Raw genomic sequence first — 57,671 nt, forward strand, 5'->3', positions numbered from 1 at the left:
GGGCCGACGGTCGTCGGTCTGGGTGCCAGCCCCTCTCCCGGCCTCCTGCGAGCACTCCGCGGAGCCCTAGGGTTTGCCCCGTGACAACCGTTCGCCGCGCTCGGCCCGACGACGTCCCCGCCCTCGCCGAGCTGGCCGCGCTGACGTTCCCGCTGGCCTGCCCGCCGGGCTCGACGCCCGACGACCAGCGCGCATTCGTCGAGACGGTGCTGTCACCGACCGCGTTCGAGGGCTACCTCGCGGACGGCACGCGCACGCTGCTCGTCGCGCAGGACGGGACCGGCGTGCTCGAGGGCTACACGATGCTCGTCGCCGGCATGCCGGCCGACTCCGACGTGCGCGCCGCGCTGTCCCTGTGGCCGACCGCCGAGCTGTCCAAGTGCTACGTGCACCCGGAGCACCACGGCCGCGGCGTGGCCGACGCGCTCATCACGGCCACGCTCGACGACGCGCGCGGCCGCCACGCGGTCGGCTGCTGGCTGGGCGTCAACCAGCTCAACGAGCGTGCGCAGCGGTTCTACCGGCGCCACGGGTTCCTGCGGGTCGGCACGAAGCACTTCCGCGTGGGCTCCCGCATCGAGGACGACTACGTCCTCGAGCGCGCGCTCTGACGCGCGCCCCGCGCCCGTCGGGCCCGGGAAGACGGCGAGGGCCCGGCCGTCCGGCCGAGCCCTCGTCTCACACGCTGCCTGAGCAGCGCGTGGTCACTTCTTGTTGCGACGCTGGTGACGCGTCTTGCGCAGCAGCTTGCGGTGCTTCTTCTTGGCCATCCGCTTGCGGCGCTTCTTGATGACGGAGCCCATGGGTCCACTCTCGCTTCCGGTGGGGCCCGCGGCAGCGGACCTGTGCTGGTCGATCGACGCGCGGTCGCCCGGTCAGGGCCCACGGCCGCGCTCGCGCACGGCCGTCCGCACAAGGAAAGTCCGAGGGCCTACCTTACGCGATGAGGACCGGTGCCCGCGACGTGCCGGTCAGCGGTCCCCGACGCACCCGCCGGGACCACTCGGGCAGGACTGGGCGCAACGGTCAGGACGAGCGGCGCTCGGTGTCCTGCTCGGGCGCGATGCTCGACATCGACGAGCGCAAGTAGGCGTCGAGCGCGTCCTGCGGGACGCGGAACGACCGCCCCACGCGCACGCCCGGCAGCTCGCCGGAGTGGAGCAGGCGGTAGACCGTCATCTTGGAGACGCGCATGACGTCCGCGACCTCCACGACGGTCAGGTAGCGCACGCGGCCCGGCTGGTCGCTCATCGGTGCGGATCGTCCTCCTGGGGCGCCTCGCGACACCCGTCCCCCGGTCGCTCTCGCGCCCGGCCCTGTGACCCGTCGTCGACGGGCTGCGCCAACCTTAGTGGCGCCTGGGACAGGAGTGAAAGGGGTGACGCGTGTGACGACCGCTCTGTCCGGTCCCTCCTGGCACGACCGGGTGAGGGCGGTCCCTCCGAGCACCCGCCGGGCGTGTGACCAGCGGGAGCACCGGCGACCAGGACGCCCCTCGGCGAGTGCCAGGGTCAGTCGTGGTGGACGTCCAGGCCCAGGGGCGGGAACGCCTCCGCACGCGTCGCGCGGATCGCGCGGTCCACCTCGTCGGCGGGGTCGAACCCCGACTCCCAGGTGCGGAACGCGGGCACCGCGCCGTCGGACATCGACACCGGCCCCTCGCGCCCGAAGTCCTGCGCGACGCGCTCCCGCCACGCCTGCGGGACCACCTGGTCCGGGTCGAGCGCGTGGTGCGCCGCGACCGCGATCAGGTGCGCCCACGCGCGCGGCACGACGTCCACGACCGCGTACCCACCGCCGCCGAGCGCGAGCCACCGGCCGCGCGCGACCTCGTGCGCCAGGTCGTGCAGCCGCTGCGCCACGAGCCGCTGCGCGTCGACCGTCACGCGCAGGTTGCTCAGCGGGTCCATGCGGTGCGTGTCGCACCCGTGCTGCGTGACGAGCACGTCGGGCCGGAACGCGTGCACCACCGCGGGCACCACCGCGTCGAACGCGCGCAGCCAGCCGGCGTCGGACGTCCCCGCCGGCAGCGGCAGGTTCACCGCCGAGCCCTCGGCGTGCCGACCGCCCGTCTCGTGCGCGTGCCCCGAGCCGGGGAACAGGGTTCGCCCCGACTCGTGCACCGAGACCGTCAGGACCCGCGGGTCGTCCCAGAACACCGCCTGCACGCCGTCGCCGTGGTGCGCGTCCACGTCGACGTAGGCGACCCGCGCCGCACCCGCGTCGAGCAGCGCACGGATCGCGACCGCCACGTCGTTGTAGACGCAGAACCCCGACGCCGCACCCGGCATCGCGTGGTGCAGACCGCCCGCGATGTTCACCGCGTGGTCCGTCTCGCCGCGCCACACCGCGAGCGCGCCGTCGACCGTGCCCTGCACCGCACGCGCCGACGCGTCGTGCATGCCCGGGAAGATCGGGTCGTCGCGCGTGCCCAGGCCGCGGCGCTCGTCGCGCACGCCCTCGTCCGCCGCGCGCCGCACCGCGGCGACGTACTCGGCCTCGTGCACCGTCATGAGCAGCTCGTCGGGCGCGACCTGCGCGGCCACCACGTCGACGTGCTCCAGCACGCCGAGCTCGGCGGCGAGGTCGATCGTGAGGGCGAGCCGCGCGGGCGACATGGGATGTCCCGTGCCGAAGTCGTAGCGGAGCATCTCGGGCGCCCACTCCACGCGAGGCCGCGGCGTCATGCTCACACCCAAACACCGAACCGGCCCGCTGTCGAACGCCGTGCCGAGCACCGGCCGACGAGCGCGGGGCGCGTCGCGGGCGGCGCGCGGCCCGCGTGCCCGCGACGTGCCAGAGTGTGCGATGCACGCTGGTCGGAGCGAGGTTCGGGAGGTGGGATGGCGCGCAGCGGCCCCGGCGTCGCGTGGCGCGCGCGCGAGCTCGTCGACCGGTCCGCGCGCCAGTCGCCCGCGCGCCTCGCGCTCGGCGTGTTCGCCGCGGTCATCGCGCTCGTCACGGTGCTGCTGTCCGCGCCGTGGGCGACCGCCTCCGGGCACCGCGCGCCGTTCGTCGACGCGCTGTTCACGGCCGCGTCCGCGAGCACCGTGACCGGGCTCGTCGTCGTCCCGACCGGTGAGTACTGGTCGACGTGGGGGCTCGTCGTCATCCTCGTCGCGATCAAGGTCGGTGGCCTGGGCGTCATGACGCTCGCGTCGCTGCTGGGCATGGCGGTCTCGCGCCGCATCGGCCTCACGCAGCGTCTGCTCGTCTCGTCGGAGACGAAGTTCACGCGGCTCGGCGAGGTCGGCTCGCTCGTGCGGACCGTCATCGTGACCTCGACGATCCTCGAGCTCGCGATCGCGATCGTGCTCCTGCCGCGGTTCCACATGTACGACGAGTCGTGGGGCACCGCGTCGTGGCACGCGGTGTTCTACGGCGTCTCCGCGTTCAACAACGCGGGGTTCGTGCCGACGCCCGAGGGGCTCGCGCCGTTCGTCTCCGACTGGTGGGTACTGCTGCCGATCATCGTCGGGGTGTTCATCGGGTCGCTCGGGTTCCCCGTGATCCTCAACGTCGCGCAGCACCTGCGCGAGCCGCGCCGCTGGAGCCTGCACGCGAAGCTGACGATCACCACGAGCCTCGCGCTCGTCGTCGCGGGCTCGGTGCTCGTCGCCGGGTTCGAGTGGACCAACCCCGGCACGTTCGAGCCGATCGACGCGTCCGGGACCGCGCTCGCGTCGTTGTTCGCGGGCGTCATGCCGCGGTCGGCGGGGTTCTCGACCGTCGACGTGGGGCAGATGCACGAGTCGACGTGGCTGCTCATGGACGCCCTCATGTTCGTCGGCGGCGGCTCCGCGTCCACCGCGGGCGGCATCAAGGTCACGACGCTCGCCGTCATGCTCCTCGCGATCGTCGCCGAGGCGCGCGGCGACCGGGACGTCGAGGCGTACGGCCGGCGCATCCCGCGCGACGCGCTGCAGGTCGCGATCGCGGTCGCGCTCATCTCCGCGACGTTCGTGCTCATCTCGTCGCTGCTGCTGCTCGCGATGACGGACCTGCGTCTCGACGTCGTGCTGTTCGAGGTCATCTCCGCGTTCGCGACGTGCGGGCTGTCCACCGGCATCACGCCGGACCTGCCCGACGGCGCGAAGTACGTGCTCACCGTCCTGATGTTCATCGGCCGGACCGGCACGATGACGCTTGCGGCCGCGCTCGCGCTGCGCAACCGTCGTCGGGTGATCCGGCTGCCGGAAGAGAGGCCGATCATTGGCTGAGACCATGCGCGACGCGCGCGGCACGCAGGGCGCCCCGCGCACGCCCAAGAAGGACTCCGGCGTGCTCGTCATCGGGCTCGGCCGGTTCGGGTCCGCGATCGCCGCGACGCTCGACCGGCTCGGGCAGGACGTGCTCGCGGTCGAGCGCTCCCCCGACCTCGTCGCGCAGTGGGCCGGGCGCATCGCGCTCGTCGAGGCCGACGCCACCAACCCCGAGGCGCTCGAGCAGCTCGGTGCGCGCGACTTCCCGGTGGCGGTCGTCGGGGTCGGCTCGTACCTCGAGGCGTCCGTGCTCATCACGGGCAACCTCGTCGACATCGGCATCCCGCAGATCTGGGCCAAGGCGATCTCGAACGAGCACGCGCGCATCCTGCAGCGCATCGGCGCGCACCACGTGGTGCTGCCCGAGGCCGACGCGGGCTCGCGCGTCGCACACCTCGTGTCCGGCAAGCTGCTCGACTACATCGAGGTCGAGGACGGCTTCACGGTCGTCAAGATGCGCCCGCCGAAGGAGACGCAGGGCTTCACGCTCGCGCAGTCCAAGATCCGCGAGCGGTACGGCGTGACCGTGGTGGGCGTGAAGTCGCCGGGCATGGAGTTCGTGTACGCGACGCCCGAGACGCGCATCTCGCAGAACGACATCATCATCGTCTCGGGCCACGCCGACCTGCTCGAGCGGTTCGCGGCCCGACCCTGAGGAGCCCTCGCGCCGTGGGTCGTGCGCCGATAGCATCCGGCTGACCGCGCAGCACGACCCGCGCGTCCATCGCTCGACGACGAGAGGCGGTGCCCGTGGCCAAGCGGCCGTCGGACGACGAGGTACGTCAGCGCCTCGACCGTGTGGCCGACGCGCTGCGCGCCGTGCCGGGCCGGTCGATCACCCAGCTCGACGCGGCCTCGACGCCCGAGTACAGCCAGGGCAAGAAGGAGGGTCAGGCGACCCTCGAGGCCATCGGCGGCCGGATGTCCGAGCTGCAGGAACGCCTGTTCGCGCACGGCCGCACGGGCGGGACGCGCTCGGTGCTCGTCGTGCTGCAGGGCCTCGACACCGCGGGAAAGGGCGGCATCGCGCGGCACGTGCTCGGGCTCGTCGACCCGCAGGGCGTCGCCCTCAAGGGGTTCGGCCGCCCGACACCCGAGGAGCTCGAGCACCACTTCCTGTGGCGCGTCCGCAACGCCCTGCCGCCCGCCGGGCGCATCGGGCTGTTCGACCGCTCGCACTACGAGGACGTCCTGGTCCCGCACGCGTCCGGCACGGCGGACGCGGCCGAGCTCGACCGGCGGTTCGCCGACATCGAGGCGTTCGAGCGAGAGCTCGTCGCGAACGGCACGACGGTCGTCAAGGCCGTCCTGTGGGTCTCGCGCGACGAGCAGTACAACCGCCTGCACGAGCGGCTCGAGCGCCCCGACAAGTACTGGAAGTACGCGCCGCACGACGTGGACGTGCGGTTGCAGCGCCCCGCGTACGAGGCCGCGTACGACGACGTGCTCGCCCGCTCGTCGTACGACGTCGCGCCCTGGCACGTGGTGCCCGCGGACCACAAGTGGTACGCCCGGCTCGCGGTGAGCGCGCTGCTGCTGCGTGCGCTGCTCGACCTCGACCTGGGCTGGCCCGAGGCGTCGTTCGACGTCGCCGCCGAGCTCGCGCGTCTGGAAGCGACCCGCTGACGCGCGCCTGATGTCAGCTGGCCGGCCCAACGGCGTGCCGACCAGCTGACTGCCCTCCCCCTCCCGCGCCCTCCCCCTCCCGCACCCTCCCCCTCCCGCGCGCTCCCCCCACGCCGAGTGCGCACGCTGGTGCGCGACCGCGTGCGTTCTGCGTACGCACTCGCGAGGGAACGTGCGCAGTCGGCGCAGGGGTGGGTGGGTGGGTGGGTCAGGGGGTGGGGAGGCGGGCGGTGGTCAGGAGGGCCGCGTGGTCGACCTCGAGGGCCGGGGCCTGGATGCCGACCGTCGTCAGGACGCGGCCCGGCACGCGGACCGGCGCGGACCACCACGCAGGGCGGTCCCAGGCGCCGGGCGTGTACGGGCCGTGCGGCGCGACCTCGTAGAGCGCGTCCGGGTCGAGGCCGGGCAGCCGCACGTGGCCGGGTGGCCACGTCGCGGGGCGTTCGCGCTGGACGAGCGCGTACAGCGCCCGCCCGCGATCGGGCGCGACCACGCCGTGCAGCCACAGGCCGGCGGCGGGCACGTCGTCGCGCACCACGACGCCCGTGTGCAGCAGGCCGCGCTCCGACTTGTACAGCGCGATCCACGCGGCGAGCTCGGCGCGCTCGTCGTCGGACGCCGCGGCGAGGTCCCACTCGACGCCGAACGACCCGAGCAGCGCGGTCGACGCGCGGAACGACAGGTCGAGCACGCGTCCGGTGGTGTGGGCCCTGGCCGCGCCGACGTGCGAGCCGACCAGCTCGGGCGGCAGGAGCTGCGCGGTCCAGCGCTGGATCTCGTGCCGCTCGTGGGCGTCGATGCAGTCCGATCCCCACACGCGGTCCGTGCGCTCGAGGATCGCGAGGTCCACCCGGGCGCCGCCGGACGAGCAGGACTCGATCTCGAGGCCCGGGCAGTCGGCGCGGATCGCGTCGAGAAGCGCGTACACCGCGACGGTCTGTGCGTGAACGCCCGCCGCACCGCCCGCCCCGCCCGCCTCCACGAGGTCGCGGTTGTGGTCCCACTTCACGTAGTCGACGCCCAGCTCGCGCACCAGGCTCACGACGCGTTCGCGCAGGTAGGCCGCGACCTCGGGCCGGGCCACGTCGAGCACCTGCTGGTGGCGCGCGAGCGGCGGCGTGCGCCCCGGCACCTGCAGGACCCAGTCCGGGTGGGCGCGCGCGAGGTCCGAGTCGGGGTTGACCATCTCCGGCTCGAACCACAGCCCGAGCTGCATCCCGAGGGCGTGCACGTGGTCGGCGAGCGGACGCAGGCCGTCGGGCCACACCGCCTCGTCGACGAACCAGTCGCCGAGGCCCGCGGTGTCGTCGCGCCGGCCGCGGAACCACCCGTCGTCGACGACGAACCGCTCCACGCCCACCGCGGCCGCGAGGTCCGCGAGCTCGGTCAGCCGCGCCGGCGAGTGGTCGAAGTACACGGCCTCCCAGACGTTGAGCGTCACGGGTCGCGGCGTGCGCGGGTGGTGCGGGCGGGCACGCAGCAGCGCGTGGAACCGGCCCGCGAGCGCGTCGAGCCCGTCGCCGTACGTGCCGTACAGCCACGGCGACGCGTACGACTCCCCCGGCGCGAGCCGGACCTCGCCGGGGAGCAGGAGCTCGCCGCCGCCCAGCAGGCGCGTGCCGTCGGGCACGAGCTCGGCCTGCGTGCGGTGGTTGCCGGACCACGCGACGTGCACGCCCCACGCCTCGCCGCGCCGGAACCCGGTGCCCGGCTCGGCGGCGACCAGGACGAGCGTCGCGTCGGCTCCCGTGCGGCCGCGCCGCCCCTCGCGCACGTGCGTCCCGACGGTGAACGCGTGCCGCTGCGGCGTGCGTTCCTTGGCCCAGCGGCCCGCGAGGTCGACGATCTCGCTCGCGTGCGCGGGGACCGGGAGCGCGGGCTGCAGCGCGTCGAGCGTGTAGGGGCCGTCTCCCGCGTTGGTGAGCGTGGCGCGCGTGCGGACCACGCCCTGCGGCGTGAGCTCGACGACGAGCTCGAGGTCCAGCCCCGCGGTCTCGTCGGACGCGAGCACCCGCACGGTCCCGCCATGTGCGCCCGGCGGGCCGTCCGACGGGTCGTCCGACGAGGGGCCCACCGACGACGAGCGCACGACGAACGACGGCGACCACGCGAGCCCGTCGCGGTGCCCCGCGATCCCGGGCGTCCCGAGCCACGCCTCCGCCTGCCCGGGCAGGACCGACACGGGCACCGGCGCGTCGACCTGCGCCCCCGCGCGCGGCGGCCGCCAGGCGCGCTCGAGGTCGGCGAGCTCGTCGTCACCGAGCCCTTCGCCCAGGTCCCGGCCCCAGTGCAGGACGTGCGGCAGGCGGTCGTCGGACGAGGCCAGCAGCAGGCTCACGCCCGAGGCGCGCAGGTGCACGAACATCCGACCATCCAACAAGGGGTACCCCTCGCGGCGGAAGCGCCACGCCGGGACGTGGACGGGCCGCGGCCACCCTCGTGCGGGAGGGCGGGCGCGGCCCGTCCGTCGGGTCCGGGAGCGGCCGGGCGTCGTGTCTGCGCCCGGCCGCGCCCCTAGCGTCGTCTGGCGACGAGGACCCGCTGGAGCAGCACGAACCCGAGCAGGATCGCGCCGATGAGGATCCGGTTCCACCACGGCTCCAGGCCCTCGCGGTTGCAGACCACCAGGATCAGGCCGTAGAGCGTCACACCGGCGAGCGTGCCCAGCACGTACCCCACGCCGCCCGTGAGCAGCGCACCGCCGATGACGACCGACGCGATCGCGTCGAGCTCCATGCCGACGCCCGACAGGTTGTAGCCGGACTTCGTGTAGAAGGCGAACAGGATGCCGCCGATGCCCGCGCAGGTGCCCGACACGACGTAGACCCACATCTTCGTCGCGCCCGGGCGCAGGCCCATGAGCCCCGCCGCCTGTCCGCCGTCACCCGCGCCGAGCCCGTACACCGTGCGACCGAACCGCGTGTAGTGCAGCAGGTACACCGCGGCGAGCAGCACCACGGCCGCGACGATCATCGACAGGTTCACGTACCAGATGTCCGGGCGCTCGCCGAACTTGATCTTCCAGGACGCGAGCTTCTCGAACCCCGGGTCCTTGATGCCGATCGACGTCGTCCCGATCATGTTCGCCAGGCCCCGGGCCAGGAACAGGCCCGCGAGCGACGCGATGAACGGTTGGATCCGGAAGTACTGGACCATCACCCCGATGAGCGAGCCGACCGCCGTCCCGACGAGCACGCCCACCACGAGCACCACCGGCAACGGGACGCCGTTGAGCAGCAGCTTCGCCACCACGAGCCCGACGAGCGCGACCACCCCACCCACCGACAGGTCGATGCCGCCCGAGATGATGACGAACGTCATCCCGATCGCCAGGACCAGCAGGTACGAGTTGTCGATGAACAGGTTGGAGAACAGCCGCATGCTGATGAAGCTGCGGTCGTCCGTCGAGTAACGCAGCTGGCCCACCACGAGGAGCAGCAGCAGCGCCGCGACCGTGCCCGCCGTCGGCAGGTACCGGCGGTCCAGCAGCCGCCTGCGCACGTCCGCCGACCTCGGGCCGCTCCTCGTCGTCGGGACCTGCGGGGACACCGTCTGCGCGGTCACGCCGCCACCTCCACCTTCTTGTCCTGCGAGCCCGGCAGGCGCGGCACGCGCCGCAGACCCGACATCTCGCGCAGACGCTCGGAGCCGGCGATGCAGATCGCGATGACGACGATCGCCTTGAACAGGTCCTTCGACTCCGACGGCAGGTGGAAGATGATCACCGCGCGGTCGAGCGTCGTGAGGATGAGCGCACCGACGATCGTCCCCGCGAGGGAGAACTTGCCGCCGTCGAGCTTTGTGCCGCCGATGACGACGGCCATGATCGCGTTCAGCTCCATGAGCTGGCCGATGTTGTTCGCGTCGGCCGCCATCGTCGGCGCCCCGTACACCAGGCCCGCGAGGCCCGCGAGCACGCCCGCGATCACGTACACGAGCCACGTGATGTTCCGCGACCGCACACCCGCCATGTGGCTGGCGGTGCGGTTGATGCCGATCGACTCCAGCAGCATGCCGAGCGCGGTGCGCCGCACGACGAGCGCGACGACCGCGAACACGGCCGCACCGATCACCACGGGGGTCGGGATGCCCAGCACGAAGCCCGAGCCGATCGACTTGAACGGTCGCGAGTGCGTCGTCGTGATCTGCCCGCTCGTGAACGCGAGCGCGATGCCGCGACCCGCGACGAGGATGATCATCGTCGCGATGAACGGCTGGATCCCGAGCCCCGCGACGAGGAACCCGTTGAACGCCCCGACGACCGCCGCGACGGCCAGCGCGAGCCCGATCGCGGTCAGCGCGACCGTCGTGCTCTCCCCGTTGCCCGAGTTGTCGATGTAGGTCAGCGCGACCGACAACGCGATCGCCATGACCGCACCGACCGACAGGTCGATGCCGCCCGTCGCGATCACGAGGCACATGCCCAGGGCGAGCAGCAGGAACGTCACCGAGTTGCGTGCGATGTCGACGAGCTGGCCGAACAGGTGGCCGTCGACGACCTTCACGTCGAGGAAGCCCGGGCTGACGAGCCCGCACGCGATCCACAGGGCGACGAGCGCGACGACGGGCCAGAACAGGTGGTGCCTCGTCGCGCGCGTGAGCCACGCGACCCCGGAGGTCTGGACGGTGCCGGTCATCATGCTGCGTCACTCCCGCTCGCTGCGATGGTCTCGAGGACCGTGGACGAGGTCACGTCGGGGCCGTTGACGAGCTCGCCGACCTTCTCGCGGTCGCGCAGCACGACGAGGCGGTGCGACAGCCGCAGCACCTCCTCCAGCTCGGAGGAGATGAACACGACGCCCATGCCCTGCGACGCGAGCTCGACGACGAGCCGCTGGATCTCGGCCTTCGCGCCGATGTCGATGCCACGCGTGGGCTCGTCGAGGATGATCAGCCGCGGCGACGTCGCGAGCCACCGCGCGAGCAGCACCTTCTGCTGGTTGCCGCCCGACAGGTTCTTGATGAGCATGTTCGGGTTCGGCGGCTGGATGTTCAGGGCCGTCATGTAGCGGTCGACGACCTCGTCGAGCTCCTTCGCGGGGAGCCGACGCCAGATGCCGCGGTTCGCCTGGATCGCGAGGGCGATGTTCTCGCGGACCGTGAGGTCGGCGATGATGCCCTCCTTCTTGCGGTCCTCGGTCGAGTACGCGACGCCGTTCTTCAGCGACGCGAGCGGCGCCGCCGAACGGACCTGCTCGCCGAGCACCGTGAGCTCGCCCTCGTCGGGCTTGTCCGCGCCGTACAGCAGGCGCGCGAGCTCCGTGCGCCCCGAGCCGAGCAGACCCGCGAACCCGACGATCTCGCCCTCGTACACCTCGAGGTCCACGGGCTCGATCGACCCCGCGCGCCCCAGCTTCACCGCCGACAGCAGCGGCGTGCCGCGCTCGTCGTCGTGCGCGACGCGCTGCGCGCCCGCCTCGATCGCCGCGAGCTCGTCGCTCGCCCGGCCGAGCATCTTGGAGATCAGGTCGATGCGCGGCAGCTCCGCCGTGAGGTACTCCCCCACGAACCGCCCGTTGCGCAGGATCGTCATCCGATCGCTGATCTCGTAGACCTGCTCCAGGAAGTGCGAGACGAACAGGATCGCGACGCCGCTGTCCCGGAGCTGCCGCACGATCGTGAACAGCTCGGCGACCTCCGCCTTGTCGAGGCTCGAGGTCGGCTCGTCCAGGATCAGCACCTTCGCGTCGACGACCATCGCGCGGGCGATCGAGCACAGCTGCTGCACGGCGATCGAGTGGGAGCTCAGCTGCGACAGCGGGTCGATGTCGAGGTTGAGCCGCGCCAGGTACTCCTTCGCCTTGCGCCGCGTGGCCGCCCAGTTGATGAACGGGCCGACGCGGACCTCGTGGCCCAGCATCACGTTCTCGGCCACCGAGAGGTTCCCGCAGAGGTTGACCTCCTGGTACACCGTGCTGATCCCGGCGGCCTGCGCCCCGGCGGTCGAGTGGAAGCGGTGCGGCTCGCCCGCGACCCGGATCTCGCCGGCGTCGATCTGGTAGACGCCCGTGAGCGCCTTGATCATCGTCGACTTGCCCGCACCGTTCTCACCCATGAGTGCGTGCACCTCGCCCGGCCGGAGCGTGAGGTCGACACCGTCGAGCGCCCGGACGCCGGGGAACTCGACGGTGATCCCACGCATCTGCACGACGGGGGCGGAGTCGGACGTGAGGGACATCGTTGGTCATCCGTCCTGCTGAGGGCGCCGACGGCGGCGCCGTGATGCCGTGCACCTTGCCACGCGACCTGGTCGCCGGCGGGGCACTCCTTGCGTGTCTGGACACTGTCCTGGCGACGACACGCCGTGCGGCGGGGCGGGGAGCCCCGCCGCACGGCTGTGGTGTCACCGGCACGCGGCCCGCGTCAGCGGTCCGGGCCCGTGCCTCGGGCTGCCGTCGGGCAGCTCGGTCCTGCGGTCGTGCGCCGCGCGTCAGTACAGGCGGGCGTCGACCTCGTCCTGCGTGATGCTCTGGTCGAAGGTCTTGTCGACGACGATGGTCTCCTTGGGGACCTCCTCGCCGGCGTGGACCTTCTTGATGGCGTCGAGGATCTGGTCGCCGAACACCGGGTTGCACTCGACGACGAAGTTGAACTTCTTGTCGACGAGGGCCTGCAGACCGTCGCGGACACCGTCGACCGTGACGATGATGATGTCCTTGCCGGGGACCTTGCCCGCGTTCTCGATCGCCTCGATCGCGCCCAGTCCCATGTCGTCGTTGTGCGCGAACAGCAGGTTCATGTCCGGGTACGCCTGCAGCGCGGCCTCCATCGCGGCCTTGCCCTCGGCGCGCGTGAAGTTGCCGGACGCCTTGCCGATGATCTTGTCGGCGCCGACCGTCTCGTCGAAGCCGGCCTCACGGTCGACCTGCGCACCCGAGCCGAGCGTGCCCTGCATCTCGAAGATCTTGGCGTCGGGGTAGTTCTCCTTGACCCACTCGCCGGCCTTCACGCCCTCCGAGTGGAAGTCCGCACCGATCCAGGTGACGTACGGGTCGTCGACCGTGGTGTCGACCGTGCGGTCCACGAGCACGACCGGGATCTCGTTGTCCTTGATCTCCTGCAGGACCTCGTCCCAGCCGGTCTCGACGACCGGGGAGAACGCGATGACGTCGACGCCCTGGTCGATGAAGTCGCGCAGGGCCTTGATCTGGTTCTCCTGCTTCTGCTGCGCGTCGGCGAACGTCAGGTCGATGCCGTTCTCCTTCGTGAGCGAGGCCTTGACGGACTCGGTGTTGGCGGTGCGCCAGCCCGACTCGGCGCCCAGCTGCGAGAAGCCGACCGTGATCAGGTCGCCGTCGCCGCTCGCGCCCTTGTCGCCGTCGCCGTCGCCGCTGCTGCAGGCAGCCAGACCGAGCGAGAGGACGGCCACGGTCGCGGCGATGCCGCGTGCCCGGAACTTCTTGCTGACCATGCTTTCTCCTCCTCGAGAAACCAGCCGTGCCCAGCACGTCTGTGTGGCCTCACCGGCCGGTCGCACCGTCGCGATCCGTCCCGATGTGAGCGTTCACTCGGCGATGTTAACGCTCACAAGTCCGACGGGCCAGGCTTCTGCCGATCTGTTACCGACCTGTGACCCACCCCACACCTCCGCCGCCCGCGCCCGTCCCCACGTCAGACGGGGCACCCACCCCAACCGCCGAGTGCGCACGTTCCGAACGCAGTGCGCACGCCGTACGTGCGCACTCGCGCACGACCGTCCGCACTCGACAGCAGGAATGGGCGTCGACCCCGCGCGCGGGGTCCGGGCGACGACTCGCCGCGTCCAGCGCGCACGTCCCGGACCCAACCGACCACCCCCAATCGCCGAGTGCGCACGTTCCGGACCCACTGCGCACGCCGTGCGTGCGCACTCGCGCACGACCGTCCGCACTCGACAGCAGGAATGGGCGTCGACCCCGCGCGCGGGGTCCGGGCGACGACTCGCCGCGTCCAGCGCGCACGTCCCGGACCCAACCGACCACCCCCAATCGCCGAGTGCGCACGTTCCGGACCCACTGCGCACGCCGTGCGTGCGCACTCGCGCACGACCGTGCGCACTCGGCGTGAGGGGTGGGATGGGGTGGGGGAAGAGGGCGAGGCCCCGACCTGGGTCGGGGCCTCGCTGGTGTGCGCCCGGGACGACCCCCCGGGCGGACGTGTCGGGGTCAGAACCCCTGGGCCAGGCGGTGGTACGCCTGGTTCCAGCGCACCTGGTCACGGAAACCGCGGCGCGTCGTCGACTCGTCGATGACGAGCAGCTCCGCCGACGACAGGTCCGCGAAGATCTCGAACGCCTCGACACCGACCGCGGTCGACAGCACGGTGTGGTGCGCACCGCCGGCGGTGAGCCACGCCTCGGTGCTCGTCGTGAAGTCCGGACGGGGCTTCCACACGGCGCGCGCGACGGGCAGGTTCGGCAGCGACGCCCGCGGCGGGACCACGTCGACCACGTTCGCGGTGAGGCGGAACCGCTCGCGCATGTCGGCGAGCGAGACGACGACGCCGACGCCGGGGTCGGCGTCGAACACCATGCGGACCGGGTCCTCCTTGCCGCCGATGCCGAGCGGGTGGATCTCGACGCGCGGGGTCGTCGTGGTCAGGGTCGGGCAGATCTCGAGCATGTGCGCGCCGAGGATCAGCTCGTCGCCCGGCGTCAGGTCGTACGTGTAGTCCTCCATGAGGGAGGCGCCGCCGGGCAGGCCCTCGCCCATGACCTTCGCGGCGCGCACGAGCACCGCCGTCTTCCAGTCGCCTTCCGCGCCGAACCCGTAGCCCTTCGACATGAGGCGCTGCACCGCGAGGCCCGGCAGCTGGCGCAGGTCGCCCAGGTCCTCGAAGTTCGTCGTGAACGCCTTGGCGCCCAGGGACGACAGGAGCTGCTCGAGCGCGACCTCCTGGCGCGCGGCGTACCGCAGCGACTCGTGGCGGTCGCCGCCGGCGCGCAGCTCGGGCACGACGTCGTAGAGCTCCTCGTACTCCTTGACGAGCACGTCGACGTCGGAGTCCGCGACCTGCGCGACCGCCGCGACGAGGTCGTTGACGCCCCACGTGTTCACGGAGACGCCGAACCGCACCTCGGCCTCGGTCTTGTCCCCCTCGGTCACCGCGACGTTGCGCATGTTGTCGCCGAACCGCGCGAGGCGCAGCGACTGCGTGGCCGCCCGCCCGGCGGCGGCGCGCACCCACGTGCCCACGCGGCGCGCGACCGCCGGGTTCGACACGTGCCCGGACACCGTGGTCCGGGTGACGCCCATGCGCGCCGCGATGTACGCGTACTCGCGGTCGCCGTGCGCGGCCTGGTTGAGGTTCATGAAGTCGAAGTCGATCGAGTCCCACGGGAGCTCGACGTTCGCCTGCGTGTGCAGGTGCAGCAGCGGCTTGTCGAGCACGGACAGGCCGTGGATCCACATCTTGGCCGGGCTGAACGTGTGCATCCAGGTGATGACGCCGAGCACGCGGTCGTCGGAGTTCGCGTCGAGCATCGCGCGGCGGATCGAGTCGGAGTCCTTGAGGACGGGCTTCCACACGACCGTCACGGGCACGTCGGGGCTCGCGTCGAGCGTCCGCGCGACCTCCTGCGACTGCTGGGCCACCTGGCGGAGGGTCTCCTCGCCGTACAGGTCCTGGCTCCCGGTGAAGAACCAGACCTCACGGTCGGCGTACGGCTTGCTCACGCGTGCTCCTCCTTGGTGACCGTGGCGGCGGTGCCCTGGCCGTAGACGTTCTGGTACCTCGCGTACAGCGAGTCGACGTGGTGCTGCGCGATGGGCAGCGGCTCCCCGAGCTGGCGGGAGAGGTGGACGGTGCGCGCGACCTCCTCGACCATGACGGCGGCCTTGACGGCGGCCTTCGCGTCGCGGCCGATGGTGAACGGGCCGTGGTTGCGCATGAGCACGGCGGGGCTGCGGGAGTCGCGCAGGGTCTCGACGATGCCGCGGCCGATCGAGTCGTCGCCGATGAGGGCGAACGGGCCGATGGGGATGTCGCCGCCGAACTCGTCGGCCATCATCGTCAGCACGCACGGGACGGGCTCGGCGCGCGCCGCCCACGCGGTCGCGTACGTCGAGTGCGTGTGCACGACGCCCCCGACCTCGGGCATGTGCGTGTAGACGTACGCGTGCGCGGCGGTGTCCGACGAGGGTGAGCGGTCGCCGTCGACGAGCGTGCCGTCGAGCGTGCACACGACCATCGACTCGGGGGTGAGCTCGTCGTACGTGACGCCGGACGGCTTGATGACGAGCAGGTCGCGCTCGCTCGGGCCGGCGGGGTCGACGACGACGCGCTGCGAGACGTTGCCCGCGGTCCAGACGACGAGCCCCCAGCGCGGGAGCTCGGCGTGCAGGCGGGCGACGACCTCGCGCGTGCGTGCGACGTCCTCCTGCACGGACGCGGGGTGGTCGGCGAGGGTCATCGTGGTGCGCTCCTGCGTGGTGCGGGTGGTCATGGTGCCGTCAGATCGCCTCGGTGGCCGCGCGCTCGACGGCGAGGCCCGCCTCGTACCGCTCGAGGTAGGCGGCGAACCCGCGCACGTCGTCGGGGTCCGGGTCGACGACGTCGATGCGCGCGTCGCGGAACACGTCCTGCGCGAGGTAGGTGCCCAGGTCGCGGTCCGCGTGCTGCAGGTACGCGGCGAGCACCGCGATCCCCCAGGCACCACCCTCGCCCGCGGCGCTGCCGACCGCCACAGGGGCGTCGACCGCGGCCGCGAGCAGCCGCTGCGCGACCCCCTCGGTGCGGAACAGACCGCCGTGCGCGAACATCGCGTCGAGCTCCACGCCCTCGGCGGCCAGCACCCGCATGCCGAGGGCGAGCGTGCCGAACACGCCGTACACCTGCGTGCGCATGAGGTTCGCGAGCGTGAGCCGGCTGTCGGGCGTGCGCACGACGAGCGGGCGCCCCTCGGTCAGGCCGGTGACGGGCTCGCCGGACAGGTAGTTGTAGGCGAGCAGGCCGCCGCCGTCGGCGTCTGCCTCGAGCGCCTCGCGCAGCAGCGCGGCGAACACGTCGTCGGACGACGCCGGGTGGCCCAGGGCCGCGGCGAACCGGCCGAACACCTGCGCCCACTCCCCGAGCTCGCTCGCGCCGTTGTTGCAGTGCACCATCGCGACGAGCTCGCCGGACGGCGTCGTGACGAGGTCGAGCTCGTCGTGCACCTGGGACAGCGGCTTCTCGAGCACGACCATCGCGAAGATCGACGTGCCGACCGAGACGTTGGCGGTGCGCGGCGCGACCGAGCCGGTCGCGACCATGCCGGTGCCGGCGTCGCCCTCGGGCGGGCACAGCGGGACGCCCGCGACGAGAGTTCCCGTCGGGTCGAGCAGCGCGGCGCCCTCCGCGGTGAGCCGGCCGGCCTCCTCGCCGGCGAGCCGCACGGCGGGCAGCAGGTCGACGAGCCGGGTGGCGGGGCCACGGCCGGCGACGAGCGTGTCGAACGACGCGAGCATCGTGGCGTCGTAGTCGCGGGTGGCGGTGTCGATCGGGAACATCCCGGACGCGTCGCCGATGCCGAGCACCTTCTCGCCCGTCAGGCGCCAGTGCACGTAGCCCGCGAGCGTCGTGACGAACGCGATGTCCGGCACGTGCGGCTCGTCGTCGAGTGCCGCCTGGTAGAGGTGCGCGACGGACCAGCGCAGCGGGATGTTGTGGCCGAGCAGGGCCGACAGCTCGGCGGCGGCGGGTCCGGTGCTGGTGTTGCGCCACGTGCGGAACGGGACGAGCAGCTCGTCGGACGCGTCGAACGCGAGGTAGCCGTGCATCATCGCGGAGACGCCGAGCGCGCCGTACGTCGTCGGGCGCACGCCGTAGCGCTCCTCGACGTCCGCGACGAGCGCGGCGTACGCGGCCTGCAGCCCGGCCCAGACGTCCTCGAGCGCGTACGTCCAGCGGCGGTCGACGAGCTGGTTCTCCCACTCGTGCGCGCCGGCGGCGACCGGTGCGGAGTCCGGTCCGACGAGGCACGCCTTGATGCGGGTGGAGCCGAGCTCGATGCCGAGCGCCGTCCGGCCCGCGACGATGTCGTCCCGGATCCGCGCCGCCCGCGCCGGCTGGTCGACGCCTTCCGGCGTCACGTTGTCGGTCATCGCGCCCCTTCGCACGTCTGTCCAGATCCCCCCGCGGGGCGTCTCCTAGATGTTAACGCTCACACTTGTCCAGGTACACCATCTCGTCCGGTTATACATCGATGTAAACGCGTCCGGGCGGGCCGTCCGGCCATGACGACGAGCGTGCGCGACCGGCCACCGCCGCGCGACCGGCGGACGCGGCACACCGCGCGACCCCTGCCGGACCCGGCGTCGGAGGGCCCGCGCTACACGCCCGAGCTGCGCCGCACGACGATCTCCGGCGGCACCAGCCGCGGCGCACCGCGCTTCTCGCTGCTGCCCAGCGCACCGCGCAGCACCTCGATCGCGAGCGCCCCGAGCCGGACGAAGTCCTGACGCACCGTCGTCAGCGGCGGCAGGTAGTGCGCCGAGCCGACCTCGTCGTCGAACCCCACCAACGCGACGTCCTTGCCCACCCGGATCCCCGCGTCCCAGAACGCGTGCTCGAGACCCAGAGCGAGCTGGTCGTTCGCCGCGAAGATCGACTCCGGCACGCGACCGCGCGCCGCGAGCTCACGGCCCACCTCGTAGCCCGCGTCCGCCGACCATCCCGCGACGATCGGCTCCCGGACGACCACGCCCGCAGCCGCGCACTCCTCGCGCCACCCGGCCAGGCGGTCCTGCGCGTCGAACCAGTCCTGCGGGCCCGCCACGTGCAGCACCTCGGTGTGCCCGCGCGCGAGCAGGTGACGCGTCGCGAGCCGCGCGCCCAGGCGCTGGTCGACCCCGACCGACAGCACGCCCTCCGTCTCGCGCAGCTCGAGCGCCGAGCAGATGAGCACCACCGGCACGGGCACGTCGAGGCCCGAGACGGCCGACGCGACCTCCCTCGTCGGCGCGATCACGACCAGCGCGTCCACGCCGTGGTCGAGGAAGTGCTCGACGGCGTCGCGCATCGACTGCGCGGTGAACCGGCGCATCGTCGCGACCGACACGTACCAGCCCGCCTCGCGCGCGGCCTGCTCGAACGCGACCAGCGTGCTCGTCGGGCCGTACAGCGCGGACGCGGGCGTCACGACGCCGAGCGTGTCCGACCGGCGCGTCACCAGTGCGCGTGCGGCGCTGTTGCGCCGGTACCCCAGGCTCGCGATCGCGGCCTGCACGCGGTCGCGCGTCTCCGGGCGCACGCTCGGGTGCCCGTTGAGGACCCGCGACACCGTCTGGTGCGAGACCCCCGCGGCCAGCGCCACGTCGCTCATGGCTGGCGGCCGGCTCGACTCCGTCGACATCCGTGTGCTCCCTCGTGCGACGCGAGGCGCCGCGATCGGCGGGTACCGAGGTACCGCGCGTGTGCCCCGTACGTACCGTAGGGCCCCCGGCCTCCGGAAGGGCGCCGAAGCGGCCCCGCGGGTCCTCGCGGGGCCGCGCGCCTTCGGGTTCCGACCGCAGACCCCGACCCAGCGGTTCCTCCGGCTCAGCGTCGCGAGAGCCGGAGGAACGACGGGGTCGGCGGGTTGGTCACCGACGAGCCCGTGGTTGCTCCGGCTCTCGGGGCTCGAAGCCGGAGGAACCGCTGGCTCGACGTCGCGACGGGTCGTCCGCGGGGTCGGGTCGACGCTGTGGGGTCAGGAGCGGCCGAGCTCGCGGGAGCGGTCGTAGGCCGCGCGCGCCGCCGCGACGACGCCCGCGCGGACCGCGTGCGCGTCGAGCTGCGCGACCGCCGCGACCGTGGTGCCACCCGGCGACGAGACGCGCTCGCGCAGCACCGCCGGGTGCTCGCCCTGCGCCGCGAGCGCACCCGCACCCTCGACCGTCGCGACCGCGAGCCGCGTCGCCAGGTCGCGCGTGAGACCGAGCAGCACACCCGCCTCCGCCATCGCGTCGATCAGGTAGAACGCGTACGCCGGGCCCGAGCCGGAGATGGCGGTCACCGCGTCGAGGTCCTTCTCGCCGACCCGCACGACGAGCCCCGTCGCCGCGAGCACGCGCTCGACGAGCGCGAGGTGCTCCTCGCCCGCGTGCGCACCGGGCGCGATCGCGCTCGCGCCCTTGCCGACGACCGCGGGCGTGTTCGGCATGACCCGCACCACCGGCGTACCCGCGGGCAGGTGCTGCTCGTACGTCGCGATCGGCACGCCCGCCGCGACGCTCACGACGAGCGTGCGCGCAGGCAGGTGGTCCGCGATCTCCGTGAGCACCGCGGGGACGACGTGGGGCTTGACCGCGAGCAGCACCACGTCGGCGCGGGCCGCCGCCTCGGCGTTCGTCGCACCCGTGCGGATGCCGTGCCGCTGCGCGAGCTCGTCGGCACGCGCGGCGGACTGCTCGGTGACCTCGACCCGGTCGGTCGGCCAGCCGCCCGTGAGCAGCGCGGACACCAGCGCCTCGCCCATGACGCCGCCGCCCAGCACCGCCACCACCGGCGTGCTCGCGCCGCGCTCCTGCTCGGTCATGGTGCCGCCGCCCTTCTCGTGGTCCGTGGGGTCGCGTCGAGCCGTCACGCACTCTCGTCGGACGGGACGACGACGCGCGCGAGCCTACCCGCGCGCGTCGTCGTCCCCCGTGCCCGTCCGCCCGGCGCCCGACGCCGGTCACCCGCCCGGGAAGCCACCGCCGGGGAAGCCACCGCCCGGGGGACCGCCGGGGAACCCGCTGGGCAGGTCCTGCCCGGTCGACCCGCTCGACGAGCCCCCGAGGCCCGTGAGCCCGGACGGCCTCCCCTCGTCCGTCACCAGCTGCTGCGTCAGGTCGGCGAGGACGACCTCGTCGCCCACGCTCAGACCGTCGGTGATCTCGGTGAGCTCCGCGCCGACCGCACCCGTCGTCACCTCGACCGGGGTCGCGACCCCGTCGGTGAGCACGTCGACCGTCGTCGTACCGCCCTCCACGTGCACCGCGGACGTCGGGACGGTCAGCACCTCGTCGCCGTCCGCGACCGCGACCGTGATCTCGGCCGACGAGCCGTCGAACAGCCGCTCGCCCGCGTCGTCGACCGCCAGGACGACCGTGTACGACGGGGTCGAGCTCGACGTCTCGGTGTTGAGCAGGCCGATCGACGTGACCCGCGCCGTGAACGGGGTGTCGGTGGTGCGGACCGTGACGTCGGCGTGCTGCCCGACCTCGAGCAGGTCGACCTGCGCGAGCGTGACCGTCGTGCTCAGCACGTAGCCGTCGCCCCCGACGACCGTGACCACGGCCGTGTCCGACGATGCCTCGACGCTCGCCCCCGCGCTCAGCGACACCGCCGCGACGGTGCCGCCGATCGGTGCGGTGAGCGTCGCGAGCGGGAGCCTGCTCTCCGCGAGGTCGAGGCGGGCCTGCGCGAGCTCGATCGCCGCACGGTCCGCGAGCACGTCGGCCGCGGTCGCGACGCGCGTGCCGCCCGACGGGTCGCCCCCCGCCTGGCCGCCCGTGCCCGGCTGCGCGCCGCCGGGGACGGGGTCGTCCGCGCCGCCGCCGGGCTGACCCGGGACGGCAGGGTCGGTGGGCTGCACCGGGGGCTGGGCCGGGTCCGTGGGCTGTGCCGGGTCGGTCGGCTGCGCCGGGGGCTCACCGGGGTCGGTCGGGTCGGTCGGGCCGCCGGGCTGCGTCGGGTCCGTGGGGTCCGTGGGGTCCGTGGGGTCCGGGGACGACGAGCCGAGCGACGCTCGCACCGCCGCGTCCAGCGCCGCCACGGCGTCGTCGAGGTCGGACGCCGCGGCGAGCAGCGCCTGCTGCGCGCCGTCCACGTCCTGCTGACCCGACAGCACGTCCGCGACCGCGCCCTGGCACGCGGCGAGCGCGTCGGACACCGACGTGTCATCCGCCGCGGTGACCGTGAGCGCGGCCGAGCCGAGGGTCGACGACGAGCCGGCGAGCGTCACCGTCTGCGCCCCCGTCGCCCCCGCGGGCACCAGCACCGCGACCGAGAACGACGAGCCCGCGGCCGTCACCTCGGCCACCTGCGAGCCCGCGACGTGCAGCGTGTACGTCTCACCGTCGGCGACACCGGTGACGTCGACGCGGACCGCGGCACCAGCGGCGGCCGTGCCGGGCGTGACCGTCAGGCCGTCGCCCGACGACGGCGCGCCCGAGGCCGCGGTCGCGTCCAGCAGCTCCTGGCACACGAGCTGCGCGGCGCTCACCCGGGCACCGGAGTCGGTCAGCGCGTCGGAGGTGGCGTCGTACTGGTCGAGCAGCGCCTGCTGCGCGTCGGCGACCGCGTCGAGCGCGTCGGCGACCTCGGCGGGCAGCGTGGCGCCGCTCGTCGGGGCCGGGCTCGGCGCCGTGGCCGAGGCCGCGGCAGACGGCGCAGCCGTGCGCACGAGCGCGGTCGTCGTGCCCGTCGTGGCCGAGGCGAGCGCGGTCGTCGCGACGGCACCCGTCGAGAGGCTCGCCGACGCGCTCGTCGAGAGGCTCGTCGACGTGCTCGTCGAGCTGGTCGTCGTGAGCCCGCTCGTCGTCGCGCTGCTCGATGCGGTGCCCGACGTCTGGGACTCGAGGTCCTCCTCGAGCTGCTGCTGCGCGTCGGCGAGCACCTCGGCGGCGTCGTCGACGTCGGCCTGCAGGTCGGACGCGTCGAGGGTCGCGAGCACCTCACCCGCGGCGACCTGGTCACCGACCGCCACGGCGACGTCCGCCACGGTGCCCCCGACCGAGAACGCGGCGTCCCGCCGCGTCGCGGACGCGACCGTGCCGGTGAGCGCGACCTTCTGCGCGACCGAGCCGAGCGACGCCACGGCCGTGCGGTAGCGCGCGCCGTCGCCGCCTGTCAGCGCGAGGGCGACGCCACCGCCCGCGACGCACAGCGCGGTCGCCCCGGCGACGACGCCGAGCACGCGGCCGCGGCCGCGCGCGCGGCGGGCACCGCGCGCGTCACGCATCGCCGCCCCCCTGACCGGCGCCCGAGCCACCGGGGCCACCCGTGCCAGGCATGCCGCCGAACCCGCCGAACCCGCCGAACCCGGTCGAGCAGCCGTCGTCGCCCGGGGTCGAGACCGCGACGCTGGTCGCCGCGACCTTGCCGGAGTCGTCGGCCTCGCCACGCACGGTCGCGCACCGGCCGACCTCGAACGCGCTCGCGTCGCCCACGGTCGTCGTCGTGACCGTGGTGGAGCCGTCGACGACGACCGTCGCCGAGCTCGTCGTGCCGTCCTGCGCGGTGGTCTCGACGGTGATCGTCGTGGCGTCGACCGCGGTGACGAGCCCCGCGGTGACGCCGCCGAACCCGCCGAGACCGCCCGGGCCGCCGGGCATCCCCGCGGCGCCGCTCGGCAGGTCGGTCGGCAGGTCGCCCGGAGCCGCCCCGCCACCGGGGAAGCCTGTCGGGAAGTCGTCCGGGAGGTCCGTCGGGAAGTCGGACGGCAGGTCCGTCGGCATCCCGTCCGGACGCTGACCGCGACCACCGCCCGGGAAGCCACCGCCGAGCACCGCGCACGCGCCGTCCACGGGCTGCGAGACCGTCACCGTCGCCGCCGGGGTCTCGTCGGTCGACCGGTCGACCGCGGGCTCCTGGTCGTCCGACGGCAGGCGGAACCCGCCGGTCGTCGCGACCACGCACGACCCGACGGTCACGGCCGACAGGTCCGCAGCGTTCGTGACCTGCACGGCCGTCTCGTCGGTCCAGGTGACCGCCGTCTGGCCGTCGTCGTCGCGCAGCTGCAGCATGCCGTCGCCGACCTGCACGATCGCGCCGCTCACACCGCCGCGCAGGCCGCCGGGCGTGTCCCCGGCCGGTCCGCGCGGGGGGTCCGCCGGGGCGGGGCCGGTCGACGCGGCGCTCGGCGTCGCCGCCTCGTCCGGGGAGGGGTCGCCGCCGCACGCGGTGAGCGTCAGCGCGACGGCACCCGCCGTGAGCGCCGCGACGAGGTGCCTGGCCGTGGTGCGCGTGGTCATCGGGTTCTCCTGTCGAGGGTCGGTGCGTGGGGACGCCGCGCGTGTCACTGGGCGCGCAGGGCGTCGATGGGGGCGAGGCGCGCGGCACGGGTCGCGGGGTACACGCCGAACACGAGGCCGATGCCGACCGCGATCGCGACCGAGCCGGCCACGGCCGCGCCGGACACGACGACCGACGTGCCGAGCAAGCCGGGCAGCCAGCGCGCCGCCGCGATCCCGAGCGCCGCACCCAGCACGCCACCGCCGAGCCCGAGGACGGACGCCTCGACGAGGAACTGTCGGCGGATCGCCCACGGCGGCGCGCCGAGCGCCTTGCGCAGGCCGATCTCGCGCGTCCGCTCCGTGACGGACACCAGCATGATGTTCATGACGCCGATCCCGCCGACGAGCAGCGACAGCGCGGCGATGCCCGTGAGCAGGACCGTCAGCGTGCGGTAGACCGCGGTCGCGGTGGAGACCAGCGCGTCCTGCGACTCGACCGTGAAGTCCGCCGCGTCGGCGGACGTGATGCCGTGCAGGTTGAGCAGGATCTGCGTGACCTCCTGCGAGGCGGCCGACAGCCGGTCCGACGACGCGGCCTGCACGTAGACGGTCGACAGCGACCTGCGCTGCCACCCGCCGACGAGCGACTCCGACATGGTCGACAGCGGCACGACCGCGACGTCGTCGAGGTTCACGTCGCCGCTCGAGCCCATCTCGGCGAGCACGCCCACGACCGTGAAGTCCGTGTCCGCGACCGTGACGACCTGCCCGACGACGTTCGTGCGGCCGAACAGCTCGGTCGCGACCTCGGAGCCGAGGACGATCACCGACGCGGCGTCGGCGTCGTCCTCCGCGGTGACGAACTCGCCGAACGCGAGCGACCGGGCACGCACGTCCAGCCACGACTCGGTCGTGCCCGTGACGGTCGTCGTCCAGTTGGTGTCGTTCGCCTCGAGCGTCAGGCTCGTCTCCTTCTCCGGCGCCACGGCCGCCACGTCGGGCGCCGCGACCGGCGAGGCGAGCGCGTCCGCGTCGGAGCGCGTGAGGGTCGCGGCCGAGCCGAACCCGCCGCGGATCCCGTCGCTCGACGTGCTCGAGCCGGGCGTGACGATGAGCAGGTCCGAGCCGAGCGCGCTGATCTGCGCCGACACGTCCTTCTGCGTGCCCAGGCCGAGCCCGACGGTGAGGATCACCGCGGCGATGCCGATGAGGATGCCCAGCACGGTGAGCGACGAGCGCAACGCGTGGCTGCGGATCGCGGCCCACCCGGTCCGCAGGGTCTCCACCCAGGTCATGCGCGCGCCTCCGGCGTCGGGTCGGCGGCCTCCTGCGTGAGCCCGTCGAGCACCCGCACGACGCGCTGCGCGCGCTGCGCCACGTCGTGCTCGTGCGTGATGAGCACGATCGTGCGGCCCTGCGCGTGCAGCTCGTCGAGCAGCGCGAGCACGTCCCGGGTGGAGGCGGAGTCCAGGTTGCCGGTCGGTTCGTCCGCGAGCAGCAGGTCGGGGTCGCCGACGAGCGCGCGGGCCACCGCGACGCGCTGCTGCTGACCGCCGGACAGCTCGCCCGGCCGGTGGTGCAGGCGGTCGCCCAGGCCGACCCGCTCGAGCGCCTCGGCCGCGCGGGCACGACGCTCACCCGCGGGCACGCGCCGGTACTGCAGCGGCAGCTCGACGTTGCGCAGCGCCGAGAGCGCCGGCAGCAGGTGGAACTGCTGGAACACGAACCCGATGCGCTGGTTGCGGACCTGCGCGAGCTCGACCTCGTCGAGCTGCTCGACGTCGTCACCCGCGAGCCGGTACGACCCGGCCGTGAGCGTGTCGAGGCAGCCGAGCACGTTCATGAGCGTCGACTTGCCCGAGCCCGAGGGCCCGACGACCGCGACGTACTCGCCGCGCTCGATCGTCAGGTCCACGCCGCGCAGCGCCTCGAACTCCACCGAGCCCGTGCGGTACGTCTTGCGCGCACCGACCAGCTCGATGACGGGGCGGAGGTCGTCGTCGAGCAGGGCGGTCGCGGGCACGCTCGTCGGGAAGAGGTCAGCCATTGCGCTGCCCGCCCTGCCCGGGAAAGCCACCCGGGAAGCCGCCCTCGGGCATCTGTCCGCCGCTCGGCGGCTCGAAGCCCTCCGGCAGCTCGAAGCCCTCCGGCAGCCGGCCGCCGAAGCCCGGGCCCTGCTCCTCGGAGCCGCCCGAGCGCCCGCCGGCCGTGACCTGCACGACGACGGAGTCGCCCTCGCTCAGCCCCGAGACGACCTCGACCAGCGTGCCGGACGTCTCGCCCGTCTCGACCGTGACCGTGCGCGTCGACCCGTCGTCGTCCGGCACCGTGACCTGTGACGTGCCGTCGTCGGCCCGCGTGACCGCGAGGGACGGGACCGTGAGCACTCCGGTGCGGCGCTCGTAGATGATCTCGACGTCCACGCTCACGCCGTCGTGCAGCGCCTCCTCGGGGAGCGTCACGTCGATCGTCACGGGGTACGACGCGATGCCCGACGAGCTGCTCGACACGAGCCCGACCCCGGCGACCGTGCCGTAGAGCGAGCCCGTGAGGTCGTCGGACGTCATCTCCACCTGGTCGCCGACCTCGACGAGCGCGACTTCCGACTCGTCGACGCTCGTCGTCACCTGCCACGCGTCCGTCCCGACGACTACGAACTGCGCGGACGACGAGGACGACGAGGAGGTCGGCCCGCCCGTCATCCCCCCGGTGCTTCCGCCGCCGGCCGTGCCGCCCGAGCCCTGCACGACGTCGCCGACCTCGAGGTCGACGCTCGTCACGACACCCGCCGCGGGCGACGTGAGGGTCGCACCCGCGCGCGCCTCCTCGGCCTCGTCGTAGGCGGCCTGCGCGACCGCGACCTGCGCCTGCGCGGCGTCGATCTGCGCGTCGGCCACCTCGGAGCCGTCGTCCTCGTCCTGCGCGTTCGACAACCGGGCGTGCGCCTCGACGAGCGTCGCCTTGGCCTGCAGCAGGTCCGCGTCGAGCGTGAGCGTGTCGACGGTCGCGAGCGTCTGCCCCTGCGTGACCGTGTCGCCGACCGCGACCTCGACCGCCGTGACCGTGCCCGCGACCTCGAACGACACGCTCTCGTTGACGGTCGGCGTCAGGGTGCCGGTGCCGGTGACGGTCTTCTCGAGCGTCGTCAGGCTCGCCTGCACGGTTCGCGTGGTCGGCTCCTGCGCGTCCTGGGCCGCGGCGGGCTCGCGCCACCACAGCCACCACGCGCCCCCCACGAGCACGGCCACCACGGCCACGGCGGCCACCGAGCGCAGGACCCACCTGCGCCGTGAGCGAGCAGACATCAGCACCCTTCCGACGATCGTCCGGTCGCGAACCTAGGGAGCGCGCCTGGGCCCGGGATGGGGCCACCCTGGGAGAACCCTGGGAGAAGGCGTCCTGACCAGCACGTCTACGCGTGGGCGCGCGTCCACGCGGGCTGAGCGCCCGTGCACGGGGTTCACCCGGACAGCCCAACGCCGCCCCGTCCAACCGCCCCCGTTCGACCGCCTCCGCGACCCCGCAGTTGCTCCGGCTCCCGGTCGTCATGGCCGGAGCGATCACGGGTCATGGGCAGCACGGCGGTGCGCGGGACCTCGTGCGGGGGACGGGAAGGGGCGCGGAGGCGGGGTCGGGGTGAGCGGGGCGGGGGTGAGGCGGCTCGGGTGGGGCGGGTCGGGGAGGATGGGGGTGTGGACGTTCCTGTGACCGAGCCTGGGCTCGTCGATGCGCTGAGGGCCGATCTCGAGGACGCCGGGTACGGCGTGGAGCACGTCGAGCGGGTGCTCGGGCCCGTCGCGGCGGCCGCGCTGCACCGCGAGGAGACCGTGCCCGCGCTGCGCACGTCGGCGGCCGCGCTGACCGGCGACGACGCGGCGGTCGCGGCGCTCGTTCGGCTGTTCGTCCTCGGCACCGGGGTGCCGCGCCGGCTCGTCGACGCCGCGCTCCCCCGCCTCGGCGCCGACGGCGCCGAACACCTCGGGCTCGTCGTCGCGGCGGGGGCGGGCGACGACGACGAGGTGCGCGCGCTCGTCGACCTGCGCCCCTACGCGGCGACGGACGGCCACGGCGAGGCCACGTGGTGGCTCGCATCGGACCTCGGTGAGCTCGCGACCGGTGGCGCCCTGCGCACCGACCACGTGCTCGGCGTCGGCGGCGCGTCGACGACGCTCGCGCAGGTCACCGTGCGCGACGAGCGGGCGCGCGCGCTCGACCTCGGCACGGGCTGCGGGGTGCAGGCGCTGCACGCCGCGCGGCACGTCCGGCACGTCACCGCGACCGACATCAGCGCCCGCGCGCTCGCGTTCGCGCGGTTCAACGCGACGCTCGCGGGCGTCCCCGCGGACCGGCTGGCGCTGCGCGAGGGGTCGATGCTCGAGCCCGTCGTCGGCGAGGCGTTCGACCTCGTCGTGAGCAACCCTCCGTTCGTCATCACGCCCCGCCGCGCGGACGTCCCCGCGTACGAGTACCGCGACGGGGGCCGCGCGGGGGACGACCTGGTGCGCGACCTCGTCGTCGGCGTGGGCGCCGTGCTCGCACCCGGCGGCGTCGCCCAGCTCCTCGGGAACTGGGAGGTGCGGCGCGGCGCGGACTGGCACGAGCGCGTCGGTGAGTGGCTCGACGCGTCGGGCCTCGACGGCTGGGTGGTGCAGCGCGAGCTGCTCGACCCCGCGCAGTACGCCGAGACGTGGATCCGCGACGGCGGCACGACGCCCGAGCGCGACCCCGCGGGTTGGGCCACGCGGTACGGCGCGTGGCTCGACGACTTCGCGAGCCGCGACGTCGAGGCCGTGGGCTTCGGGATCGTCACGCTGCGCAGGCCCGCCGACGACCGCGCGCGGCTGCGCCGGCTCGAGGAGGTCACCGGCACGGTCCGTCAGCCGCTCGGTCCCGCGGTCGCGGCCGCGCTCGCCGCGCACGACTGGCTCGCGGCGCGCGACGACGAGGCGCTGACGCGCGAGCGGCTCGTCGTCGCCGCGGACGTGACCGAGGAGCGCTACCTCACGCCCGGCGACGTGGACCCGCAGGTCGTGCTGCTGCGCCAGGGCGGTGGGTTCGGGCGGACCGTGCAGGTCGGGACCGCCGCCGCGGGGCTCGTCGGCGCGTGCGACGGCGAGCTGACCGTGGGGCAGGTCGTCGGTGCGCTCGGTGCGCTGCTCGACGTGGGTGCGGACGCGGTCGCGGCGGACGTCCTGCCGACGGTCCGCGGCCTCGTCGCCGACGGCCTCCTCCTCCCCGCCTGACGCTCGCCCGACTCCGCCTCCCGCCGCGACGACCCCGCGCTTCCTCCGGGTATCGGGCCGCAGAGCCGGAGCGACCACGGGGTCGGGTCGAGGACGAGTCCCTTGCCCGAGGGCGCCGGGGCTGGGCGCGGGGCGGGCGCTCTGGTTGGGTGGGGGGCGTGGGACGGGTTCTGGTGCTCGTGGGAGCCGGTCGGTACGCCGACCCGTGGCACGACCACGCCGCGCAGGGCGACGAGGTCGCCCAGGTCGCCCGCGCACTGGGGCACGAGGTGCGCGTGCGCAGCACCCGCCCGTCCACGTTCGACGACCTCGCCGGGCAGCCCGGGTCCGACGGCGGGCCGTGGCTGCCCGACGTGCTCGTGGTCGCCGCGAGCGGCGACCCCGGCCAGCAGCCCGACGACGACTCGCCCGCCTGGCAGCCGTTCCACGACGCGCGCCAGGCGCTCGTCGAGCGGGGCACCGCGGTGCTCGCGCTGCACGCGTCGGCGTGCGTGTTCGCCGACGACCCGCGCTGGGCCGCGACGATCGGCGGGCGCTGGGTCCCGGGCCGGACCTGGCACCCCGACCACGGGCCGACGACGTTCCGCGTGGTCGACCACGAGCACCCGGTCACCTGGAGCCTGGGCTCGGTGACCGCCGACGACGAGCGGTACGCCGACCTCGTCGTCGAGCCCGGCGTCCACGTGCTCGTCGTCGCGGACGTCACGGCCGACGAGGCGCGCGGCCGCGGCACCGCGGGCGAGCACCCGGTGGTCTGGACGGTTCCGGGTGCGGGCAAGGTGCTGTACGACGCGCTGGGTCACGACGCCCGCTCGTTGTCCTCCCCGTCGCGCCGCGCGCTGCTCGCCTCCGAGCTCGCCTGGCTCATGCAGCCCTGACGACCCCGCCATTCCTCCGGCTCCGCCGGCTCTGAGCCGGAGGAAGCGCGGGGTCGGTGGAGAGGCGGGTCGCGGCCGCGGCGGGGGGACGGACGAGCGCGGCACCCCCGGGGGGATGCCGCGCTCGTCAGGTGCTGCGGGGGTGTCGGGTCAGGAGGCCGCGACCCTGTCCGGCTCCTCGAGGGCGTGGGCCAGGGCGCCCTCGCGGTCGACGCGTGCCGCGCGCAGGCGGCTCGCGATGACCGCACCGAACGCGATGGCCGCCGCGACGAGCGCGATCGCCAGGCGCAGCGCCGTGTTGGCGTCCTCGCCGAACGAGACCACGACGATCGCGGGCGCGATGAGCACCGACACGAGGTTCATGACCTTGATGAGCGGGTTGATCGCGGGGCCCGCGGTGTCCTTGAACGGGTCGCCGACGGTGTCGCCGATGACCGCGGCCGCGTGCGCCGGCGAGTTCTTGCCGCCGTGGTGGCCGTCCTCGACGATCTTCTTCGCGTTGTCCCACGCGCCGCCGGAGTTCGCGAGGAACACGGCCATGAGCACACCCGAGCCGATCGCGCCGGCGAGGAACCCGGCGAGCGGGCCGATGCCGAGGCCGAAGCCCACGGCGATGGGCGCGAACGCGGCGAGCAGCCCGGGCGTCGCGAGCTCGCGCAGGGAGTCGCGCGTGCAGATGTCGACGACCTTGCCGTACTCGGGCCGGACCTCGCCGGTCATGATGCCCGGGAAGTCGCGGAACTGGCGGCGCACCTCGAAGACGATCGCGCCGGCGGCGCGTGTCACGGCGTCGATCGCGAGGCCCGAGAACAGGAAGACGGTCGCGCCGCCGAGGATCACGCCGACGAGCGTGACGGGGCTGATGATGTCGTAGTTCATCATCGCGTCGACCAGGTCGTCGGCCGGGGCGCGGCCGACCTCGGCGATCTTCGACGCGACCGCGTCGGCGTACGAGCCGAACAGCGCGGTCGCGGCGAGCACCGCTGTCGCGATCGCGATGCCCTTGGTGACGGCCTTCGTGGTGTTCCCGACGGCGTCGAGGTCGGTGAGGATCTGCGCGCCCTCCTCGGTCACGTCGCCCGACATCTCCGCGATGCCCTGCGCGTTGTCCGAGACCGGCCCGAACGTGTCCATCGCGACGATCACGCCGACGGTGGTGAGCAGGCCGCACCCGGCGAGCGCGATGAGGAACAGCGACAGCGCGACGTTGCCGCCCGCGATGAGGAACACGCCGCAGATCGCCGCGCAGATGATGCCGGCGGTGTAGACCGCGGACTCGAACCCGACGCCGATGCCGGACAGCACGACCGTGGCCGCACCGGTGCGGGTCGTCTCGGCGACGTGCAGCGTGGGCTTGCTCGTCGTCCCCGTGAAGTACCCGGTGACCCACAGGATGACGCCCGCCAGGACGACGCCGATCGCGACGGCGGCGGTGGCGACGAGGCGGGGGTCGCCGCCGTGGTCGGTGAGGCCCGCGGTGCCGTCGGTGAACTCGGCGAACGTCGACGGCAGGTAGACGAACGCGGCGACGGCCGCGAGCGCGACGCCCACGACCGCGGAGATGTAGAAGCCGCGGTTGATCGCGGCGAGCCCGCTCTCGGCACCGCGCACGCGCGTGATCGCGACGCCGAGCGCCGCGACGAGCGCACCCACGGCGGTGACGATGAGCGGGAAGACGAGCCCCTGCTCGCCGAACGCGGCGCGGCCCAGGATGAGCGCGGCGACGAGCGTCACCGCGTACGACTCGAACAGGTCGGCCGCCATGCCCGCGCAGTCGCCGACGTTGTCGCCCACGTTGTCCGCGATGGTCGCGGCGTTGCGCGGGTCGTCCTCGGGGATGCCCTGCTCGACCTTCCCGACGAGGTCCGCGCCCACGTCGGCGGCCTTGGTGAAGATGCCACCGCCGACGCGCATGAACATCGCGAGCAGCGCGGCACCGAAGCCGAAGCCCTCGAGCACCGCGGGCGCGTCGCCCTTGTAGATGAGGACGACGCCGGCCGCGCCGAGCAGGCCGAGGCCCACGACGGACATGCCGACGACCCCGCCGGTGCGGAACGCGATCCGCGCACCCTCGGCCCGGCCACCGGGCTGCGACGCGGCCGCCGCGACGCGCAGGTTCGCGCGCGTGGCCAGCCACATGCCCAGGAAGCCGATGGACGCCGAGAACGCGGCGCCCACCAGGAAGAACAGCGATCGGCCGAGCTTGACGCCCCCGTCGCCCGGAAGCAGGAACAGCAACGCGCAGACGACCACCGCGAACAGCGCCAGCGTGCGGAACTGGCGGTTGAGGTACGCGGACGCACCTTCCTGCACCGCCTTGGCGATCTGCTGCATCGACGCCGTACCTTCGCCGGCCGCCAGGACCTGCCGACGCAGCACCGCCGCGACGACGAGCGAGGCGACTGCGAGCCCCGCGATGATCCCGACGATCGTCAGGCTCGTGGAACCGAGCTCGACCATGCACCCTCCTCGGACCCCGGGCGCACCCCCTGCACACCCGTGCGCGCACGGCCCCGTTGCCGTGCGACCCGCGCAGTCTAGCCACGGGCGCATACCGCTCAGTAACGGACGGACGACCAGGAGTCGACGGACCTTCGGCCCGACGACGCCCACCGGCACGACGCGTCGGCCCGCCCCGCGGTGCGCGGTCCGGTACAACGGTTCGCACGGGTTGGTCGTCCTGGCTGATGAGGACGGCGACCGCCGGACTCGTGACCGAACGGACGGGACGAGGACACGTGGGCGACGAGGACCTGCTGGCCGTGCTGGCCCGCGAACGCGGGCGGGCGCTGTTCGGCTACGCCTACCTGCTGACGGGTGAGCGGCACGCGGCCGAGGACCTCGTGCAGGAGGCCCTGGTGCGGACGTTCGCCCGGCGACGCTCGGGCTTCTCGCCCGACGACGCCGAGGCGTACGTGCGCCGCGCGATCCTGACCGTCTACCTCGACGACGCGCGTCGTCGCACGCGGTGGTCGTCCGTCCGGCACCTGCTGGGGCGGCACGACGAGCCCGCGCGCGACCCGGCGCCCGCCGTGGGGACCGCGCTGGACGTGCGCGCCGCACTCGCGACGCTCGCGCCGCAGGAGCGCGTCGCCGCGGTGCTGCGCTGGTGCGAGGACCTCACGGTGCCGCAGGTCGCGGACCGCATGGGCCTCGCGCAGGGCACCGTGAAGCGGTACCTGTCGACCGCCGGTCACAAGCTCGAGGCGTCGCTCGGTCCGCTCCCGGAGCCCGGGACGGACGACGAGACGGCGCCGCTGACCCCCGGGAGGACCCGGCCATGACCGAGCACGAGAGTCGTCACCCCCTGTCCGGCGCGCTCACGCGCGCCGAGCACTCCCCCGAGGCCCGGGCCTACGAGGTGCCCGTGGACCTGGTCCGCACGCGGGCGCGTCGTCGGCAGCGGGCGCGCACCGCGGGTGCGACGGGAGCGGTCGCGCTCGTCGTCGCGGGCGTCGCGCTCGCCGTGCCGCCCCTGCTGCGGGGCGACGGGACCACTCCCGTCGCGGACGCCCCGCCCGAGTGCAGCCTCACGGTCGAGGGCCTGCGTGCGGGCGACGGGGTGCTGCCCGGCTCGGGCAACGGGACGACGATCGGAGGCGACTTCTGGAAGGTCACGACGACCGTCGACGAGGGCTCGAGGCTGCGGGCGAACGGCGCGTGGCAGGGTGTCGTGCGGGTCGACGTCGACGCACCCACGGCGTCGCTCGTGACCGCCCCGACGGGCTGGACGCTCGCGGGGACGCTCGTCCTGGTGCGCGACGGCGAGGTGGTCGCGGTGCTCGACGGCTCCGAGGACATGTCGTTGGAGACGGCCGGCCAGGTCGCGGTCGACGCGCAGCCCGTGCCGTTCCCGATCGAGGCCGAGCTGGAGTCGTCGTTCGTCTCGTGCGCGACGGCCGAGCCCGTCGACCTCGATCCGGGCGCGTACGAGCTCGTCGCGACGTGGGTGACCGGGTGGTCGCTGGGTGACGACGCGACGTCGTGGGTCGGCCGTGCGACGAGCGAGGCGGTCCCGGTCACCGTGCCCGACGAGGCCGGGTCGGGGCAGGCCTCCGCGGCCCCGCCTGCCACGGTCCCCGACGAGCTGCTCACGTGCGGCGCGTCCACCGAACCGCTCGCCGACGCGGCCCGCGAGATCGAGCAGCTCGAACCCTGGCTGGACGTCGAGACGAGCGCCGGCCCCGAGCGGGCGACCGTGGTGCTCACGCTGCGCAACGCCGGCAGCGAGCCCGTGCAGGTCCTGCCGGACTCGCTGACCGCCGCCCTCGCCCGGGACGGGCGGATCGTGAGCGAGGCGGGCACCGCGATGTTCGACGCGACCACCACGACGCTCGAGCCGGGAGGCTCGCTGAGCTACGACGTCTCGCTCGCGCGGGCCGCCGGGTGCGACGGCGACCTCACGGCGGGCCCGCACGAGGGCTGGGCGGCGCTCACGGTGACGGTCGACGGGCGGCCGGTGGTCGTCGTCGGGGAGCCCGTCGGGTTCGCGATCGACGACGTGTAGGCCGCGCGAGGAGCGACCCGGACGCCGCGTCACGAACCCGGCGTCCGGGTCGAAACCGCAGGTCACACCCAGGTCCCTCCCAGGTGGCAGTGACTGACTGTTCCCCGTCAGACGTCACGCACCTTCCGGAGGAACCGGTGTCCCCCTACACGCTCTACGCGGCCGACCTGGTCGCGATCCTCGTGCTCACGTTCGCGGTGTACCTGCCGCGGCACCGGCGCCGCGACCTCGTCGTCGCGTTCCTCGCGGTCAACGTGGGCGTGCTGGCGGTCGCGGCGGCGCTGGCCGAGAGCGCGATGGCAGCGGGGCTCGGGCTCGGGTTGTTCGGGGTGCTGTCGATCATCCGGCTGCGGTCCTCGGAGCTCGCGCAGCACGAGGTCGCGTACTACTTCGCGGCCCTCGCCCTCGGACTGATCGGCGGGCTGGGGACCACGTCCGTCGGGCTGGGTGCGGCACTCATGGCGGCACTCGTCGCCGTCATCGCCGTGGCCGACAGCCCGCGGTTGCTGCACCGGCTCCGTCAGCAGGTCGTCGTCGTGGACCGCGCGATCGCGGACGAGACGGCGCTCGTCGCGCACCTCGAGCGGCTGCTCGGCGGGCGCGTGCACTCGGTGACGGTGCAGCGGCTCGACCTGGTGAACGACACGACGACGGTGGACGTGCGGTTCACGGCGGGTGCCGCCGCCGCGTCCGACGACGAGGCCCCCGTGGCCGGCGGGTGCGCGCAGCCGGACGCGCTGCGGTGACCGCCCGGACACCGGTGGGTACCCGGGCGGACCGGTCCGGGCACCGGTTCGAGCAGCGGCTCGCGCACCTGCCCGCCGTCACGCTCGCCGAGATCGAGCGGGCCGGCGCGGCGCTGCAGACGCGCGTCGACCGCAAGTACGTGCTCCCGCTCGACGCGCTCGCGGTGCTCCCCCTGACGGACGGGGCGCGCGTGCTCGAGGTGGGCGGTCGCCGCGCGAGCGAGTACCGGTCGGTGTACTTCGACACCCCGGACCTCGCCAGCTACCTCGGCGCGGCCCTGCGCCGGCGCGGCCGGTACAAGGTCCGCACGCGCACGTACGCCGACTCGGGCGACACGTTCGTCGAGGTCAAGACGCGCGGTCCTCGCGGCTCGACCGTCAAGGTCCGCCACCCGCACGACGGTGTCCCGCACGAGCTGTCCGACGAGGCGCGCGCGTTCACGACGCGCGTGCTCGGCCCACGCCGCGCGCCCGACGGCCCGCTGCTCCCCACACTGACGAACCGCTACCGCCGCACCACGCTGCTGGTCGACGGCGGGCGCCCGGGCGTGGCGGCCCGCACGACGGTCGACACGGGCCTGGTGTGGGTCGACGCGGAGACGGGCGCCGAGCGCCCGCTCGGCCCGTTCGCGGTGGTCGAGACCAAGACCGGCGCGACGCCGTCGGCCACCGACCGGCTGCTCTGGCGCCACGGCCACCGGCCGGTGCGGATCTCCAAGTACGGGACCGGCATGGCCGTGCTGCACCCCGAGCTCCCGCTGACACCGTGGCGGCGCGTGCTCGACCGCTACGTCGAGCCGCGCGACCGCCTCGCCGCGCCCCGCTGACCTCTGACCCGCCCGCCTGCTCCACCGCCCAGGAGGCACCCGATGCGTACTCCTCTCCGCCGCGCGGCCGCCCGCACGGTCGTCCCCGCCACCGTCCGCGCCACCGTCCCCGCCGTCGTCGTCGCGACGCTCCTCGCGGGCTGCACGTCGACGGACTCCCCCGACGCCTCGGCGTCCGCCGCCGGTGGCACCGCGGCGGCTGCGACGACCGACGCGGACCTGACGGTGGCGTCCGCGATGGCCGCCAACACCGCGCCGCACGAGTCGCAGGCCTCTGCCGACGACGCCGTCGACGTGACCCTGGCCGACGGCGCGTCGTCGGCCGGCTCGTCGGTCGTGAAGGTCGACGGCGACACCGTGCGCATCGCCGCGGGCGGCGCGTACCGGCTGTCCGGCACGCTCAGCGACGGCCAGGTCGTCGTCGACGCGCCCGACCAGGACGTCACGCTCGTGCTCGACGGCGTCGACCTGACGAGCGAGACCACGTCCCCGCTGCAGGTGGTCGCGGGCGACGACGTCGTCGTCGTGCTCGCGGACGGCACGCGAAACCGGCTGACGGACACGACGGCCTACGCGCCGGACGACGAGGCGAGCGGCGCGCTGTTCAGCGCGGGCGATCTGACGATCACCGGTGACGGCGCGCTGGACGTGCAGGCCCGCGCGAACGACGGGATCGTCGGCAAGGACGGCCTGGTCGTGGCGTCCGGGATGGTCACGGTGTCGTCGGTCGACGACGGCATCCGCGGCAAGCACTACCTGGTGGTCTCCGGCGGCGACGTCACGGTCGACGCGCAGGGCGACGCGCTGAAGTCCGACGAGGACACCGACGCGACCCGGGGCTACGTGCTGGTCGCGGGCGGCACGCTCGACCTCACCGCGGGCGACGACGGCATCGCGGCGACCACCGACGTGCTCGTCGGCGGCGGCACCGTGCGCGTCACGGCGGGCGGCGGTGCGGGCGCGACGGTGGCCGCCGACGCCTCCCCCAAGGGCCTCGTGGGCGACGCCGCGGTGGTCGTCGGCGGCGGGGAGCTCACCGTCGACGCGGCCGACGACGCCGTGCACTCCGACGCAGTCGTCTCGGTCACCGGCGGCACGTCGACGCTCGCGTCCGGCGACGACGGCGTGCACGCCGAGCACGCGCTGCGGATCTCGGGCGGCACGCTCACGGTCACCCGCGCGGTCGAGGGTCTCGAGTCGCAGGAGGTCACGCTCCTCGACGGGGTCGTCACGCTCACGACGAGCGACGACGGCGTCAACGGCTCCGCGGCGGACACCACGACCGACGAGACCGCGGGCACGACGGACGGCACGACGGACGGCACCTCTGACGACGAAGCGGGTGCGGCCCCGCAGCGGCCCGGACCCGGCGGGCCGGGGGGCGGGTTCGAGGAGGCCGACGAGGACGTCCACGTCACGATCGCGGGCGGCACGCTCGTCGTCGACGCGGGCGGCGACGGCCTGGACTCGAACGGCGACCTCACGATCACCGGCGGGACGGTCGTGGTCTGCGGTCCGACGAGCGACGGCAACGGCTCGCTCGACTCCGCGGGGACGTTCGAGGTCTCGGGCGGTGAGCTCGTCGCGGTCGGCTCGTCGGGCATGGCGCAGACGCCCTCGGGCGGGACGCAGTCGTTCGTCGGGATCACGCTCACGCAGCGCGGCGCCGCGGGAGACGTCGTGCAGGTCGTCTCGCCCGACGGCGACGTGCTCGCGTCGTTCACCGCGACGAAGGCGTTCGCGTCGGTCGTGTACTCCTCGCCGGACGTGGTCGACGGCGAGTCGTACTCGGCGGTGCTGGGTGGGACCGCGGGCGAGCCCGTGGTCGGGCCGCTGTCGCACGGCGGCACCTCGGGGACGACGACCGCGGGGACCGGCGTCGCGGGCGAGGTCACCGCGGGGATGATGCCCGGCATGCCCGGTGGGGCCGGTGGTGCGCCGGGCGACCGGCCCGTCCCCGGGGACCTGCCGTCCGGCGTGCCCGCTCCCGGCGAGCTGCCGACCGACATGCCGCGCCCGGAGGACTGGCCCACGGACGGGCCCCGCCCCGAGGACTGGCCGACCGACATGCCGCAGCCCGGTCAGGCGTCGGGCGGGGGCGCCTGACGGAACCGGCCGCACCGACCCCAACCGGATCCGCACCCCGAGCGTCATGCGGGGTGAGAGGGTCGGGCGACGAGAGGTGACGAGGCCGTGGCGTGGCAGAGCGTGCTGGACGAGCTGGTCCGCGAGCGGGGACCGGCGCTGGTGGGCCACGCCTACCTGCTGACGGGTGACGTCCGCGACGCAGAGGACCTGGTCCAGGACGCGCTGGTCAAGGTGTTCGCGGGGCGTCGAGCCGCGGACCAGGTCGACTCCGCCGAGGCGTACGTGCGGCGCGCGATCCACACGCTGTTCGTCGACGGGTACCGCCGACGACGGCGCTGGGTGGCGGTCCGTCACCTGACCGCCACCCGGGAGACGAGCCCGCCCGACGGCCCGCACGCGCCGCCCGAGCTGCTCGTCGGCAACCGCCTCGTGCTCGCGCGGGCGCTCGCCACCCTCGGCCCGCGCGAGCGGGCGTGCGTGGTGCTGCACCACGTGGAGGACCTGCCCGTCGCGGAGATCGCCGAGCTGCTCGGCCTCTCGTCGGGCGCGGTCAAGCGCTACCTGTCCGATGCGCGCGCAGCCCTGCGCGTGCACCTCGACCCGCTCGACGAGCCCGCCGAGGAACGTCTCACCGTGACCACCAGGAGGACCCGATGAACCACGTCGAGCGCGACCCGCTGGACGCCATGCTGACCGACCTCGCGCACGCCGCGGGGACCGCGCACGGACCGCTGGAGGCGGGGACGGCCTCCCGCGTCGCGACGCGCGTCCGACGCCGCCGGGTGGCGCGCCGCGCGGGCACGACGGTCGCGGCCGCGAGCGCGGTGGGGGCCGTCGCGTTCGGCGCGACGCACGCGCCGGGGCTCGGTGCCGACCGGGTGGGGCCGGCGAGCGGCGGGACGTTCGCGACGCTGAGCCTGGACGAGATCCCCGCCGCGTGGCGCGACGCCTACGGGTGCGGGGACGACCTGGGCGACGACGCCACGCCGCCGCCGAACACGGAGTACACGGACGAGGAGCTCACCGAGGACGAGATCGCCGCGATCGGGCGTGGCGGCGAGACGGTCACGCTCGACGTGACGTTCCTCGCGGCCGCGGTGCTGACGAAGGACGACGTCGTCGTCGGCTACCTGGACCTGCCGACCCCGGAGGTGCCCATCGTGGCCGGCACGACGCAGCTCGACCTGACCGTCACGGCGGTCGCGCCGTGCGAGGGCGCGGACCTCGCGGGCGAGCTCGGGGCGCGGCTGCTCAGCGTCGTCACGCCGCGCGGCGAGGGCGAGCCGACCTACGGCATCGCCGACCCGACGCTGGTCACCATCCCCTGACCGGAGTCCCTGCTCTCGCCTCCCGGGTGGGGGGCGAGAGCAGGGTACGGACCGGCGTGCGCGCTCAGCCGCGGCGGACGGCGGCGAGCGCCTGCCGGTACTCGGTGCTCGTGCCGTCGGGCCGCACCTCCTGGAGCACGTGCTCGCGCACGCCCAGCAGGTGCAGCTCGTCGGTCAGGGCACGCACGTCGTCGTCGGACAGGACGGTCGGGTCCACCGTGGTGCGGACCTGCACGTCGACGCCCGCGTCGAGCACCATGCGCAGGCTCGCGAACGCCTGGTCCGCGGCCGTGGTCTCGCCGCCCACGCGGACGATCGCGCGGTAGAGCCGCCGCGGTGCCTTGACGTCGAAGCCGACCCAGTCGACGAACGGCAGGAGCGCCTCGAGCCGGCGTGGGTAGGCGCCGCCGGTGTGCAGCCCGACGCCGAACCCCGCGTCGCGGACCTCGCGCATCGCCTCGACGAGCGCGGGCTGGCGGGTGGGCTCGCCGCCGGAGAACACCACGCCGTCGAGCAGCCCGGCGCGCCGCGCGAGCAGCTCGCGCACCCGCGACCACTCGACCTGGCCCGGCGCGCGCGGGTCGAGGATCGAGTGGTTGTGGCAGTACGTGCACCGCCACGGGCAGCCCTGCAGGAACAGGGTCGCGACGAGCCGCCCCGGCCAGTCGCAGCTCGACATGGGGGCCAGACCGGCGATGACGAGGTCGTCGGCCGTCCACGCGCGCTGGGCGAACGGGAGCCGGGGCGGCGTCGTCGTCACGCCAGCGCTGCCACGGACTCGCGGAAGTGGGTGCGCTCGGCGTGCTCACCCTTCTTGCCGACGTTGAACGACGACACGGGCCGGTGGTAGCCCATGACGCGCGTCCACACCTCGCACTCCTGCATGCGGCCCGCGTCGGCGCACTTCGGGCACTCCTGGTGCTCGCCCGCGAGGTAGCCGTGGTTCGGGCAGATGGAGAACGTGGGCGTGACCGTCAGGTACGGCAGGCGGAACCGGGACAGCGACCGGCGGACCAGCTCGCGCGCCGCGTCCGGTGTGGACAGGCGCTCCGACATGTACAGGTGCAGCACCGTGCCGCCCGTGTACTTCGTCTGCAGCTCGTCCTGGCGTGCGAGCGCCTCGAACGGGTCGTCGGTGAAGCCGACGGGCAGCTGCGAGGAGTTCGTGTAGTACGGGTTGGCGTCCGTGCCCGCCTGCAGGATCCCGGGGAACCGGGCCCGGTCCTCCTTGGCGAACCGGTAGGTCGTGCCCTCCGCGGGCGTGGCCTCCAGGTTGTAGAGGTGGCCGGTCTCCTCCTGGAACTGGACCATCCGGCGACGCACGTGGTCGAGCAGCCACACGGCCATCTGGTGGCCGCGCGGGTCGGTGATGTCGTACTCGTCGCCGGAGAAGTTGCGGATCATCTCGTTGAGGCCGTTGACGCCGATCGTCGAGAAGTGGTTGTCGAGGCTCGCCAGGTAGCGCTTGGTGTACGGGAACAGTCCCTGCTCCATGAGCCGGCCGATCACCTCGCGCTTGAGCTCCAGGCTCGTGCGGGCCAGGTCGAGCAGCTCGTCGAGCCGCACCAGCAGTCCCGTCTCGTCGCCCGGGTACAGGTAGCCGAGCCGCGCGCAGTTGACCGTGACCACGCCGATCGAACCGGTCTGCTCCGCCGAGCCGAACAGCCCGTTGCCGCGCTTGAGCAGCTCCCGCAGGTCGAGCTGCAGGCGGCAGCACATCGAGCGCACGTCACCCGGCTTCATCTCCGAGTTGATGAAGTTCTGGAAGTACGGCAGGCCGTACTTCGCGGTCATCGCGAACAGCGCGTCCGCGTTGGGGCTGTGCCAGTCGAAGTCCTGGGTGATGTTGTACGTGGGGATGGGGAACGTGAAGACGCGGCCCGTCGCGTCGCCCTCCGTCATGATCTCGATGTACGCGCGGTTGATGACGTCCATCTCCGGCTGCAGGTCGCCGTACGTGAAGTCGCACGGCTCGTCGCCGACCATCGGGACCTGGTCCTTGAGGTCGTCCGGGCACACCCAGTCGAACGTCAGGTTCGTGAACGGCGTCTGCGTGCCCCAGCGGCTCGGCACGTTGAGGTTGTAGACGAGCTCCTGAATGCCCTGCTTGACCTGCTCGTACGTCAGGTCGTCGGTGCGCACGTACGGCGCCATGTACGTGTCGAAGCTCGAGAACGCCTGCGCGCCGGCCCACTCGTTCTGCATGGTGCCGAGGAAGTTGACGATCTGGCCGATCGCCGCCGAGAAGTGCTTCGCCGGGCGCGCGTCGACCTTGCCGGGGATCCCGCCCAGGCCCTCCTGCAGCAGCGTGCGCAGGCTCCAGCCCGCGCAGTAGCCCGAGAGCATGTCGAGGTCGTGGATGTGCAGGTCGCCCTCGCGGTGCGCGTGCCCGATCTCGGCCGGGTACACCTCGCTCAGCCAGTAGTTCGCGACGACCTTGCCAGCCGTGTTGAGGATCAGACCGCCGAGGCTGTAGCCCTGGTTCGCGTTGGCGTTGACGCGCCAGTCGCTGCGGTCGAGGTACTCGTCGATCGAGGACGCGACGTCCACCGTGACCGGCGCGACGGGGCGGGTGCCGGCCTGCTGCGCAGGCGCGGTGGGCGTGGTCGGTGCCGTGGCGGCGGGGTCGGGCATGGGTTGTGCTCCTTCGTCGTCGAATCCCACATGTAGTGGTCGCGGTGCTCGCGGCTCACAAGATGTGGGAATTTCTACGCGGCCCGCGCCACCCGGGATGGGACCTTGGTCCCGCTTGTCCCGACCCGCGCAGGTCGCGCGCGCGCACCCGCCGCGAACTCGCGGCGTGTCGCTGCACGCAGTTCACCCGGACGCCTCGGCGTGTCGCTCCACGCCCGTCGCGCGGGTGGCCGCCGTGGGGTTCCAGAGGGACGCCAGCGGGGTGTCAGCGGCCGGTCGACAGCGCCAGCGCGAGGCGCACCACGTCCCCCGGACGCACCTGCGCGAGCAGGTCGAGGTCCGACGAGCGCACCACCGCCAGCACCGGGTAGCCGCCCGTCACCGGGTGGTCGACCCCGAACACCACGGGCCGCCCGTCGGGCGGCACCTGCACCGCACCCGGCACCAGGCCGACGGGCGCGAGCTCGCGCCCGAGCGCCTGCGCGGTCCGCGGGATCTGCGGACCGTCCAGGCGCACCGCCACCCGGTCCGACGAGGGTGCGACCACGTACCCCTCGGGCGCGCACAGCACCCCCGGCCAGCGGGGCGTGAACCAGTGCGCGTGCGGCCCGATCTCGACGCGCAGCACCGGCACGTCCCTCTGGTCGTCGGCCGGGGCGTCCGGCTCGTCGGCGGGCCAGGTGGGAGGCAGCCCCGCCGGCGGCGGCCCGGGCGGCGGCGGCCCGACCGGGAGCACGTCGCCCGCGGCGACCGGCGCCGGGCCGATCCCGCCGAGCCGGTCGCTCGCGCGCGAGCCGAGCACCGGCTCCACGGCCAGTCCCCCGGCGAACGCCACATATGTCCGCAGCCCCCGCTCGGGCCGGCCGAGCGCCAGCACGTCGCCCGCACCGAGCCGCACCCGCCGCGCGCCGTCTCGCTCGACCGCCCCGCCTGCCCGCTCGACGGTCACCGCCACGTACGCCCCCGCGAGCGCCACGTCCACGGCAGCGAGCGCGCGCACCCGCAGCCCGCCGAGCAGCACCTCGAGCCCGGCGGCGCCGTCGTCGTTGCCGACCGCGCGGTTCGCCCGGCGCAGCGCCGCCGCGTCCGCCGCACCCGCGCGGCCGACGCCGACGTGCGCCCACCCGGGCCGCCCGAGGTCCTGCACCAGCGTCAGCAACCCGGGGTCGACCACCGCCACCGCCCGTGCCGTCACCCGGCCACCTCGAAGCGCACGCGCGTGCCGGGGGTCAGCAGCGCGGGCTCGTCGCGCGCGACGTCGAACAGGGACGTCGGGCACGAGCCCAGCAGCCGCCAACCGCCGGGCGTGGCGGCCGGGTACACCGCGGTGAACCGGTCCGCGATCGCCACGGCCCCCGCGGGCACGCGCGGCCGCGGTGTCGCCAGACGCGGCACGACGAGCGCCGGGTCGAGCCCCACGAGGTACGCGAAGCCCGGCATGAAGCCGCCGAACGCCACGGTGTACGTGGCCGCGGCGTGCCGCGCGACGAGCGCGTCGACCGTCAGGCCCGTGGCCGCGGCGACGTCGTCGAGGTCCGGTCCGTCGTAGGTCACGGGCAGCACGACGAGCGGGCGGTCGGTCGCGGGCGCGTCGTCGGAGTCGAGCGCGTCGGCCGCGACCTGCCGCACGGCCCGCGCCAGCGCGCGCAGGTCCGTGCCGGCCCGCACACGCAGCAGCACGCTCTCGGCGGCGGGCACCTGGTCCTCGACCCCCGCCCACACCGCGCGCTCGGTCGCGGCTCTCGCGCCAGGTCGTGCGTCGCTCGCGAGGTCGTGCGTTCCTCTGCACGACTTCACGAGAAACGCACGACTTCGCGACGAGGGCTCGTCGGACGGTCCGGTGAGCGGCGGCGGGTCCGTGGGCGAGGTCGCGCGGGCGGCGCGGAGCGCGTCGTCGACGCGGCGGACCGCCGCGAGGTCGGGCAGCTCGACGAGCAGCGCCGCGTCCCCGAACCGGCGCACCCGCACGGACGTCACGCCGCGCCCCGCACGAACGGGCCCAGCGGCACCCCGGCCTGCTCGAGCGCCGCGCGCACGTCCCGCGCGAGCAGCACCGCACCCGGGGTGTCCGAGTGCACGCACACCGTCTCGACGTCGACCCGCACGTCGGTGCCGTCGACCGCGCGCACCGTCTTCTCGGCCGCCAGGCGCACGACCCGCCGCGCGACCTCGTCGGCGTCGGTCACCAGGGCTCCGTCCTGCCCGCGCGGCACGAGCGTGCCGTCGGGCAGGTACCCGCGGTCCGCGAACGCCTCGGCCACGGGCCGCACCCCACGCCGCCGCGCGTGCGCGAGCACGGCCGACCCGGGCAGCCCCACGACGGGCAGGTCCCCCGTCGCGTCGAGCACCGCGGCCGCGTGCTCCTCGTGGTGCACGACGGCGTTGTAGAGCGCCCCGTGCGGCTTCACGTACGCCACGGTGGCGCCGTGGGCGCGCGCGACGTCGACGACGAGCGCCAGCTGGGCCGCGACCTGCGCGCGCAGCTCGTCGGCCGGCACGTCCAGGAACCGTCGCCCGAAGTGCTCCCGGTCCACGTACGACACGTGCGCGCCGAGCACCACGCCCCGCGCCGCGGCGACCCGCGCGACGGCCGCCATCGTGCGCTCGTCGCCCGCGTGCCCGCCGCACGCGAGGTTCGCGCTCGTGACCACGCCCAGCAGCGCCTCGTCGATCCCGACGGCGCCGGGCACCCACGCGTCGTAGCCTTCGCCCAGGTCGCAGTTGAGGTCCACGGCACCACCCTGCCACCGAGCCCGGCCCCCCGGACCGTCGGCGTGACCAGCACCCGAGCGATGACGCGGCGCTCGCGACGGTCCGGCGCGCGCGACCAGCGTCCCGGACCGACCGCCCCCGGGCCCGCAGGCGCCGGCGGCGGTCGGTCGGCGGGACGCGTCAGCCGGTCACCGTGGCCGGGACCAGGTCCCGCGCGACGAAGTCGCGGAAGTCGCGCGCGTCGCGCCCGAGGACGCGCCGCACGCCGTCCGTGGGCAGGGACCCGCGACCGTCGAGGAGCTCGGAGAACACGTACCCGAGCAGGTCGACGAGGTCCGGCGGCAGCCCGGCGGCCGTCAGGCCGGCGGTGTACTCCTCGACAGGAACGCCCTGGAACCGCACCGGCCGCCCGGTCGCGGCGGCGATCTCGTCCACCGCCTCGGCGAACGTCAGCGCGCGCGGGCCGGTGAGCTCGAGCACCTGACCGGCGTGCGCGTCGGTGGTGAGCGCGACCACGGCGACGTCGGCGACGTCCTCGAGGTCCACGAACGGCTCGGGCGCCGTGCCCTCGGGGAGCACGACGACGCCCTCGGCGAGCCCTTCCGCGAGGAAGCTCTCGGTGAAGTTCTGCGCGAAGAACGCCGCGCGCACGACCGTACGCGCGGGGTGGGCCTCGAGCACGAGCTGCTCGGCACGCTCCGCCTCGGCCTCGCCGCGGCCGGACAGCAGCACGAGCCGCTCGACCCCGAGCTTGCGTGCCAAGGTGGCGAGCCGCGCGACCGTCTCGGGCGCGCCGGGCATCGCGAGGTCCGGCGCGTAGGCCACGTACGCGGCGCCCGCACCGTCGAGGACGGGGGCCCAGGTGGTCGGGTCGGCCCAGTCGAAGCGGTGCGGTCCGCCGCGCGCCGCGGCACGCACGGGCAGGTCCCGCGCCTGCAGCCGCTCGACGATGCGGCGGCCGGTCTTGCCGGTCCCGCCGAGCACGGCGACGGGTCGGTCCGGTCCCTCCTGGCTCATGGTGACTCCTCTCGGTCGTGCGGCCGGTGTGGCCACGACTTCGAGCAAACCGGGCACCGGCGAGACGTTCCATGGTCGAGAGACGCAACTTCATACGCGACCGTCTCGCCGCTAGGGTCGTCGGATGGACGTCGTCGGCGGGCTGCTCGACGGGCCGCGAGCGCGCGGCGCGTTCCTCCTGCGCGTGCACCTGCGCGCCCCGTGGTCCCTGCGCCTCGAGGACGAGTCGCCGCTCACGCTCGTCCCCGTGCTGCGCGGCTCCGCGTGGATCGGCCCGCCGTCGCCCACACCCGACGACCCCGGCGAGCACCTCGCCCCCGGCGACGTGGCCGTGCTTCGCGGCGGCGGCGTGTACGTCATCGCGGACTCCCCGACCACCACCCCGCAGATCGTCATCGGCCCCGAGCCGGACGTGTGCCGCCCGGTCGAGGGGGTCCCGTCGACGATGCGTGAGCTCGGGGCGCGGACGTGGGGCAACGACCGCGACGGCGAGACCGTGCTGCTCACCGGGACGTATCTCACGGACAGCGCCGTGGGCCGCCGCGTGCTGCGCACCCTGCCCGCGCGTTCCGTGGTGCGCCGCGGCGAGGTCGACCCCGTGCTCGTCGACCTGCTCGCCCGGGAGATCACCCAGGACCTGCCGGGCCAGGACGCCGCGGGCGACCGCCTGCTCGACCTCATCCTGCTGTCCTGCCTGCGCAGCCGGCTCACGCACCCGGGGGCACCCGGCTGGTACCGCGCGGGCGGCGATCCCGTGGTGGGTGCGGCGCTGCGGCGCATCCACGACCACCCCGCGCACCCGTGGACGCTCGAGGGCCTGGCGCGCGAGGCCGGCCTGTCGCGCGCCGCGTTCGCGCGGCGGTTCACCGCGCTCGTCGGCGAGCCGCCCATGAGCTACCTCACCGGCTGGCGGCTCGACCTCGCGGCGGACCTCCTCCTCGACCCGGACGCGACGCTCGCGTCCGTCGCGCGCGCCGTCGGCTACGGCTCGCCGTACGCGTTGAGCGCCGCGTTCACCCGCGTGCGGGGCGTGAGCCCGAGCGCGCACCGGCGCCGCGTGCTGGCCGGCGAGTGCGGCACCACCCAGCTCGACCCGGTCCCCGGCTGACGCGCACGGTTGCCCTCCGACGGGAGTGCGGCCGGAGCACCCTCGCGCGGGTGCGAGCATGGTCGCGTGGAGTCCGACGAGCTGCTCGACGTGCTGCTCGCCGGCGGACGACGAGCCGAGCGCGCGACCCACGTGCGCCACCTGCCCGCACGCGCGGGCGAGCGCGAGCCGTGGCCCGCGTGGGCGGACACGGACCTGGTGCGCGGCTACCGCACGCTCGGCGTCGAGTCCCCGTGGCGTCACCAGGTGCAGGCCGCGCAGGCGGCGTGGGACGGCCGGCACACGGTGCTGGCGACCTCGACCGGCTCCGGCAAGTCGCTCGCGTACTGGCTGCCCGCGCTGTCGGCCGTGCGCGGTCGCGCCGCCGAGGCGTCGCTCGACCCGGGCCGCATCGAGTCGGCCAGGCGCCGCGCGAGCGTCCTGTACCTGTGCCCGACGAAGGCGCTGGCCGCCGACCAGCTCGCCGCGGTCGAGCGGCTGCTCGCCGCCTCCCAGGTGCGCGACGTGCGGGTCGCGACGTGCGACGGCGACACCTCCCCAGACGAGCGGCGCTGGGTCCGCGACCACGCGGACGTGGTGCTGACCAACCCCGACTTCCTGCACTTCTCCTTCCTGCCGCAGCACGAGCGCTGGTCGCGGCTGCTCGCGTCGCTGCGGTACGTGGTCCTCGACGAGTGCCACGCGTTCCGCGGGGTGTTCGGCGCGCACGTCGCGCTCGTGCTGCGGCGTCTGCGCCGGCTCGCCGCCGCGTACGGGGCCTCGCCGACGTTCGTCCTCGCGTCCGCGACGACGGCCGACCCCGCGCAGAGCGCCGCGCGGCTGCTCGGCGTGGATCCCGACGAGGTCGAGGCCGTCACCGACGACGCGTCGCCCGCGGGACGCAAGACCGTCGTGCTGTGGCAGCCGCCCGAGCTGCCCGGCCACGGACCCGACGCGCAGACGCCGTGGGCTGCGCTCCTGCCCGACGAGGACCCGTGGGCGACCCCCGGCGAACCCGAGGACCGGCCCCGCCGCACCGCGACCGCCGAGGTCGCGGACCTCCTGGCGGACCTCGTCGCGCACGGCGGCCGCACGCTCGCGTTCACGCGCTCGCGTCGCGCGGCGGAGTCCGTCGCCACCACCACGCGTGAGCACGTCGGCGCGGTCGACCCGTCGCTGCGCGCCGCCGTGCAGGCGTACCGCGGCGGCTACCTGCCCGAGGAGCGGCGGACGCTCGAGCACGCGATCCGCAGCGGCTCACTGCGCGCGCTCGCCACGACCAACGCGCTCGAGCTCGGCGTCGACATCTCCGGGCTCGACGCGGTGCTCATCGCGGGCTGGCCCGGCACGCGCGTGTCGTTCTGGCAGCAGGCCGGGCGGGCGGGCCGTGCGGGTGCCGACGGCGTCGTCGTGCTCGTCGCTCGCGAGGACCCGCTCGACACCTACCTCGTGCACCACCCCGAGGCCGCGCTCGACGCCCCGGTCGAGGCCACCGCGTTCGACCCGACCAACCCGTACGTGCTCGCCCCGCACCTGTGCGCCGCCGCGGCCGAGCGACCCGTGCGCGCCGAGGAGCTCGACCTGTTCGGCGAGCGCGCCGCGAGCGTCCTCGACGACCTCGTCGCGCACGGCGTGCTGCGGCGCCGGCCGTCCGGCTGGTACTGGACGCACGCCGAGCCCGCGTCGCGGCTGACCGACCTGCGCGGCGCGGGCGGCAACCCCGTGCGCGTCGTGGAGTCCGAGACCGGCCGCGTGCTCGGCACGGTCGACGCCGCGTCCGCGGACGCCACGCTGCACCCCGGTGCGGTGTACGTGCACCAGGGCGCGACGTTCGTCGTCGACGACCTGCACCAGGCCGACGACGTCGCGCTCGTCACCCGCCGCGACGTCGACTACGGCACGTGGGCGCGGTGGCTCACGACCACCGCGGTCGTCGACGTCGCCGAGGAGCGCCGCTGGGGGCCGGTGACCTGGCACCTCGGCACCGTCGACGTCACGTCGCAGGTGCTCGGGTTCCAGCGCAAGCACCTGCCCGACCTCGCGGTCCTGGGCTACGAGGACCTCGAGCTGCCGCCCCGCACGCTGCGCACGTCGTCGGTCTGGTGGACGGTCCCGACGTCCGTGCTGGAGGAGGCGGTCGTGACGCTCGAGGCCCTGCCCGGTGCGCTGCACGCCGCCGAGCACGCCTCGATCGGCCTTCTCCCCCTGCTCGCGACGTGCGACCGGTGGGACCTCGGCGGACTGTCGACCGCGCTGCATCCCGACACGGGCGAGGCGACCGTCTTCGTGCACGACGCCCACCCCGGCGGCGCGGGCTTCGCCGAGCGCGGCTTCCACCTCGGCGCGACCTGGCTGCGCGCCACGCGCGACGCCATCGCCTCGTGCCCGTGCGCCACCGGCTGCCCCGCGTGCGTGCAGTCGCCCAAGTGCGGCAACGCGAACCACCCGCTCGACAAGGCCGCCGCCCTGCGCCTGCTCGACGCGGTCCTCGCCCACGCCACCGCCTGACGTCGCGCGGCCCGACGCGTCTGCCGACCGTGCACCGGAGCCACCGTCCCAGGGCTCGTCGGCGGGCGGGTCGGCCCGCGCCTCGGCGGAGCGCGGACCGGCCCGGGCGTGCGCCCGAGCGGACGACCCGACAGCCGTCGCCTCGACGTCGACCGTGACCACCCCCGCGGCTCCCACCGCGCAGGCCGCCAGGCGAGCACCGTTCCTGACCGCCGCCTGCCCGGCGAGTGCGCACGCCGACGCGGCGTCCGCCCCGCGCTGCACGTGCGTCGCGGCCGCGAGCGCCGCCAGGTCGGCGCCGGCCTGCGCACGACCGCGGGCCGCGTGCGCGGCCGCCACCGTCGCGACGGCCCCGCAGCCCAGGAGCGCCGCGAGCACGACCGCGAGGAACAGCGCCGTCCCCGCGCCGCAGTCGTCGCGCCAGTCGTCGCGCCAGTCGACGCGCGCACGCCCGGCCACCCGAGGCAACGTCATCAGCCCGCTGCGGCCGCCTCTCGGTCGGGCACACTCCTGCGGCCCCCCGTGCCCAGGGGCGGGCGCCGAGCCGGGTACCGGGACGCTCACGGCTCGTCCCAGGCGGTCGCCGAGCCCCGCAGCGTCACGACCTCACCCAGCCCCGCGACCGGCAGACCCGCCGAGACGACGACCGTGACCCAGCCGTCGTCGTGTCCCACGTCCACGCGCGCGGCGTCACCCGCGACCCTCCGCGCCCCGGCGACCACGGCCGCGTCGTCCTCGCCGATCGCCGCGAGCCGAGCGCCCGTCCGCGCGGCCTCGGCGCACCGCTGCTGCATCACGCCCGCCGCGCTCACCCCGAGCACCGCGAGCAGCAGGAGCGCGACCGCGGGCAGGCCGACCGCGAGCTCCGCCGTCACCGACCCACGATCGGCCCCACGATCGGAGCCGCGAGCCGAGCCGCGACCGGAGCCGCGATCGGAGCCGCGAGCCGAGCCACGGTCGGACCCGAGGCCGGCCTGCCCGCTCGTCACAGCGACAACGCCTGCTTGACGATCCCGCTGAGGAGCCCGCGCACCTCGTTGCTCTTGAGGATCACGACGAGCAGGCCCGCGAAGCCCACGGCCGCGAGCGTCGCGATCGCGTACTCCGCGGTCGCCATCCCGGCGTCCCGCGCGCCGGTGGCGAACCGCCGCGCGACGCGCTGCGGGACCCACCCGGGCACGTGCTGACGGGTGTCAGCGCGGTCGTCGCGGGCCTCGTCGTCGTGCGCGCCGCGCGGGCGTCCCGCGAGTGCCGTGCCGTCCATCGAGCACCTCCTGTCTGCCGGCTCGCGCCGGCGTCGGTCGTCCGCCGGCCCGTCGGGCGCGGTCGGTGGGCGGTGACCCGCCCCGGCCGGTCCGACCCGGCCGCGGCCAGCGTCGTGCGGTAGCCGCCCGCCCGGCCGGGGCCGCGGCCGGATCTGGGGACGTCCCGCGCCGGTCGGCGGGCTGGGGTCGGGTGGTCGGGGCGGGCGTCACGGCAGCACCCCGTCGAGCAGCCCCGCGCCGAGCCCGAGGACGAGCGGGGCGAGCCCGAGCAGCGCGAACGCGGGCAGGAAGCACAGCCCGAGCGGGAGCACGAGGTGCACCCCGAGCGCTGCGCCCGCGGTCCGGGCACGACGACGACGCTCGCGCCGCACCGCGGCGGCGCGAGCCCGCAGCGCCGGTCCGGGCGCGGCCCCGCTCACCCACGCCTGCTCGAGGCAGTCCCGGACGTCGTGGACGTCGGGCGGCGCGCCGGCCCATGCCGCGGGCCACGACGCCCCGAGCACGAGCGCCGCCCCGGCGGCGTCCAGGGCACCACCGCAGGCGCCTCCCGCCGCCGCACCCACCGCTCGCAGCGCGCGCGGCAGCGACGCCCCCGAGGCGACCGCGGCGTCGACGAGCTCGAGCAGCAGCACCGCGTCGAGCGGCGGACCGGTGGCGGCCCGGACGGACGCGCCGCCGGTCCCACCGCCCGGTGCGACGAGCGTGCGCCGAGCGGCGAGCCACGGCACCACGACGAGCACGGCACCCAGGACGGTCAGCACCACGTCAGCCGCTCCCGCGGGCGGCGCGCGCGAGGAGACGGCTCGTCCAGCGACGTCCGACGACGAGCAGGACGAGTCCCGTCAACCCGGCGACGCTTCCCAGGCCCCCACCGAGCAGCACCCCGACCGGGTCCGCACCGAGGAGCGCGCCGAGCCCCACGCCCAGCAGCGGCAGCCACGCGAGGACGCGCGCCGTCGCGCGTGGGCCGGCGAGCGCGGCCTCGACGTCGTCCCGCTCGGCGGCGTCGGCCGCGAGCGACTCGGTGACGTGCTGCAGCATCGCGGCGAGCGGTGCCCCGAGCTCGTGCGCGGTCCGTGCCGCCGCGACGACGGCCGCGGCGCGTGCGACGAGCCTCTCGTCGTCCCGACCGCGCCCGCGCGGGTGCAGCCGTCGCACGGCACCACCGCCGTCGCGGAGCCCGACCGACATCGTGCGCGCGGTCGCGCGGGCACCCCCACCTCTGCCGGTTCCCTCGCACGCGGCGACGAGCACGGCGAGCTCGGGCACGTCGCCGTCGGCGGGCCGGCCGAGCACGGACGCCCACGCGTCGGCGGGCGGGCGCCCCGCGCGCAGCTGTGCGCCGACGGCCACGAGCACGTTCTCCAGGTCCCGTCCCGCGCCCGACCGCACGTCCGGCGACGTCTCGGTCGACGCCCTCGCCCTCAGGAGCGCCCGTCGCGGCCCGACGCCGCTGGCCACGAGGAACGCGGCCGCTCCGGCCAGCGCCACGACGGCGCTCACGGCGCACGTCCGACGGGCACCGGCGACACGGGTGGGTCGCTCGTCGTCCCCGGACCGAGGGACGTCAGGCCGGCGATGCCGAGGCGGTCCGCGAGCCGGCGCCAGCCGGGGCCTCGGCGCAGCACCCCGGACTCGTCGGCCTCGACGGCCGTGGACACCTCGAGCCCGTCGCGCGTGCGACCGACGACCGCGACCTCCGCGAGCATGCGCCGCGTGCGACCCGGGCCGGTGCGGCGCAGGTGCAGCACCGCGTCGAACGCGGCGGACGCCTGTGCCGCGGTCGCCTCACGGCTGAGCCCCGCGAGCGCGGCGAGTGCCTCGAGCCGAGCGGGGACGTCCGCCGCCGTGTTGGCGTGGACGGTCGCGCAGCCGCCGTCGTGGCCGGTGTTGAGCGCCGCCATGACCTCACGCACCTCCGCGCCGCGGCACTCGCCGAGCACGATCCGGTCGGGTCGCATGCGCAGCGCATGCCGCACGAGCTCCGCGAGGTCGACCCGGCCCGCGCCCTCGACGTTCGCACGCCGCGCGAGCAACCGCACGACGTGCGGGTGCTGCGGCGCGAGCTCGCCGGACTCCTCGATCACGACGATCCGCTCGTCGTGCCCGGCCCACGCGAGCAACGCCGCGAGCAGCGTGGTCTTGCCCGCTCCCGTCGCGCCGGACACCAGGAGGTTCGCGCGGACGTCGACCAGCGCTCGCAGCACGCCGACGAGCCCCGGCGCGACCGTGCCGACCCGCACGAGCTCGGGCATCGACAGCGTCCGCGCCCGCACGACCCGCAGGCTCAGGAGCGTGCACCCGCCCGCGACGGGCGGCAGCACCGCGTGCAGCCGCGTCCCGTCGGGCAGGCGCGCGTCCACCGTGGGCACTCCGTCGTCGAGCCGTTGCCCGTCCGCGGCGGCGAGCCGGACCGCGAGCGCACGCACGTCGTCGTCGGAGCCGAGGTCGACGTCGGTCTGCGTGAGCCGCCCGTCGAGCTCGACCCACACGTCCCGTGGGCCGTTGACGAGCACGTCGCTCACGCGCGGGTCGTCGAGGAACGGCTGCAGCGGCCCGGCGCCGAGGATCGCGGCGCGCACGGCCTGCACCGCGGCGGGCAGCACGGCCGAGCCGAGCACCGCACCGCGGTCGCGCGCGACCTGCTCGACGGCGCGCACGAGCTCGTCGTCGCCGGGCGCGGTGCCCCGCAGCCGCTCACGCACGGCGTCGACCAGGTCGCCCGAGAGCACCGGAGCACCGGCGGGCCGCACGCCCCCGGCCGCGAGCACGCTCACCACGCGCCTCGCACGACGGCGAGCGCGGGCTCGTCACGGACCGCGCCGGCGGACGCCGGTGCCGGGGCGGCCCGCTGGACCTCCCGTGCGACCCGCGCCGCGGCCCGAGCGACGGCCCCGGTGAGCGGTACGCCTCCGCGCTCCGTCGCCGCGGCGGTCCGCCGGTCGACCCCGAGCCGTGCCAGCACCGGCAGGTCGACCGCCTGCGCGAGCTCGCCGGACCCCAGCCCGCCGGGCGACGGTCCCGCCGTCACCACCCCGACGAACGCCCCGTGCGCGACGAGCGACGTGCGCAGGGCCAGCAGGCCCGCGACGGCGCGCAGGTCCCGCGGTGCGACGACGACGACCGCGTCGCACACCGACGCGAACGAGTCGCCGGTGACGACACCGACCCGTTCGAGGTCGAGCACGACGACCCCGCACACGCCGGCGAGCGCGTGCAGCACGTCGGCGAGCACGCCTGAGTCCGGCAGCCCGGGCCGGTGCCGGTCCGCGGAGAGCACGGCGCACGGACCCCAGCGCGGCAGGAGCGCGAGCACCTGCGCGCCGTCGACGTCGCCGCGAGCCGACGTCAGGTCGGGCCAGCGCACGCCGTCGCTGTCCTCGAGCGCGAGCAGCACGTCGACGCCCGCCGAGGCCCGGTCGAGGTCGACGAGCGCGGTGGCGGTCCGCCGCGCGAACCGTGCCGCGAGCGCGGCCGCGAACGTCGACGCCCCGGCTCCCCCGCGCGCACCGACCACCCCGACGACGAGCGCGCGGCCACGCTCCGTGCGGGCGCCGACCGGCGCAGGACGCGGCGGCGACGCGCCCCACGCCGCCGCCGCGCCGCCCGGGCCACGAGGTGGGGAGACGACGGGCGTGTCGGGCGTCGGGCGGGGGGTGCCGCCGTCCCGATCACGCCATGTCCCCACGGGGAGCTCCGCCACCGTCCACCTCCGTCACGTCCCGGACGACGCCGACGCTGCCGCACACCACGCACGCACGGAGGCCCGGTCCCGGCGACCTGGGGACGGACCGTGCGCGGCAGGGGGCTGGGGTCGGGTGGCGAGACCGTCCGTCTCACGGGCGAGGGCCCCGATCCGCGGGTGCGGTGTGGGCGCCGGTCGCTACGCTCGCGGGGTCGAACCCGTCCGACGAGAGGAGCGCGGATGTCCGAGGACGCCCCCGCGCGCCGCCACGCGCCCCGCCCGCGCCGTGCGGGCAGCGGGCCCCCGCGCTCCGCCGCGTTCTTCGACCTCGACAAGACGATCATCGCGACGTCGTCGGCGACCGCGTTCTCCCGCGGCTTCCTCGCCCAGGGCCTGCTCACGCGCCGCAACGTGCTGCGCACGGCCGTCGCGCAGTTCCTCTACCTCGTCGGCGGCGCGGACGCCGCGCAGACCGAGCGCCTGCGCGCGAGCCTGTCCCGCACGGTCACCGGCTGGCCCACCGACCAGGTGTCGCAGATCGTCGCCGAGACGCTGCACGAGGCGATCGACCCGACCGTGTACGCGGAGGCGGTGGACCTCATCGCGGAGCACCACGCGGCCGGGCGGGACGTCGTGATCGTGTCGGCGTCCGGCAGCGAGATCGTCGAGCCGATCGCGGCGATCCTGGGCGCGGACCACGTCGTCTCGACCCGCATGCAGGTGGTCGACGGCCGGTACACGGGCGAGATCGACTTCTACGCGTACGGCGAGAACAAGGCCGCGGCGATCCGCGAGCTCGCCGGGACGCACGGCTACGACCTCGCCGAGTGCTACGCGTACTCGGACTCGATCACCGACGCCCCGATGCTCGGCGTCGTCGGGCACGGGTTCGCCGTGAACCCGGACCGCGCGCTGCGCCGGCTCGCGGCCGAGAAGGGCTGGGGCGTGCTGACGTTCCGCCGCCCGGTGCCGCTGTTCGCGTTCGACCGCGAGGCGCAGGTCGCGAGCGCGGTCGTCGTCGGGACCGTGGTCGCGGGCCTGGTGGCCTGGTGGTGGTGGCGCCGCCGTCGCTCCGCCACGTCCTGAGCGGACCGTCGCGCCGAGCGACGGCGGGCCGACGACGACCGCCGGAGCGCGCCGCGTCCGAGTTGCCCCGTTCGCGAGGATCGGGGTCCGCATGGCGGACGCGAGTCTTGCCATCCGGCGCGCGATGCGGCGCTGACCTGCGACGACGCCCGCTCCACTACCGCGGCGCGGTGAACGGGCGTATCACAGTGAGCACAACTGCAGAGCCGCGAGGGCACCCACGCGCAGGTGTTGCCCACCTTCGGGCAGGTCGACCGGGCTGGTCCCGTAGCGAACCATACGAGTGCACGCATGATCACCCTCACGGCGGCAGGTACGACGGCGGCGTCCCCTCGGGGGCGCCGCCGTTCGTCGTCCCCGTTCGTCGTCCCCGTTCGTCGACTCGGCCGACCCGGCGGCCCTCGCCGGTCGCGCTTCTCTCGCGAGGTCGCGCATTCCTCGGTAGGTCGCGCAGAGGACCGCGCGACCTTCCGAGAGACGCACGACCAGACGAGCGACGCACGACGGCGGGCATCAGACCAGGGTCGGGGCGGTGGGGTCAGGGCGGTGGGGTCAGGGCGGTGGGGTCAGGCGGCCGGCCAGGACCGCGTCCGCGACCGTGCGGGCCTCGGCCGCCCCCGCGACGACCGCGTCCGCGTACGCGCCGAACCACGCCGCGACGCGCTCCACCTCGCCGGTGGCGTACCCGGCGACCGCCGCGACGTACTGCTGCGGCGCGGCGGCCCACACCACCTCGGGGAGGACGGAGCCGGTCGGGTCGAGCCCGCCGGTCGTCGCACAGGCGCGCGCGACGAGCCGCGCGACGAGCCCGTTGCCGGCGATGAAAGGACGCACCGCGAGCACCTCGGCATGCACGAGCGCGGCGACGACGAGCGCGGGCGCCTGGGTCGTGGCGAGGGTGCGTGCGAGCAGGTCGACGCGCGCGGCGACCTCGCGCCCGGTCAGGGCGGGGCCGAGCCCGCGCTGGTCGAGGGCGGGTTCGTCGTCGCGCAGCCGTCCGAGGTGCTCGACGGGCAGCCACCCGGCGCCGACGAGCGTGTGCGCGCGGGCGAGCAGCTGTGGCAGGGGCGGCAGCGACGCGGCCTGCTGCGCGCCGAGGTCGGGGACGAGCGCCTCGACGAGCGACGCGCCGCGCAGCGCCCCGACGAGCACGGCCTCGGCTCCCCCGCCGTCGGCGGCACGGTCGGTCGCACCGCCCGCGGCGAGGTCCGTCCCGCCGGTCGCGACCGACCGGACCAGCTCGATCGGGAACCGCGCGCCCTCCAGGGCGGCGCTGGCCTGCGCGGCGCGCAGCCCGGACTCGGCGCGCACCTCGCGCCACCGCCGACGGAACGCCTCGTGCCACCGCAGCTCGTCGCACGCCGTGCGTGCCCGTTCCACGGCCTCGGCCGTCAGAGCGACCCACCCGGCCAGCGCGTCCTGCGTCACCGCTCGAACCTACCGGCCCCGACGGCGCACCCGAGCACCCGAGCACCCGAGCACCCGAGGTGCCTCGCCGCGACGCGCGACCCGCACCGCGCCAGACTGGCGCCATGGCCGGGCCGAGCGTGTCGTCGTCCATCACCGCGCGCCTGCACGTGGCCGCCCGACCGACGGCGGTGAGCGAGCTGACCACCGCGATCGAGCAGGCGGGCGGCATCGTCACGGCGCTCGACGTGACGGCGTCGGGGCACGAGCAGATGCAGGTGGACGTCACGTGCGCGACGCTCGGCGAGGAGCACGCGCAGCAGATCATCGCCACGCTCGGGGCGCTCGACGGGGTCGGGGTGGACCGGGTCTCGGACCGGACGTTCCTGCTGCACCTGGGCGGCAAGCTGGAGATCACGTCGAAGGTGCCGCTGCGCAACCGCGACGACCTGTCGATGGCGTACACGCCGGGCGTCGCGCGCGTGTGCGAGGCGATCGCGGCCCGCCCGGAGGACGCGCGCCGCCTGACGATCAAGCGCAACACGATCGCGGTGGTCACGGACGGCACGGCGATCCTGGGGCTGGGCGACCTGGGGCCGCTCGCGGCGCTTCCGGTCATGGAGGGCAAGGCGGTGCTGTTCAAGCGGTTCGCGGGGATCGACGCGTTCCCGATCGCGCTGGACACCACGGACGTCGACCTGATCGTCGAGACGGTGTGCGCGATCGCGCCGGTGTTCGCGGGCATCAACCTGGAGGACATCAGCGCGCCGCGCTGCTTCGAGGTGGAGCGGCGGCTGCGCGACCGCCTGGACATCCCGGTGTTCCACGACGACCAGCACGGCACCGCGATCGTCGTGGTGGCGGCGCTGACGAACGCGTTGCAGGTGGT

49 protein-coding genes (1 of these 49 only partly in view) are annotated in these 57,671 nt (G+C 74.9%); 17 read left to right on the forward strand and 32 right to left on the reverse strand.

Annotated features, from left to right (window positions below; translation table 11 throughout):
• Positions 1-80: 80 nt before the first annotated feature.
• Positions 81-611: a GNAT family N-acetyltransferase gene (locus F1D97_RS16910; protein ID WP_236121635.1), complete on the forward strand. Its 531-nt coding sequence runs from the start codon at positions 81-83 to the stop codon at positions 609-611.
• A gap of 93 nt (positions 612-704) precedes the next feature.
• Here F1D97_RS16910 and F1D97_RS16915 read toward each other — a convergent pair whose 3' ends face one another.
• From F1D97_RS16915 to F1D97_RS16925, 3 genes are all read right to left on the reverse strand, one after another.
• The gene (locus tag F1D97_RS16915; RefSeq protein ID WP_003792170.1) at positions 705-803 is read right to left on the reverse strand and encodes a 30S ribosomal protein bS22; all 99 of its coding nucleotides are present in this window, start codon (positions 801-803) and stop codon (positions 705-707) included.
• Between the two features lie 223 nt (positions 804-1,026).
• Positions 1,027-1,251: a helix-turn-helix domain-containing protein gene (locus tag F1D97_RS16920; RefSeq protein ID WP_236121636.1), complete on the reverse strand. Its 225-nt coding sequence runs from the start codon at positions 1,249-1,251 to the stop codon at positions 1,027-1,029.
• Between the two features lie 260 nt (positions 1,252-1,511).
• Complete coding sequence (locus F1D97_RS16925; protein ID WP_236121637.1) at positions 1,512-2,687, reverse strand: acetoin utilization protein AcuC; 1,176 nt, start codon at positions 2,685-2,687, stop codon at positions 1,512-1,514.
• Between the two features lie 156 nt (positions 2,688-2,843).
• On the opposite strand from F1D97_RS16925, the gene F1D97_RS16930 reads away from it, so the two are divergent.
• From F1D97_RS16930 to F1D97_RS16940, 3 genes are all read left to right on the forward strand, one after another.
• Positions 2,844-4,220 carry a TrkH family potassium uptake protein gene (locus F1D97_RS16930; protein WP_236121638.1) on the forward strand — a complete coding sequence of 459 codons (1,377 nt, stop codon included), beginning with the start codon at positions 2,844-2,846 and terminating at the stop codon, positions 4,218-4,220.
• Between the two features lie 4 nt (positions 4,221-4,224).
• Positions 4,225-4,917, forward strand: a complete 693-nt coding sequence (locus F1D97_RS16935) for a potassium channel family protein (RefSeq protein ID WP_236121639.1) — start codon at positions 4,225-4,227, stop codon at positions 4,915-4,917.
• 95 nt (positions 4,918-5,012) lie between these two features.
• Positions 5,013-5,888, forward strand: a complete 876-nt coding sequence (locus tag F1D97_RS16940) for a PPK2 family polyphosphate kinase (protein WP_236121640.1) — start codon at positions 5,013-5,015, stop codon at positions 5,886-5,888.
• A 208-nt stretch (positions 5,889-6,096) separates the two neighbouring features.
• On the opposite strand, the gene F1D97_RS16945 is transcribed toward F1D97_RS16940, so the two are convergent.
• The 15 genes from F1D97_RS16945 to F1D97_RS17015 all read right to left on the reverse strand — a co-directional run bounded on the left by F1D97_RS16945 (position 6,097) and on the right by F1D97_RS17015 (position 27,069).
• The gene (locus tag F1D97_RS16945) at positions 6,097-8,253 is read right to left on the reverse strand and encodes an alpha-galactosidase (RefSeq protein WP_236121641.1); all 2,157 of its coding nucleotides are present in this window, start codon (positions 8,251-8,253) and stop codon (positions 6,097-6,099) included.
• Positions 8,254-8,402: 149 nt separating this feature from the next.
• On the reverse strand, positions 8,403-9,452 hold the full coding sequence (locus F1D97_RS16950; protein ID WP_236121642.1) for an ABC transporter permease subunit: 1,050 nt from the start codon (positions 9,450-9,452) through the stop codon (positions 8,403-8,405).
• The gene (locus F1D97_RS16955; RefSeq protein WP_236121643.1) at positions 9,449-10,528 is read right to left on the reverse strand and encodes an ABC transporter permease; all 1,080 of its coding nucleotides are present in this window, start codon (positions 10,526-10,528) and stop codon (positions 9,449-9,451) included. Before F1D97_RS16955 ends, F1D97_RS16950 begins: the two co-directional genes overlap by 4 nt.
• On the reverse strand, positions 10,525-12,066 hold the full coding sequence (locus tag F1D97_RS16960; RefSeq protein ID WP_236121644.1) for a sugar ABC transporter ATP-binding protein: 1,542 nt from the start codon (positions 12,064-12,066) through the stop codon (positions 10,525-10,527). The genes F1D97_RS16955 and F1D97_RS16960 overlap by 4 nt, the downstream gene beginning before the upstream one ends.
• Positions 12,067-12,318: 252 nt before the next feature.
• The gene (locus F1D97_RS16965; RefSeq protein ID WP_236121645.1) at positions 12,319-13,299 is read right to left on the reverse strand and encodes an ABC transporter substrate-binding protein; all 981 of its coding nucleotides are present in this window, start codon (positions 13,297-13,299) and stop codon (positions 12,319-12,321) included.
• 733 nt (positions 13,300-14,032) lie between these two features.
• Positions 14,033-15,541 (reverse strand): L-arabinose isomerase, encoded by a 1,509-nt coding sequence (gene araA / locus F1D97_RS16970; protein ID WP_236121646.1) that lies wholly within the window; start codon positions 15,539-15,541, stop codon positions 14,033-14,035.
• On the reverse strand, positions 15,538-16,278 hold the full coding sequence (locus tag F1D97_RS16975; RefSeq protein WP_236123648.1) for an L-ribulose-5-phosphate 4-epimerase: 741 nt from the start codon (positions 16,276-16,278) through the stop codon (positions 15,538-15,540). Before F1D97_RS16975 ends, araA begins: the two co-directional genes overlap by 4 nt.
• A gap of 40 nt (positions 16,279-16,318) precedes the next feature.
• A complete protein-coding gene (locus tag F1D97_RS16980; protein ID WP_236121647.1) occupies positions 16,319-17,947 on the reverse strand; it encodes a xylulokinase in 1,629 nt (542 codons plus the stop codon).
• Between the two features lie 227 nt (positions 17,948-18,174).
• Positions 18,175-19,167 (reverse strand): LacI family DNA-binding transcriptional regulator, encoded by a 993-nt coding sequence (locus F1D97_RS16985; RefSeq protein WP_236121648.1) that lies wholly within the window; start codon positions 19,165-19,167, stop codon positions 18,175-18,177.
• Between the two features lie 366 nt (positions 19,168-19,533).
• Positions 19,534-20,361 (reverse strand): pyrroline-5-carboxylate reductase, encoded by an 828-nt coding sequence (proC, locus tag F1D97_RS16990; protein ID WP_236123649.1) that lies wholly within the window; start codon positions 20,359-20,361, stop codon positions 19,534-19,536.
• 138 nt (positions 20,362-20,499) lie between these two features.
• Positions 20,500-22,770, reverse strand: a complete 2,271-nt coding sequence (locus F1D97_RS16995) for an HlyD family efflux transporter periplasmic adaptor subunit (RefSeq protein ID WP_236121649.1) — start codon at positions 22,768-22,770, stop codon at positions 20,500-20,502.
• A complete protein-coding gene (locus F1D97_RS17000) occupies positions 22,763-23,782 on the reverse strand; it encodes a hypothetical protein (RefSeq protein WP_236121650.1) in 1,020 nt (339 codons plus the stop codon). The genes F1D97_RS16995 and F1D97_RS17000 overlap by 8 nt, the downstream gene beginning before the upstream one ends.
• Positions 23,783-23,826: 44 nt before the next feature.
• Positions 23,827-25,059: an ABC transporter permease gene (locus F1D97_RS17005; RefSeq protein ID WP_236121651.1), complete on the reverse strand. Its 1,233-nt coding sequence runs from the start codon at positions 25,057-25,059 to the stop codon at positions 23,827-23,829.
• Positions 25,056-25,811: an ABC transporter ATP-binding protein gene (locus tag F1D97_RS17010; RefSeq protein WP_236121652.1), complete on the reverse strand. Its 756-nt coding sequence runs from the start codon at positions 25,809-25,811 to the stop codon at positions 25,056-25,058. The genes F1D97_RS17005 and F1D97_RS17010 overlap by 4 nt, the downstream gene beginning before the upstream one ends.
• Complete coding sequence (locus F1D97_RS17015; RefSeq protein WP_236121653.1) at positions 25,804-27,069, reverse strand: efflux RND transporter periplasmic adaptor subunit; 1,266 nt, start codon at positions 27,067-27,069, stop codon at positions 25,804-25,806. Before F1D97_RS17015 ends, F1D97_RS17010 begins: the two co-directional genes overlap by 8 nt.
• Before the next feature lie 264 nt (positions 27,070-27,333).
• Here F1D97_RS17015 and F1D97_RS17020 point away from each other — a divergent pair, with 264 nt between their 5' ends.
• Complete coding sequence (locus tag F1D97_RS17020; protein ID WP_396022541.1) at positions 27,334-29,007, forward strand: DUF7059 domain-containing protein; 1,674 nt, start codon at positions 27,334-27,336, stop codon at positions 29,005-29,007.
• Positions 29,008-29,165: 158 nt separating this feature from the next.
• Positions 29,166-29,885, forward strand: coding sequence for a ThuA domain-containing protein (locus F1D97_RS17025; protein WP_236121655.1), 720 nt, complete (start codon positions 29,166-29,168; stop codon positions 29,883-29,885).
• Between the two features lie 150 nt (positions 29,886-30,035).
• Here the strand turns inward: F1D97_RS17025 and F1D97_RS17030 are convergent, their stop codons facing one another.
• The gene (locus F1D97_RS17030) at positions 30,036-32,345 is read right to left on the reverse strand and encodes a sodium-translocating pyrophosphatase (protein ID WP_236121656.1); all 2,310 of its coding nucleotides are present in this window, start codon (positions 32,343-32,345) and stop codon (positions 30,036-30,038) included.
• Between the two features lie 278 nt (positions 32,346-32,623).
• Between F1D97_RS17030 and F1D97_RS17035 the strand changes: the two genes are divergently transcribed.
• The 7 genes from F1D97_RS17035 (at position 32,624) to F1D97_RS17065 (ending at position 39,381) form a co-directional block, all read left to right on the forward strand.
• Positions 32,624-33,169: a sigma-70 family RNA polymerase sigma factor gene (locus F1D97_RS17035; protein WP_236121657.1), complete on the forward strand. Its 546-nt coding sequence runs from the start codon at positions 32,624-32,626 to the stop codon at positions 33,167-33,169.
• Positions 33,166-34,392: a hypothetical protein gene (locus tag F1D97_RS17040; protein WP_236121658.1), complete on the forward strand. Its 1,227-nt coding sequence runs from the start codon at positions 33,166-33,168 to the stop codon at positions 34,390-34,392. Before F1D97_RS17035 ends, F1D97_RS17040 begins: the two co-directional genes overlap by 4 nt.
• A gap of 137 nt (positions 34,393-34,529) precedes the next feature.
• Positions 34,530-35,138, forward strand: a complete 609-nt coding sequence (locus tag F1D97_RS17045) for a DUF4956 domain-containing protein (RefSeq protein WP_236121659.1) — start codon at positions 34,530-34,532, stop codon at positions 35,136-35,138.
• Complete coding sequence (locus F1D97_RS17050) at positions 35,135-35,965, forward strand: polyphosphate polymerase domain-containing protein (protein WP_236121660.1); 831 nt, start codon at positions 35,135-35,137, stop codon at positions 35,963-35,965. Before F1D97_RS17045 ends, F1D97_RS17050 begins: the two co-directional genes overlap by 4 nt.
• 42 nt (positions 35,966-36,007) lie before the next feature.
• Positions 36,008-38,071: a carbohydrate-binding domain-containing protein gene (locus F1D97_RS17055; RefSeq protein ID WP_236121661.1), complete on the forward strand. Its 2,064-nt coding sequence runs from the start codon at positions 36,008-36,010 to the stop codon at positions 38,069-38,071.
• An 87-nt stretch (positions 38,072-38,158) separates the two neighbouring features.
• Positions 38,159-38,710, forward strand: coding sequence for an RNA polymerase sigma factor (locus F1D97_RS17060; RefSeq protein ID WP_236121662.1), 552 nt, complete (start codon positions 38,159-38,161; stop codon positions 38,708-38,710).
• Positions 38,707-39,381: a hypothetical protein gene (locus tag F1D97_RS17065; protein WP_236121663.1), complete on the forward strand. Its 675-nt coding sequence runs from the start codon at positions 38,707-38,709 to the stop codon at positions 39,379-39,381. The genes F1D97_RS17060 and F1D97_RS17065 overlap by 4 nt, the downstream gene beginning before the upstream one ends.
• A gap of 64 nt (positions 39,382-39,445) precedes the next feature.
• Here the strand turns inward: F1D97_RS17065 and F1D97_RS17070 are convergent, their stop codons facing one another.
• From F1D97_RS17070 to F1D97_RS17095, 6 genes are all read right to left on the reverse strand, one after another.
• Positions 39,446-40,141, reverse strand: a complete 696-nt coding sequence (locus tag F1D97_RS17070) for an anaerobic ribonucleoside-triphosphate reductase activating protein (RefSeq protein WP_396022542.1) — start codon at positions 40,139-40,141, stop codon at positions 39,446-39,448.
• A complete protein-coding gene (locus tag F1D97_RS17075) occupies positions 40,138-42,015 on the reverse strand; it encodes a ribonucleoside triphosphate reductase (RefSeq protein ID WP_236121664.1) in 1,878 nt (625 codons plus the stop codon). The genes F1D97_RS17070 and F1D97_RS17075 overlap by 4 nt, the downstream gene beginning before the upstream one ends.
• 265 nt (positions 42,016-42,280) lie before the next feature.
• On the reverse strand, positions 42,281-43,210 hold the full coding sequence (locus F1D97_RS17080) for a 5-oxoprolinase subunit C family protein (protein WP_236121665.1): 930 nt from the start codon (positions 43,208-43,210) through the stop codon (positions 42,281-42,283).
• Positions 43,207-43,992, reverse strand: a complete 786-nt coding sequence (locus F1D97_RS17085) for a 5-oxoprolinase subunit B family protein (protein WP_236121666.1) — start codon at positions 43,990-43,992, stop codon at positions 43,207-43,209. The genes F1D97_RS17080 and F1D97_RS17085 overlap by 4 nt, the downstream gene beginning before the upstream one ends.
• Positions 43,989-44,747 carry a LamB/YcsF family protein gene (locus F1D97_RS17090; protein ID WP_236121667.1) on the reverse strand — a complete coding sequence of 253 codons (759 nt, stop codon included), beginning with the start codon at positions 44,745-44,747 and terminating at the stop codon, positions 43,989-43,991. The genes F1D97_RS17085 and F1D97_RS17090 overlap by 4 nt, the downstream gene beginning before the upstream one ends.
• 160 nt (positions 44,748-44,907) lie before the next feature.
• Positions 44,908-45,744, reverse strand: a complete 837-nt coding sequence (locus tag F1D97_RS17095; protein WP_236121668.1) for a Rossmann-fold NAD(P)-binding domain-containing protein — start codon at positions 45,742-45,744, stop codon at positions 44,908-44,910.
• Between the two features lie 124 nt (positions 45,745-45,868).
• On the opposite strand from F1D97_RS17095, the gene F1D97_RS17100 reads away from it, so the two are divergent.
• Together F1D97_RS17100 and F1D97_RS17105 are read left to right on the forward strand one after the other, a co-directional pair.
• Positions 45,869-46,852, forward strand: a complete 984-nt coding sequence (locus F1D97_RS17100; RefSeq protein WP_236121669.1) for an AraC family transcriptional regulator — start codon at positions 45,869-45,871, stop codon at positions 46,850-46,852.
• 66 nt (positions 46,853-46,918) lie between these two features.
• On the forward strand, positions 46,919-49,339 hold the full coding sequence (locus F1D97_RS17105) for a DEAD/DEAH box helicase (protein ID WP_236121670.1): 2,421 nt from the start codon (positions 46,919-46,921) through the stop codon (positions 49,337-49,339).
• Between the two features lie 560 nt (positions 49,340-49,899).
• On the opposite strand, the gene F1D97_RS17110 is transcribed toward F1D97_RS17105, so the two are convergent.
• The 6 genes from F1D97_RS17110 to F1D97_RS17135 all read right to left on the reverse strand — a co-directional run bounded on the left by F1D97_RS17110 (position 49,900) and on the right by F1D97_RS17135 (position 54,307).
• A complete protein-coding gene (locus F1D97_RS17110) occupies positions 49,900-50,214 on the reverse strand; it encodes a TadE family type IV pilus minor pilin (RefSeq protein WP_236121671.1) in 315 nt (104 codons plus the stop codon).
• Between the two features lie 110 nt (positions 50,215-50,324).
• A complete protein-coding gene (locus F1D97_RS17115; RefSeq protein ID WP_236121672.1) occupies positions 50,325-50,603 on the reverse strand; it encodes a DUF4244 domain-containing protein in 279 nt (92 codons plus the stop codon).
• Between the two features lie 207 nt (positions 50,604-50,810).
• Complete coding sequence (locus tag F1D97_RS17120) at positions 50,811-51,368, reverse strand: type II secretion system F family protein (protein WP_236121673.1); 558 nt, start codon at positions 51,366-51,368, stop codon at positions 50,811-50,813.
• Position 51,369: 1 nt separating this feature from the next.
• Positions 51,370-52,107: a type II secretion protein F gene (locus F1D97_RS17125; protein WP_236121674.1), complete on the reverse strand. Its 738-nt coding sequence runs from the start codon at positions 52,105-52,107 to the stop codon at positions 51,370-51,372.
• Entirely contained in the window at positions 52,104-53,381 is a 1,278-nt protein-coding gene (locus tag F1D97_RS17130; RefSeq protein ID WP_396022543.1) for a TadA family conjugal transfer-associated ATPase, read from the reverse strand. The genes F1D97_RS17125 and F1D97_RS17130 overlap by 4 nt, the downstream gene beginning before the upstream one ends.
• The gene (locus tag F1D97_RS17135) at positions 53,378-54,307 is read right to left on the reverse strand and encodes a pilus assembly protein FlpE (protein WP_236121675.1); all 930 of its coding nucleotides are present in this window, start codon (positions 54,305-54,307) and stop codon (positions 53,378-53,380) included. Before F1D97_RS17135 ends, F1D97_RS17130 begins: the two co-directional genes overlap by 4 nt.
• 222 nt (positions 54,308-54,529) lie before the next feature.
• Between F1D97_RS17135 and F1D97_RS17140 the strand changes: the two genes are divergently transcribed.
• On the forward strand, positions 54,530-55,375 hold the full coding sequence (locus tag F1D97_RS17140; protein WP_236121676.1) for an HAD family hydrolase: 846 nt from the start codon (positions 54,530-54,532) through the stop codon (positions 55,373-55,375).
• Between the two features lie 552 nt (positions 55,376-55,927).
• Here the strand turns inward: F1D97_RS17140 and F1D97_RS17145 are convergent.
• Positions 55,928-56,803 carry a Fic family protein gene (locus tag F1D97_RS17145; protein ID WP_236121677.1) on the reverse strand — a complete coding sequence of 292 codons (876 nt, stop codon included), beginning with the start codon at positions 56,801-56,803 and terminating at the stop codon, positions 55,928-55,930.
• A 104-nt stretch (positions 56,804-56,907) separates the two neighbouring features.
• Here F1D97_RS17145 and F1D97_RS17150 point away from each other — a divergent pair, with 104 nt between their 5' ends.
• On the forward strand, positions 56,908-57,671 hold the 5' portion of the coding sequence (locus F1D97_RS17150; protein WP_236121678.1) for an NAD-dependent malic enzyme. The gene runs 634 nt beyond the window's last position; the window shows 764 of its 1,398 coding nt (coding positions 1-764); its start codon is at positions 56,908-56,910; its stop codon lies off the right edge, out of view.

Source organism: Cellulomonas palmilytica, assembly GCF_021590045.1.
In the GTDB taxonomy this organism is placed as follows: domain Bacteria; phylum Actinomycetota; class Actinomycetes; order Actinomycetales; family Cellulomonadaceae; genus Cellulomonas; species Cellulomonas palmilytica.

Coding starts and splice junctions, on each gene's coding strand:
- F1D97_RS16915 (WP_003792170.1), bottom strand. CDS start 803: ATGGGCTCCGTCATCAAGAAGCGCCGCAAGCGGATGGCCAAGAAGAAG.
- F1D97_RS16920 (WP_236121636.1), bottom strand. CDS start 1,251: ATGAGCGACCAGCCGGGCCGCGTGCGCTACCTGACCGTCGTGGAGGTC.
- F1D97_RS16925 (WP_236121637.1), bottom strand. CDS start 2,687: ATGACGCCGCGGCCTCGCGTGGAGTGGGCGCCCGAGATGCTCCGCTAC.
- F1D97_RS16930 (WP_236121638.1), top strand. CDS start 2,844: ATGGCGCGCAGCGGCCCCGGCGTCGCGTGGCGCGCGCGCGAGCTCGTC.
- F1D97_RS16935 (WP_236121639.1), top strand. CDS start 4,225: ATGCGCGACGCGCGCGGCACGCAGGGCGCCCCGCGCACGCCCAAGAAG.
- F1D97_RS16945 (WP_236121641.1), bottom strand. CDS start 8,253: ATGTTCGTGCACCTGCGCGCCTCGGGCGTGAGCCTGCTGCTGGCCTCG.
- F1D97_RS16955 (WP_236121643.1), bottom strand. CDS start 10,528: ATGATGACCGGCACCGTCCAGACCTCCGGGGTCGCGTGGCTCACGCGC.
- F1D97_RS16960 (WP_236121644.1), bottom strand. CDS start 12,066: ATGTCCCTCACGTCCGACTCCGCCCCCGTCGTGCAGATGCGTGGGATC.
- F1D97_RS16965 (WP_236121645.1), bottom strand. CDS start 13,299: ATGGTCAGCAAGAAGTTCCGGGCACGCGGCATCGCCGCGACCGTGGCC.
- F1D97_RS16975 (WP_236123648.1), bottom strand. CDS start 16,278: ATGACCCTCGCCGACCACCCCGCGTCCGTGCAGGAGGACGTCGCACGC.
- F1D97_RS16980 (WP_236121647.1), bottom strand. CDS start 17,947: ATGACCGACAACGTGACGCCGGAAGGCGTCGACCAGCCGGCGCGGGCG.
- F1D97_RS16985 (WP_236121648.1), bottom strand. CDS start 19,167: ATGAGCGACGTGGCGCTGGCCGCGGGGGTCTCGCACCAGACGGTGTCG.
- proC (WP_236123649.1), bottom strand. CDS start 20,361: ATGACCGAGCAGGAGCGCGGCGCGAGCACGCCGGTGGTGGCGGTGCTG.
- F1D97_RS16995 (WP_236121649.1), bottom strand. CDS start 22,770: ATGCGTGACGCGCGCGGTGCCCGCCGCGCGCGCGGCCGCGGCCGCGTG.
- F1D97_RS17000 (WP_236121650.1), bottom strand. CDS start 23,782: ATGACCACGCGCACCACGGCCAGGCACCTCGTCGCGGCGCTCACGGCG.
- F1D97_RS17005 (WP_236121651.1), bottom strand. CDS start 25,059: ATGACCTGGGTGGAGACCCTGCGGACCGGGTGGGCCGCGATCCGCAGC.
- F1D97_RS17010 (WP_236121652.1), bottom strand. CDS start 25,811: ATGGCTGACCTCTTCCCGACGAGCGTGCCCGCGACCGCCCTGCTCGAC.
- F1D97_RS17015 (WP_236121653.1), bottom strand. CDS start 27,069: ATGTCTGCTCGCTCACGGCGCAGGTGGGTCCTGCGCTCGGTGGCCGCC.
- F1D97_RS17020 (WP_396022541.1), top strand. CDS start 27,334: ATGGGCAGCACGGCGGTGCGCGGGACCTCGTGCGGGGGACGGGAAGGG.
- F1D97_RS17030 (WP_236121656.1), bottom strand. CDS start 32,345: ATGGTCGAGCTCGGTTCCACGAGCCTGACGATCGTCGGGATCATCGCG.
- F1D97_RS17040 (WP_236121658.1), top strand. CDS start 33,166: ATGACCGAGCACGAGAGTCGTCACCCCCTGTCCGGCGCGCTCACGCGC.
- F1D97_RS17055 (WP_236121661.1), top strand. CDS start 36,008: ATGCGTACTCCTCTCCGCCGCGCGGCCGCCCGCACGGTCGTCCCCGCC.
- F1D97_RS17065 (WP_236121663.1), top strand. CDS start 38,707: ATGAACCACGTCGAGCGCGACCCGCTGGACGCCATGCTGACCGACCTC.
- F1D97_RS17075 (WP_236121664.1), bottom strand. CDS start 42,015: ATGCCCGACCCCGCCGCCACGGCACCGACCACGCCCACCGCGCCTGCG.
- F1D97_RS17095 (WP_236121668.1), bottom strand. CDS start 45,744: ATGAGCCAGGAGGGACCGGACCGACCCGTCGCCGTGCTCGGCGGGACC.
- F1D97_RS17100 (WP_236121669.1), top strand. CDS start 45,869: ATGGACGTCGTCGGCGGGCTGCTCGACGGGCCGCGAGCGCGCGGCGCG.
- F1D97_RS17115 (WP_236121672.1), bottom strand. CDS start 50,603: ATGGACGGCACGGCACTCGCGGGACGCCCGCGCGGCGCGCACGACGAC.
- F1D97_RS17140 (WP_236121676.1), top strand. CDS start 54,530: ATGTCCGAGGACGCCCCCGCGCGCCGCCACGCGCCCCGCCCGCGCCGT.